General features: G+C 39.7%; 57 protein-coding genes, 2 tRNA genes, 1 other RNA gene and 1 pseudogene (1 of these 61 only partly in view). 48 read left to right on the top strand and 13 right to left on the bottom strand.

Annotated features, from left to right (window positions below; all coding sequences use genetic code 11):
* Positions 1-271 precede the first annotated feature (271 nt).
* The 25 genes and pseudogenes from ACZ5XR_RS16045 to ACZ5XR_RS15925 all read left to right on the top strand — a co-directional run bounded on the left by ACZ5XR_RS16045 (position 272) and on the right by ACZ5XR_RS15925 (position 27,797).
* Positions 272-1,150 (top strand): aldose 1-epimerase family protein, encoded by an 879-nt coding sequence (locus ACZ5XR_RS16045; RefSeq protein WP_464497297.1) that lies wholly within the window; start codon positions 272-274, stop codon positions 1,148-1,150.
* A 70-nt stretch (positions 1,151-1,220) separates the two neighbouring features.
* A complete protein-coding gene (locus tag ACZ5XR_RS16040) occupies positions 1,221-2,165 on the top strand; it encodes a Gfo/Idh/MocA family protein (protein ID WP_464497296.1) in 945 nt (314 codons plus the stop codon).
* A 451-nt stretch (positions 2,166-2,616) separates the two neighbouring features.
* Complete coding sequence (locus ACZ5XR_RS16035; RefSeq protein ID WP_464497295.1) at positions 2,617-3,420, top strand: formate/nitrite transporter family protein; 804 nt, start codon at positions 2,617-2,619, stop codon at positions 3,418-3,420.
* A 104-nt stretch (positions 3,421-3,524) separates the two neighbouring features.
* A pseudogene (gene fdhF, locus ACZ5XR_RS16030) lies at positions 3,525-6,502 on the top strand (formate dehydrogenase subunit alpha).
* Complete coding sequence (locus tag ACZ5XR_RS16025) at positions 6,502-6,981, top strand: helical membrane plugin domain-containing protein (RefSeq protein ID WP_464497294.1); 480 nt, start codon at positions 6,502-6,504, stop codon at positions 6,979-6,981. Before fdhF ends, ACZ5XR_RS16025 begins: the two are co-directional and overlap by 1 nt.
* A gap of 81 nt (positions 6,982-7,062) precedes the next feature.
* Complete coding sequence (locus tag ACZ5XR_RS16020; RefSeq protein ID WP_464497293.1) at positions 7,063-7,419, top strand: Na-translocating system protein MpsC family protein; 357 nt, start codon at positions 7,063-7,065, stop codon at positions 7,417-7,419.
* A gap of 16 nt (positions 7,420-7,435) precedes the next feature.
* On the top strand, positions 7,436-8,248 hold the full coding sequence (fdhD, locus tag ACZ5XR_RS16015) for a formate dehydrogenase accessory sulfurtransferase FdhD (RefSeq protein ID WP_464497292.1): 813 nt from the start codon (positions 7,436-7,438) through the stop codon (positions 8,246-8,248).
* Positions 8,249-8,502: 254 nt separating this feature from the next.
* Positions 8,503-8,970: an MgtC/SapB family protein gene (locus ACZ5XR_RS16010; protein ID WP_464497291.1), complete on the top strand. Its 468-nt coding sequence runs from the start codon at positions 8,503-8,505 to the stop codon at positions 8,968-8,970.
* 155 nt (positions 8,971-9,125) lie between these two features.
* Positions 9,126-9,213 (top strand) — tRNA-Ser (locus tag ACZ5XR_RS16005).
* A gap of 15 nt (positions 9,214-9,228) precedes the next feature.
* Positions 9,229-9,300, top strand: a tRNA-Gln gene (locus tag ACZ5XR_RS16000).
* Positions 9,300-9,382: signal recognition particle sRNA small type (ffs, locus tag ACZ5XR_RS15995), an RNA gene on the top strand. Before ACZ5XR_RS16000 ends, ffs begins: the two co-directional genes overlap by 1 nt.
* Before the next feature lie 288 nt (positions 9,383-9,670).
* Complete coding sequence (locus tag ACZ5XR_RS15990; RefSeq protein ID WP_464497290.1) at positions 9,671-10,093, top strand: hypothetical protein; 423 nt, start codon at positions 9,671-9,673, stop codon at positions 10,091-10,093.
* A 198-nt stretch (positions 10,094-10,291) separates the two neighbouring features.
* Entirely contained in the window at positions 10,292-12,136 is a 1,845-nt protein-coding gene (locus ACZ5XR_RS15985; RefSeq protein ID WP_464497289.1) for a sigma-54 interaction domain-containing protein, read from the top strand.
* Between the two features lie 202 nt (positions 12,137-12,338).
* Complete coding sequence (locus ACZ5XR_RS15980; protein WP_464497287.1) at positions 12,339-13,778, top strand: aldehyde dehydrogenase family protein; 1,440 nt, start codon at positions 12,339-12,341, stop codon at positions 13,776-13,778.
* 24 nt (positions 13,779-13,802) lie between these two features.
* Positions 13,803-14,891 carry a tartrate dehydrogenase gene (locus tag ACZ5XR_RS15975; RefSeq protein ID WP_464497286.1) on the top strand — a complete coding sequence of 363 codons (1,089 nt, stop codon included), beginning with the start codon at positions 13,803-13,805 and terminating at the stop codon, positions 14,889-14,891.
* A 30-nt stretch (positions 14,892-14,921) separates the two neighbouring features.
* Positions 14,922-15,686 carry an SDR family NAD(P)-dependent oxidoreductase gene (locus tag ACZ5XR_RS15970; protein ID WP_464497284.1) on the top strand — a complete coding sequence of 255 codons (765 nt, stop codon included), beginning with the start codon at positions 14,922-14,924 and terminating at the stop codon, positions 15,684-15,686.
* Between the two features lie 59 nt (positions 15,687-15,745).
* On the top strand, positions 15,746-17,860 hold the full coding sequence (locus ACZ5XR_RS15965; RefSeq protein WP_464497283.1) for a hydantoinase/oxoprolinase family protein: 2,115 nt from the start codon (positions 15,746-15,748) through the stop codon (positions 17,858-17,860).
* A gap of 13 nt (positions 17,861-17,873) precedes the next feature.
* Positions 17,874-20,057 (top strand): hydantoinase B/oxoprolinase family protein, encoded by a 2,184-nt coding sequence (locus ACZ5XR_RS15960; protein ID WP_464497282.1) that lies wholly within the window; start codon positions 17,874-17,876, stop codon positions 20,055-20,057.
* A gap of 145 nt (positions 20,058-20,202) precedes the next feature.
* Positions 20,203-21,057 carry an energy-coupling factor transporter ATPase gene (locus ACZ5XR_RS15955; protein WP_464497281.1) on the top strand — a complete coding sequence of 285 codons (855 nt, stop codon included), beginning with the start codon at positions 20,203-20,205 and terminating at the stop codon, positions 21,055-21,057.
* Positions 21,054-21,950: an energy-coupling factor transporter ATPase gene (locus ACZ5XR_RS15950; protein WP_464497280.1), complete on the top strand. Its 897-nt coding sequence runs from the start codon at positions 21,054-21,056 to the stop codon at positions 21,948-21,950. The genes ACZ5XR_RS15955 and ACZ5XR_RS15950 overlap by 4 nt, the downstream gene beginning before the upstream one ends.
* Positions 21,934-22,776: an energy-coupling factor transporter transmembrane component T family protein gene (locus tag ACZ5XR_RS15945; RefSeq protein ID WP_464497279.1), complete on the top strand. Its 843-nt coding sequence runs from the start codon at positions 21,934-21,936 to the stop codon at positions 22,774-22,776. Before ACZ5XR_RS15950 ends, ACZ5XR_RS15945 begins: the two co-directional genes overlap by 17 nt.
* Before the next feature lie 155 nt (positions 22,777-22,931).
* Positions 22,932-23,483 (top strand): ECF transporter S component, encoded by a 552-nt coding sequence (locus tag ACZ5XR_RS15940; protein WP_464497278.1) that lies wholly within the window; start codon positions 22,932-22,934, stop codon positions 23,481-23,483.
* Positions 23,484-23,486: 3 nt separating this feature from the next.
* On the top strand, positions 23,487-24,440 hold the full coding sequence (locus tag ACZ5XR_RS15935) for a P1 family peptidase (protein ID WP_464497276.1): 954 nt from the start codon (positions 23,487-23,489) through the stop codon (positions 24,438-24,440).
* 103 nt (positions 24,441-24,543) lie between these two features.
* Positions 24,544-26,049 (top strand): amidase, encoded by a 1,506-nt coding sequence (locus tag ACZ5XR_RS15930; RefSeq protein ID WP_464497275.1) that lies wholly within the window; start codon positions 24,544-24,546, stop codon positions 26,047-26,049.
* A gap of 182 nt (positions 26,050-26,231) precedes the next feature.
* Positions 26,232-27,797, top strand: coding sequence for a catalase (locus ACZ5XR_RS15925; RefSeq protein ID WP_464497274.1), 1,566 nt, complete (start codon positions 26,232-26,234; stop codon positions 27,795-27,797).
* 53 nt (positions 27,798-27,850) lie between these two features.
* Here ACZ5XR_RS15925 and ACZ5XR_RS15920 read toward each other — a convergent pair whose 3' ends face one another.
* Positions 27,851-28,300: a hypothetical protein gene (locus tag ACZ5XR_RS15920; protein WP_464497273.1), complete on the bottom strand. Its 450-nt coding sequence runs from the start codon at positions 28,298-28,300 to the stop codon at positions 27,851-27,853.
* 832 nt (positions 28,301-29,132) lie between these two features.
* Between ACZ5XR_RS15920 and ltrA the strand changes: the two genes are divergently transcribed.
* The 5 genes from ltrA to cyoD all read left to right on the top strand — a co-directional run bounded on the left by ltrA (position 29,133) and on the right by cyoD (position 34,705).
* On the top strand, positions 29,133-30,566 hold the full coding sequence (gene ltrA, locus ACZ5XR_RS15915; protein ID WP_464497272.1) for a group II intron reverse transcriptase/maturase: 1,434 nt from the start codon (positions 29,133-29,135) through the stop codon (positions 30,564-30,566).
* Positions 30,567-30,843: 277 nt separating this feature from the next.
* On the top strand, positions 30,844-31,746 hold the full coding sequence (locus ACZ5XR_RS15910) for a ubiquinol oxidase subunit II (RefSeq protein ID WP_464497271.1): 903 nt from the start codon (positions 30,844-30,846) through the stop codon (positions 31,744-31,746).
* A gap of 22 nt (positions 31,747-31,768) precedes the next feature.
* Positions 31,769-33,772 (top strand): cbb3-type cytochrome c oxidase subunit I, encoded by a 2,004-nt coding sequence (locus tag ACZ5XR_RS15905; protein WP_464497270.1) that lies wholly within the window; start codon positions 31,769-31,771, stop codon positions 33,770-33,772.
* 6 nt (positions 33,773-33,778) lie between these two features.
* Positions 33,779-34,390 (top strand): cytochrome (ubi)quinol oxidase subunit III, encoded by a 612-nt coding sequence (locus ACZ5XR_RS15900; RefSeq protein ID WP_464497268.1) that lies wholly within the window; start codon positions 33,779-33,781, stop codon positions 34,388-34,390.
* Positions 34,391-34,705: a cytochrome o ubiquinol oxidase subunit IV gene (cyoD, locus tag ACZ5XR_RS15895; protein ID WP_464497267.1), complete on the top strand. Its 315-nt coding sequence runs from the start codon at positions 34,391-34,393 to the stop codon at positions 34,703-34,705.
* Between the two features lie 654 nt (positions 34,706-35,359).
* Here cyoD and ACZ5XR_RS15890 read toward each other — a convergent pair.
* Positions 35,360-35,593, bottom strand: coding sequence for a hypothetical protein (locus ACZ5XR_RS15890; protein ID WP_464497266.1), 234 nt, complete (start codon positions 35,591-35,593; stop codon positions 35,360-35,362).
* A 33-nt stretch (positions 35,594-35,626) separates the two neighbouring features.
* The gene (locus tag ACZ5XR_RS15885) at positions 35,627-36,073 is read right to left on the bottom strand and encodes a hypothetical protein (protein ID WP_464497265.1); all 447 of its coding nucleotides are present in this window, start codon (positions 36,071-36,073) and stop codon (positions 35,627-35,629) included.
* Between the two features lie 448 nt (positions 36,074-36,521).
* Between ACZ5XR_RS15885 and ACZ5XR_RS15880 the strand changes: the two genes are divergently transcribed.
* Complete coding sequence (locus ACZ5XR_RS15880) at positions 36,522-37,061, top strand: GNAT family N-acetyltransferase (protein ID WP_464497264.1); 540 nt, start codon at positions 36,522-36,524, stop codon at positions 37,059-37,061.
* 65 nt (positions 37,062-37,126) lie between these two features.
* Here the strand turns inward: ACZ5XR_RS15880 and ACZ5XR_RS15875 are convergent, their stop codons facing one another.
* Positions 37,127-37,489 carry a hypothetical protein gene (locus ACZ5XR_RS15875; protein WP_464497263.1) on the bottom strand — a complete coding sequence of 121 codons (363 nt, stop codon included), beginning with the start codon at positions 37,487-37,489 and terminating at the stop codon, positions 37,127-37,129.
* A 259-nt stretch (positions 37,490-37,748) separates the two neighbouring features.
* Between ACZ5XR_RS15875 and ACZ5XR_RS15870 the strand changes: the two genes are divergently transcribed.
* Positions 37,749-37,892 (top strand): hypothetical protein, encoded by a 144-nt coding sequence (locus tag ACZ5XR_RS15870; RefSeq protein WP_464497262.1) that lies wholly within the window; start codon positions 37,749-37,751, stop codon positions 37,890-37,892.
* Positions 37,893-38,288: 396 nt separating this feature from the next.
* On the opposite strand, the gene ACZ5XR_RS15865 is transcribed toward ACZ5XR_RS15870, so the two are convergent.
* Positions 38,289-38,981, bottom strand: coding sequence for a hypothetical protein (locus tag ACZ5XR_RS15865; RefSeq protein WP_464497261.1), 693 nt, complete (start codon positions 38,979-38,981; stop codon positions 38,289-38,291).
* A 317-nt stretch (positions 38,982-39,298) separates the two neighbouring features.
* On the opposite strand from ACZ5XR_RS15865, the gene ACZ5XR_RS15860 reads away from it, so the two are divergent.
* Both ACZ5XR_RS15860 and ACZ5XR_RS15855 read left to right on the top strand, forming a co-directional pair.
* Positions 39,299-41,836, top strand: a complete 2,538-nt coding sequence (locus tag ACZ5XR_RS15860) for an EAL domain-containing protein (protein WP_464497260.1) — start codon at positions 39,299-39,301, stop codon at positions 41,834-41,836.
* Between the two features lie 168 nt (positions 41,837-42,004).
* On the top strand, positions 42,005-42,925 hold the full coding sequence (locus ACZ5XR_RS15855; RefSeq protein ID WP_464502339.1) for a ribose-phosphate diphosphokinase: 921 nt from the start codon (positions 42,005-42,007) through the stop codon (positions 42,923-42,925).
* A 47-nt stretch (positions 42,926-42,972) separates the two neighbouring features.
* Here the strand turns inward: ACZ5XR_RS15855 and ACZ5XR_RS15850 are convergent, their stop codons facing one another.
* A complete protein-coding gene (locus tag ACZ5XR_RS15850) occupies positions 42,973-43,698 on the bottom strand; it encodes a CAP domain-containing protein (protein ID WP_464497259.1) in 726 nt (241 codons plus the stop codon).
* Positions 43,699-44,171: 473 nt separating this feature from the next.
* Between ACZ5XR_RS15850 and ACZ5XR_RS15845 the strand changes: the two genes are divergently transcribed.
* Positions 44,172-44,621, top strand: coding sequence for a hypothetical protein (locus ACZ5XR_RS15845; RefSeq protein WP_464497258.1), 450 nt, complete (start codon positions 44,172-44,174; stop codon positions 44,619-44,621).
* A 241-nt stretch (positions 44,622-44,862) separates the two neighbouring features.
* Complete coding sequence (locus tag ACZ5XR_RS15840; RefSeq protein WP_464497257.1) at positions 44,863-45,060, top strand: YjcZ family sporulation protein; 198 nt, start codon at positions 44,863-44,865, stop codon at positions 45,058-45,060.
* Between the two features lie 80 nt (positions 45,061-45,140).
* On the opposite strand, the gene ACZ5XR_RS15835 is transcribed toward ACZ5XR_RS15840, so the two are convergent.
* Entirely contained in the window at positions 45,141-46,274 is a 1,134-nt protein-coding gene (locus tag ACZ5XR_RS15835) for a zinc-dependent alcohol dehydrogenase (RefSeq protein WP_464502338.1), read from the bottom strand.
* Between the two features lie 266 nt (positions 46,275-46,540).
* Here ACZ5XR_RS15835 and ACZ5XR_RS15830 point away from each other — a divergent pair, with 266 nt between their 5' ends.
* The 3 genes from ACZ5XR_RS15830 (at position 46,541) to ACZ5XR_RS15820 (ending at position 48,187) form a co-directional block, all read left to right on the top strand.
* Positions 46,541-46,663, top strand: a complete 123-nt coding sequence (locus tag ACZ5XR_RS15830) for a hypothetical protein (RefSeq protein ID WP_464497256.1) — start codon at positions 46,541-46,543, stop codon at positions 46,661-46,663.
* A gap of 239 nt (positions 46,664-46,902) precedes the next feature.
* Complete coding sequence (locus tag ACZ5XR_RS15825; protein WP_464497255.1) at positions 46,903-47,061, top strand: hypothetical protein; 159 nt, start codon at positions 46,903-46,905, stop codon at positions 47,059-47,061.
* A gap of 208 nt (positions 47,062-47,269) precedes the next feature.
* Positions 47,270-48,187, top strand: coding sequence for a bifunctional helix-turn-helix transcriptional regulator/GNAT family N-acetyltransferase (locus ACZ5XR_RS15820; RefSeq protein WP_464497254.1), 918 nt, complete (start codon positions 47,270-47,272; stop codon positions 48,185-48,187).
* Between the two features lie 150 nt (positions 48,188-48,337).
* Here ACZ5XR_RS15820 and ACZ5XR_RS15815 read toward each other — a convergent pair whose 3' ends face one another.
* Both ACZ5XR_RS15815 and ACZ5XR_RS15810 read right to left on the bottom strand, forming a co-directional pair.
* Positions 48,338-48,661 (bottom strand): ArsR/SmtB family transcription factor, encoded by a 324-nt coding sequence (locus ACZ5XR_RS15815; RefSeq protein ID WP_464497253.1) that lies wholly within the window; start codon positions 48,659-48,661, stop codon positions 48,338-48,340.
* Positions 48,662-48,663: 2 nt separating this feature from the next.
* Positions 48,664-49,104, bottom strand: a complete 441-nt coding sequence (locus ACZ5XR_RS15810; protein WP_464497252.1) for an SRPBCC domain-containing protein — start codon at positions 49,102-49,104, stop codon at positions 48,664-48,666.
* A 348-nt stretch (positions 49,105-49,452) separates the two neighbouring features.
* Here ACZ5XR_RS15810 and ACZ5XR_RS15805 point away from each other — a divergent pair, with 348 nt between their 5' ends.
* On the top strand, positions 49,453-50,010 hold the full coding sequence (locus ACZ5XR_RS15805) for a helicase (protein WP_464502337.1): 558 nt from the start codon (positions 49,453-49,455) through the stop codon (positions 50,008-50,010).
* Positions 50,011-50,250: 240 nt separating this feature from the next.
* Complete coding sequence (locus ACZ5XR_RS15800; RefSeq protein ID WP_464497251.1) at positions 50,251-50,385, top strand: hypothetical protein; 135 nt, start codon at positions 50,251-50,253, stop codon at positions 50,383-50,385.
* 123 nt (positions 50,386-50,508) lie between these two features.
* Here ACZ5XR_RS15800 and ACZ5XR_RS15795 read toward each other — a convergent pair whose 3' ends face one another.
* The gene (locus ACZ5XR_RS15795; protein WP_464497250.1) at positions 50,509-50,925 is read right to left on the bottom strand and encodes a nucleoside 2-deoxyribosyltransferase; all 417 of its coding nucleotides are present in this window, start codon (positions 50,923-50,925) and stop codon (positions 50,509-50,511) included.
* Between the two features lie 115 nt (positions 50,926-51,040).
* On the opposite strand from ACZ5XR_RS15795, the gene ACZ5XR_RS15790 reads away from it, so the two are divergent.
* Entirely contained in the window at positions 51,041-51,430 is a 390-nt protein-coding gene (locus ACZ5XR_RS15790) for a cupredoxin domain-containing protein (protein WP_464497249.1), read from the top strand.
* A 47-nt stretch (positions 51,431-51,477) separates the two neighbouring features.
* Here ACZ5XR_RS15790 and ACZ5XR_RS15785 read toward each other — a convergent pair whose 3' ends face one another.
* Complete coding sequence (locus tag ACZ5XR_RS15785; RefSeq protein ID WP_464497247.1) at positions 51,478-52,893, bottom strand: PQQ-dependent sugar dehydrogenase; 1,416 nt, start codon at positions 52,891-52,893, stop codon at positions 51,478-51,480.
* A gap of 183 nt (positions 52,894-53,076) precedes the next feature.
* On the opposite strand from ACZ5XR_RS15785, the gene ACZ5XR_RS15780 reads away from it, so the two are divergent.
* The 3 genes from ACZ5XR_RS15780 to ACZ5XR_RS15770 all read left to right on the top strand — a co-directional run bounded on the left by ACZ5XR_RS15780 (position 53,077) and on the right by ACZ5XR_RS15770 (position 54,935).
* Positions 53,077-53,250, top strand: coding sequence for a hypothetical protein (locus tag ACZ5XR_RS15780; RefSeq protein WP_464497246.1), 174 nt, complete (start codon positions 53,077-53,079; stop codon positions 53,248-53,250).
* 429 nt (positions 53,251-53,679) lie between these two features.
* Positions 53,680-54,621, top strand: coding sequence for a hypothetical protein (locus ACZ5XR_RS15775; protein ID WP_464497245.1), 942 nt, complete (start codon positions 53,680-53,682; stop codon positions 54,619-54,621).
* A 17-nt stretch (positions 54,622-54,638) separates the two neighbouring features.
* Positions 54,639-54,935, top strand: coding sequence for a putative quinol monooxygenase (locus tag ACZ5XR_RS15770; RefSeq protein ID WP_464497244.1), 297 nt, complete (start codon positions 54,639-54,641; stop codon positions 54,933-54,935).
* Positions 54,936-55,096: 161 nt separating this feature from the next.
* On the opposite strand, the gene ACZ5XR_RS15765 is transcribed toward ACZ5XR_RS15770, so the two are convergent.
* Positions 55,097-55,561: a low molecular weight protein-tyrosine-phosphatase gene (locus tag ACZ5XR_RS15765; RefSeq protein WP_464497243.1), complete on the bottom strand. Its 465-nt coding sequence runs from the start codon at positions 55,559-55,561 to the stop codon at positions 55,097-55,099.
* Positions 55,562-56,091: 530 nt separating this feature from the next.
* A complete protein-coding gene (locus tag ACZ5XR_RS15760) occupies positions 56,092-56,295 on the bottom strand; it encodes a zinc ribbon domain-containing protein (protein ID WP_464497242.1) in 204 nt (67 codons plus the stop codon).
* 381 nt (positions 56,296-56,676) lie between these two features.
* Here ACZ5XR_RS15760 and ACZ5XR_RS15755 point away from each other — a divergent pair, with 381 nt between their 5' ends.
* The 3 genes from ACZ5XR_RS15755 to ACZ5XR_RS15745 form a co-directional block, all read left to right on the top strand.
* Positions 56,677-56,997, top strand: coding sequence for a PadR family transcriptional regulator (locus tag ACZ5XR_RS15755; RefSeq protein WP_016131412.1), 321 nt, complete (start codon positions 56,677-56,679; stop codon positions 56,995-56,997).
* A 71-nt stretch (positions 56,998-57,068) separates the two neighbouring features.
* The gene (locus ACZ5XR_RS15750; protein ID WP_464497241.1) at positions 57,069-57,410 is read left to right on the top strand and encodes a DUF1048 domain-containing protein; all 342 of its coding nucleotides are present in this window, start codon (positions 57,069-57,071) and stop codon (positions 57,408-57,410) included.
* A gap of 173 nt (positions 57,411-57,583) precedes the next feature.
* Positions 57,584-57,671, top strand: partial view of an ABC transporter ATP-binding protein gene (locus ACZ5XR_RS15745; protein ID WP_464497239.1) — the 5' portion only. It continues 674 nt past the right edge of the window; the window shows 88 of its 762 coding nt (coding positions 1-88); it begins with the start codon at positions 57,584-57,586; the stop codon falls past the right edge of the window.

Raw genomic sequence — 57,671 nt, 5'->3', positions numbered from 1 at the left:
ATTGATAAGTACAGAAAGTTGAAGGTGATCCCAAAATGAACCATAAACAAGAAGCAATCTCTTTTAAGGCAAATAAAAAATAGCTTGCCATTCCCAAAGAAATGCGCAGACAATTGGAACGAAATGTCTGGTGTGTTTCTTGTAGTGATGTCGTTCAAATTAAAAATTATGTCGTCAAAGAAGCTCCACCCGGTATTGCTTTGGAAGGAAAATGTCAGAAATGCGGCTCCGACGTGGCAAGATTTATTGAATAGAAAGACGAGGGAGAAAAATGATTGAATTAGAAAATAATTGGTTGAAGGTAAGTATCGCAAGGAACGGAGCAGAAGTTCGAAAAGTGATGCACAAGCAAAATGGCCTAGACTATATGTGGACAGGGGATAGCGCCTATTGGGGACGTGTCTCTCCTGTCTTATTTCCAATTGTTGGACGGTTAAAGGAAGATCAATATCAACTGGATGGGAAGACCTTCAAAATGTCTCAGCATGGCTTTTTGCGTGACGTTGAATTTCATGTTGATGAGCAGACAACCACAACCGCTTCTTTTGTGTTTGAGTCCGCTGGACGCTTCATTCATGTTTATCCTTACGAATTTAAAGCGATTATTCGTTATATCCTCCAAGAGGACACACTGCTTGTTCAGTGGGAAATCGTGAATGAAAACAAGGAAGAGATGTATTTTTCAATTGGAGCACATCCTGCCTTTAAATTACCACTTGTAGAAAATGAAACGATCGAGGACTATCGTTTACACTTTACACCTGCAGCAAATAGGGAAGTGATGGAATATGAACTAGTAAATGCTCTTATTCATGAAAAGGGTGGGGCAAATGACCTTTCAACTATTCCACTTGCTCCCTCTTTATTTGCACATGATGCTCTCATTTACAGCAATATTGATCAAATTACATTGCTATCTAATAAATCCAGTCACGGTGTAGAAGTTTCATTCGAAAAATCCCCATTTGTTGGGATTTGGTCGAAATATATGGAAGCTGATGGGACGATGGCGCCATTTGTTTGCATTGAGCCATGGTACGGCATTGCCGATACTTATCATACATCCGGGAACCTGAAGGAAAAGCTTGGAGTGAATAAGCTGGAAGAAGGAGAGACGTTTCAAGCTGAGTATAAAATGAAGTTTAAATAAAAGTAGTTTTAATGACAGGTTCTATCTATCTGATATAGGATGGAAGTGTATATATGAGAGGAGTGTTTTCATGTTACATATCGGAATTATTGGCTTAGGGGCGATTGGACAACGATTAATCAAACAAATACAACAGCATTCCAAGGTGGAGATTGCGGCAGTATGCGACCGTTTAGAGTCAATGGCAAGAGAAACCGCGGATGCCCTTGGTGGTGTTGAAGTTTATACAGACTATCAAAACTTACTTGCAGACCAGCGAGTGGATCTCGTCTATGTAGCTGTCCCACCGAAATTCCATCATCAGATCGTGATGGATGTTCTAAAGGCTAAAAAGCATGTTCTTTGTGAGAAGCCTCTTGCTAACTCGTTGGAAGAGGCAAAAGAGATGGCTGAGGCTGCAAAAGAAGCAAATGTCGTCCATGCGATGAACTTCCCACTTAATTACGAAAACGCAGCAAACAAATTTGCGGAATTGATCAAACAAGATTATATTGGAGAGCTGCGTCGATTACAACTCACGATGCATTTCCCTGAATGGCCTCGTTTGTGGCAAAAGAATGATTGGGTAGGCGGAAGAGAGCAAGGAGGCTTTGTTCTTGAAGTGGGTGTCCATTTTATTCAACAAACTTTAAAGATATTTGGCGGGGTCAAGAATATCCAAACACGCTTGGAATTGCCGAATGTTCCGGACAAATGCGAGACAGGGATCATCGCGACCGCTGAGCTGGAAGACGGAACTCCCATCTTGATTGAGGGATTAAGCCAAATTGCTGGTAAAGAATATATTGGATATACGGCATATGGATCAGAAGGCATATTATCACTGGAAAATTGGGCTGAATTAAAGGGTGGAAAAAATGGTGAAGAACTTAATGCCATCCCTGTTGAAGAAACCATGACCTCTAGCTTAATTGATGAATTAGTGAAAGCAGTGAATGGGGAAGAAGCAGAGCTTTATGATTTTGAAGTAGGTCTTAGAGCACAAGAGGTGCTAGAAGAATTACGGAACATGTAAGGTATTTGCATTTCAGCTATTATTGAGTGACAATCCACCCTCTAACTTAAGGGTGGATTATTTGTTTTTAAATGACATCACATAATGAAAATGCAAAAAATGTTCAAATATCATTCACAAATCCATCTATCCATGATATGATAAAAAAGATTTATAGAGTATGAAAATTCATTGATGACAGTTAATGAAGAATTGACTGCTTGTCCTGTTTTTTCATAGGATCTATAGCGGGAAAGATTGCTAGTATGTTGAAATGCGCAGCTATCAGCCCACTGTAAACGGTACATGCCTTGGCGTGTAAACCGATTTATAGTGGGCTTTTTTGCGTTTGCAGTGCGTTCATCTAAACATTTCATTTTCTTGAACAATGTGGCGAAAGACTGTCCTTTGAAGCTTTGTCGACGTTGCTTTCATGAAAAGACTAAGAGAATATCAAAGAGGAGGAGTTGATTTGGCGTTTCATAATCCCCATCACATCGCGGAAATAGCCGTTGTGACTGGAACGAAAAAAGCCGAAATGACGGCTGGACATGCACTTATATTAGGATTTTTAGGAGGAGCATTTATTGCACTTGGTTTCTTATTAGATATTCGAGTGACGTCTTGTTTGCCGAAGGAATGGGGGACTCTAAATGCGCTGTTGGGCGGGGCCGTTTTTCCATTAGGCCTTATTTTGATTGTAATGGCTGGGGGAGAATTGTTAACAGGAAATATGATGGCACTTCCGATTGCCGTTTTAGCGAAACAGGCAACAGTACGACAATTACTGAGAAATTGGGTGTTCATTCTGGTAAGTAATTTTATTGGAGCGATTTTCGTAGCTTATTTCTTTGGTCACGTTGTCAGGTTAACGGAAACAGGTCCGTTTCTTGCGAACACTGTTGCAATCGCTCAAGCGAAACTAGACGAAACCTTTATCCAGAGCTTAATTTCCGCAGTTGGCTGTAACTGGCTCGTTTGTTTAGGCGTTTGGCTTAGCTTCGGAGCAGATGATATCAGGGGGAAAATGCTTGCCATTTGGTTCCCGGTTATGGGGTTTGTCGCGATTGGCTTTCAAAACGTTGTGGCGAACATGTTCGTCATCCCTGCCGCCATCTTTGCTGGTCACTTCACATGGGGGGATTATTTCGCAAATTTCGTTCCGGTCGTCATTGGAAATGCCATTGGAGGCGGACTGTTTGTCGCATTCATCTATTGGTTGGTTCATAAGAAATCTCTTATACAAGAAAAGCCAGGTATGAGGAAAGCAGGATAATGATTAATAGGTTTAACTGCATACTTAACGTCATATTAATAGTTTTATAGATGGATAAAAATGATTTCGCGTTCAGAGATTCATTAGAAATCTTTGCTTTTATCATGGGAGGACTTACGGTGAAAGAAAAGGTAAAGGTTCTTATAAATGGAACTACACATGAGGTAGAAATAGGGACTCGTATTTTAGATTATTTACTAAAACAGGAAATGGAGCATCCGCACATTTGCTATTCTGAGGTTCTTGGACCGGTTCAGAGCTGTGATACCTGTATGTGCGAAGTAAACGGCAGCATTATGCGCGCATGTTCGACTGAATTGGAAGATGGTATGGAAATTTTAACCTCTTCAGAGCTCGCGAAACAAGCTCAAGAAGAAGCTATGGACCGTATTTTGGAAAACCATCTATTATATTGCACCGTTTGTGATAATAATAATGGGAATTGCCGTGTCCATAATACGGCAGAAATGATGGGAGTTGAACACCAAACACGTCCTCATCGCTCAAAGGGCTACGAAGTTGATAAGTCACATCCGTTTTATCGCTATGATCCTGATCAATGTATCCTATGCGGCCGCTGTGTTGAGACATGTCAGGACCTTCAGGTGAATGAAACGCTTACGATTAATTGGGAAAGCAATCAGCCGCGTGTTTTATGGGACGGAGGTAAAAGCATTAACGAATCCTCCTGCGTATCCTGTGGTCAATGTGTGACTGTTTGCCCTTGTAATGCTTTAATGGAAAAATCCATGCTAGGGAATGCGGGATTTATGACAAGCATTTCCGATGACTTGCTTACACCCATGATTGACATCGTCAAAGCGGTAGAGCCTGATTATCAAACGATTTTTGCCGTTTCTGAAGTAGAAGCAGCGATGCGTGAAACCCGCATTGAGAAAACGAAAACCGTTTGTACGTTTTGCGGCGTAGGCTGCACCTTTGAAGTTTGGACAAAGGATCGGGAAATCCTTAAAATTGAACCATCTGAAAACGCTCCTGTAAACAGTGTTTCCACCTGTGTAAAAGGGAAATTTGGATGGGATTACGTTAATTCAAAAGAACGGATTACCACACCTTTAATTCGTCAAGGTGATGTGTTTGTGGAAGCAAGCTGGGACGAGGCGCTTTCTTTCGTCGCAAAGAAACTGGGCGGTATTAAAGAAACGTACGGCAGTGAGGCGATCGGGTTTATTTCATCCTCCAAAATCACCAATGAGGAAAACTATCTCATCCAAAAGCTGGCACGTCAAGTGTTTGGAACCAATAACGTGGATAACTGCTCCCGTTACTGTCAGTCACCTGCTTCATGGGGATTACAGCAAACCGGTGGCATTGGCGGCGACTCCGGAACCATTAAGGATATCGCGGGTGCAGGGCTTGTTCTCCTTGTGGGATGCGCGCCTGCAGAAGGACACCCTGTACTTGCAACACGTATTAAACGAGCACACAAACTTCACGGCCAAAAATTAATCACCGTAGACGTGCGCAGACATGAAATGGCTGACCGTGCAGACTTGTTCGTACGGCCTAAACAAGGAACGGATTATGTTTGGCTCTCTGCTATTACGAAGTATATCATTGACCAAGGCTGGCATGATGTGAAATTTATCACAGAACATGTCAATCACTATGATGAGTTTTTGAAAATGATGGAGCCTTATGGTCTTGAAGAGGCAGAGAAGAAGACAGGTATTCCAAAAAAAACTTTAATCCAAATGGCAGAAATGATCCATGATGCCGATGGAACGGCGATTTGTTGGGGAATGGGTGTAACGCAAAATATCGCGGGTTCACACACATCTGCTGCCATTGCCAACCTGCTGCTTGCAACAGGCAACATGATGCGGCCAAACGCTGGTGCCTATCCATTACGCGGACATAATAATGTTCAAGGCGCAGCTGATATGGGAACGATGCCAAATATCTTCCCTGGCTATCAATCCGTAACCAATGACGAAATCCGTGCAAAATTTGAAAAGGCTTATGGGGTAGAACTCCCTGCAATTCCTGGTCTTGACAATATTCAAATGCTCGAAGCTATTAATAAAGGCGAAATGAAGGCGATGTTCATCGCTGGAGAAGATATGGCATGGGTTGATGCTGACTCGAATCATACACAGGAAATGCTCTCTCAGTTAGATTTCCTTGTCGTACAAGAAATCTTCTTAAGCACAACTGCCCAATTTGCCGATGTTATATTGCCAGGGACTCCTTCTCTTGAAAAAGATGGAACGTTTACTAATACGGAGCGCCGCGTGCAGCGCTTATATCAAGCATTACAGCCATTGGGCGACAGCAAACCGGACTGGTGGATTCTTACACAGCTAGCAAAACAGATGGGCTTCGAATGGAACTATACGCATCCTAGTGAAATTTTTGCGGAAATGGCAAGCTTAACGCCTTTCTTTAGCGGGTGTAACTACGATGTTCTCGAAGGGTGGAACAGTTTCCACTGGGGATCACCGGATGGAACGAACACGCCGTTGCTTTTCCAAGACGGCTTCAATTTCCCGGATAAAAAAGCTCGCTTCGGTTTATTCGATTATGTGCCGCCATTAGAGTTCCCGGAAGAATTCGATCTCGCGTTGAATAATGGACGTCTCTTGGAGCACTTCCATGAAGGGAACTTAACTCAGAAATCAGAGGGACTTACCTACAAGTTTTTGTAGAGGTATCTCCTGCGCTTGCGAAAGAACGCGGCGTCAAGGACGGTTCACTTGTTCGTCTTGTATCGCCGTACGGAGCTATTAGACTGCCTGTTCTAGTTACCGATCGGGTGACGGGAAAGACCGTGTATGTGCCCATGCATTCCTCAAGCCACGAGAGTGCGGTTAACCTGCTTACGGGTGGGGCCGTGGATGTCGTGACACATACACCAGCTTACAAACAAGCGAAAGTGCGAATGGAAGTCCTTGAACTGGACGGAGAAAATCCACTTCCAAGGTACAATCCGCGTAATGCGACTCGCACTCCGCAATTGGGCCTTGAAATTTACCGCAAGTGGGAACGCGGTGACTACGAGCCAATTGCCAGTGTAAATGAGCATGTTAAGCCTGGTTTCTATGACAGGAGGAATGCGTAATGGCAAAACCGATTAAGGCGATTCAAAAAACAGAATTAACAGAAGAACAAAAAAAAATGCAATCCCTGGACAACCTTCTCTCCGGGGTTGCACAAAATAAGGAATCTCTGCTCGAGACGTTGAATCTGCTGCAGGAATTACACGACAGCGGTATAACGGACGCTTTAGGAAGTCTTCTAAAAGCAAAAGAGAAAGCAGCAAAAATTGCGGTCGGACAAATGACACGAAAACCGGTTACCAATATGATCAATAATGCCTTGGCCGCCGGCGGTATATTGACGGAACTGGATCCGGAAACAACAAGCAAGCTCGCAAATAGCGTGAAGGTCGGATTGCAAAAGGCCGAAGAAGGATTAAAGGCTGATTTTAAGATCGGGCTCTTTGATTTGATAAAGGCCATAAAGGATCCTGATATCAATCGCGCCTTAGGCTTTGGATTTAACCTGTTAAAAGGAATCGGAGAGGGCTTACAAGAGTAACAGTGAAATACAACCTACTCGGTTATGAATAGGTTTCCTCTTTTTCATTAACTCTAACGTTAGAGTGAGGAGGGACAATCAATGACAAAGAACATGGAGCATCAATTTAGTATGCTCGTTCGCGAAATCAGGAAAGAATATGTAGGAAATGGACCGAAGGAAATCCTCACAAAATTTATCGGTTCGTGGGCGGTTAGTGAGATGAAGGGTAATCTCACGAATATAGAAAAGTTTATGCTTCAATCAGAACAGGGCAATCAGATGGTACATGAAACCAGAACCAGATTTGTGAAGGAAATTTATAAAAAGCCAGAAGTTCTTTTGCGGTTTGAAAACTTGATGGAAAGAAAGGTAGTGCGGCTATTTTCCGATGTTAATATCGAAGAAGATATTGCCATGACGGTATTTGTATTTGACAAACCTATCGAGGGGAAATAATTAGGAGTGAAAACGTATGGATCAGCCTATAAAATTGGAAAGCCAAGTGTGGCGGTATGAGGAAGGAGCCTTACACAAAGTAACAGATACAATCGTTACCGAATTTCCCATAACCATTATTCTTAACGAACAAGAATTCGCTACACTGGTTTGCAGCCCTGAGCATATAGAAGAGTTAGTAATTGGCTTTTTGGCATCTGAAGGCATGATCCGAAGCTACAAAGATATTAAAGAGCTTACTATTATAGAAGCAACAGGCCGCGCCATTGTTCAGACACACAAGGTTAATAAACTAAACGAATTGTTCCATTCTAAACGAGTGGTCACATCTTGTTGTGGGAAAAGCCGGCAAAGTTTTTATTTTTACAATGATGCCATAACAGTAAAACCCCTTGAAAATGTAGATGTGACCATAGCAATCGACGAATGTTTTCATTTAATGAAACTTTTGCAGGATTCGTCTTCGATCTTCCAGGATACAGGCGGAGTTCATAATGCCGCCCTTTGCGACAGAGACGGCATCATCGTCGCCAGAACAGACATTGGGCGTCATAATGCCCTGGACAAAATCTATGGGTATTGTTTGCAGTACTCCATACCTCTTTCAGATAAAATGATTGTTTTTAGCGGCCGTATCTCCTCGGAGGTCTTGCTCAAAGTAGCCAAAATTGGATCCGGGATCGTGTTGTCCAAATCTGCTCCCACAGAATTGGCTCTCAGACTGGCGGAAGAACTGAATATTACGACAGTTGGGTTTCTCCGACATCAATCCTTAAATATCTATACAAGACCCGAACGTATTGAGGTCAAAGATTTACAATTAACTTGAAAATGGGGCGTTCCTTTAATGATCATGACTTTTGAACAACCAAAATACACATTTACCGGAAACGTCTTTTGCTGGACCGGACATGTTTCATACATGTTCGGTTGTTTTTTTATTGTATTTTATTTTAAACACTTAAACCACAACAAAATTGATTTTGTCCGATATCTGCAAACAAATTAATTGAAAGCTTTTACATAAGTCTAAACCGCGATGAAGATAATAAATTAACATTTCTATCAAGAAGGTGTGCGTTTATGGTTTCTGATTTTCAAACAGAATTAGGTCATTTACCGATTATTTTCCTTCGTCTCTTTCTTGCATTTATTGCAGGCAGTTTAATCGGATGGGAAAGAGAAACGAGTGCCGATTTGCCGATTGATCATCAAGGTTCGATGTACCGTATATTTTCATTGGTTTGTATTGGTGCCTGTATGTTTACGATTGTTGGCCAATTTGGTTTTTCTAAATCGTTATCTGCACCAGATCGAATTGCATCAAACGTGGTTACAGGGATTGGCTTTTTAGGGGCAGGGCTAATATGGAAAGATAAAGGAGGGGAGATTCATGGTTTACCGACAGCTGTTGGTATATGGGTAAGTGGAGCTATCGGAGTTATGATTGGGGCAGGAAATTATATGACCGGGTTAATGGGAGCAATCATGACCTATTTAATCATGGATATTCCCCATCGATTTCCACATCTATTCAAAAAAAGAAAATGATAGCTTGAATAAACAATTGTACAAGATTTCTCTGGCTTTCATAAAATATAAGGTCTTTTAGACTACCAAAATTTACAGCTAGTTTCCAATTTCAATAGATGATATATTTCTTTTGTAAGTTCTTAACGGAACTTCACAAAATGGTTTTTATTTTTAGAGAAGTACTCAAGTGGCTTAAGAGGCACCCCTGGAAAGGGTGTAGGTCGGGCAACCGGTGCGAGGGTTCAAATCCCTTCTTCTCTGCAAAAATTCGATTATTGGGCTATAGCCAAGCGGTAAGGCATCGCACTTTGACTGCGACATGCGTTGGTTCAAATCCAGCTAGCCCAGTTTAGTCCAACAAGGACACTAGGAAAGGGTCAGGGCGGGAACGCAGCAGCCATAACTAGTGAAATTGTGTGGGCTATTACATAGAACACAATATTGGCATCTGAGATACACCATGTTCGGACAAAACATTAATTTGACATTTTTGTGAATACATTATAAACTCAAACAATTATGGTATAATATGGTTGTTGTGCTTTATACTTTTCCACATTATATACTTCGTTTTACCTTCTTCAGTTCCATTTATTTACTTTTTCCGTTTTGTTACATCTATGTTTCTTCACTCTATTAAATTAAGTTACTAAAGGGATTTTTGAAGTAACTATGTCTATTTTAGTATGTTATTATAGAAAAATGGAGGTATCGATGAATGAACAATGATTTAATTGAAACACTCCGTTCAGTTTTAAAAGAAGAGCTAGAACCTGTAAATAAGCGACTCGGTTCCATTGAACAAACCTTAGTTGAACATAATAAGCGTTTTGACCTTATTGATCAAACCTTAGTTGAACAAAATAAGCGTTTTGACCTTATTGATCAATCCTCGGCCGAACATAATCAACGTTTTGACCTTATTGATCAAACCTTGGCAGAACATAATAATCAATTCAACTTAATGGAGCAAGACTTGAAAGACATTAAAACTGGACAAGAAAGACTACAAAAGAACATTATTCACAATATTGGGGATTATTCAGAAAAAATCCTTGAATACGTAGATAATAAAACAGAAGCTCTTAATAAAAGAGTCTATACTATAGAAACTGAAATTCAACGATTAACTAGACAGTAAACATTAAGCATTTAAAGAATCTATTCATTGACACTAAAAGAGGTTGGGGTGTGACACACCCCAACCTCTTTGTGATAAATCTGTACGAATGGCACATTTACAGATCAGAAAATTCATTTTACTATAAATATATAGAATATTTAAAAGATGATATTATCTATAAGTTTTTCTGCTTTATTTCCATAATGGAGTGATACCATGATTGCCCTTTTTAAAATGAATGATTTATATGAAGAACAAATCAAACATTTATTTAAGGATTTAGGATTTCCAACTGCCAGTTTTTATTCCATTAATTCCCTATTGGATCAGATCATGAATCCCCTGGTTATTATTACACCTGCTGTTTTTCAAAAGGAATTGGAGGGGCTTTCCTTTCCTATCATTTCAATCTCAATGACGATTGCAGACATAAAACAATCCATACTAGAATTGTTTGAATTCCCGGAGAAGAGAGAGTATACCGTTATAACATCAAACGAGGAAATGCCGTGGATGCAAAAAGGATACGAAGAAAAAAGTGTCAAGGATGGGATTCAGGTTTCTTTTTTAACAGATAAACAATGTACAGTTTTAAAACCTAATTATGTTTATCTTGCGCCAATATGGATGAAAGGCTTATTTCCTAACCCGCGGCTGAAAAATTTACATTTTATTAAGCCTTCATTCCTTTCCGTGATTCCTTATTTACATATCGCAGGATCTTTAGTAAACCTGGTTGAAGAAATGGTAAAAGAAAGGTATCAAGTCGATGCAATCGTCAAATCCACACATGATGGAGTGGTGGCCATTGATCGAACGGGGACGATTAAATTGGTGAATGAGCATGCTAAAACCATCTTAGGTGTGAATGAGGAAATGAAGGGACGAAAGATCACGGAGTTCATTCCCCAGTCTGACATGATACGCGTACTGGAATCTGGGAAAATGGAAAGAGGCGATCTAGCTACAGTGGGTGGCCGTCAAGTTGTGATTAATCGATCTCCTGTCATCGTCAAAGGAAAAATTGTCGGAGCCGTATCAAATTTTAAAGAAATTACCGATATTCAAAAAGTAGAATTACAATTACGCAAAAAACTTCATGAAAACGGCTTGGAGGCAAAATATCGTTTAGGCGATATTATTGGCGAAACAGACGAAATTATGGAAGCAAAAGAACTGGCAAGGAAATTTGCTGAAACGGAATCGACTGTCTTAATCACTGGAGAGTCTGGGACGGGTAAAGAATTATTTGCACAAGGCATTCATTCCGCCAGTCATCGATCACTGGGTCCATTTGTGGCGGTGAATTGTGCAGCCTTGCCGGAAAACCTTCTGGAAAGTGAATTATTTGGATATGAGAAGGGTACCTTTACAGGCGCTCTAAAGGATGGCAAACCGGGCTTATTTGAATTGGCCCATGGCGGAACACTGTTTTTGGATGAAATTGGGGAAATCCCTTTACGAATTCAGGCCCTCTTATTAAGGGTGCTTCAGGAACGAACCATCAGGCGTGTTGGCGGAGAGCGAATTATCCCAGTGGACGTTCGAATTATTACCGCCACGAATCGAAATTTAGAGGAGGAGACTGAAAATAAACAATTCCGGTCGGACCTCTATTACCGTTTGAATGTACTTTCGCTGGAATTGCCGCCTCTCCGAAAGCGTACTCAGGATATACCAATACTAATAGATGTTTTTCTTAATGAGTTTAATGATAAAAGAAAAAATAAAATCGTCTCTGTTGAAAAGGAAGTCATTCGTTTATTTCAGAAGTACGATTGGCCTGGGAATATTCGTGAATTAAGAAATACCATTGAACGAATGATTGTCCTTGAAGAGAGTGAAAGTTTAAGGCTTCTGGGGGCAAAATTTCTTTCTGAAAAACTAAAGCGAAGGTGTGTTTCAGAAGAAGCGGCCCCTAAACAAAGTATGAAAGAGAAGGAAATGGAACTCATCGTTACGGCTTTGGAAAAATATGAAAACAATAAAAAATTAGCAGCCCAATCACTTGGAATCGACCGTTCCACCCTCTGGCGAAAAATCAAAGAATATAATTTATAATGTTGTAAAAAGCAACGCCATGTTGCAAATTCCAACACCATTTTTTAAAACAGGGAATGATATCCCTGTTTTTTATTTAATATTTTAGACTTTTTAGAATTTTCAATCTTGGCATGGAAATTGCAAATATAGTTAGTATAAATCAACTCTGGGTGTTTTTTACCTTTTCGAGTTATCGCTATTGCCAAAAAGGAGGGTAACAATGGAACGAATGTATATCAATGGTGAATGGGTAGCGGCCGTTTCGGGGGAGTTTTTTTCAACGTTCAATCCTGCCAACCAGGAGGAAATTGCCCGAGTTCCCAGGGGAACAAAGGAAGATGTCGATTCGGCTGTAACCGCGGCCAAAAATGTCTTTGAATCACATGAATGGCAATCATTAAAGCCAAGTGTAAGAGGAAATGCACTTTATGAAGTAGCACGTAAGATCCGTGAAAGGTCCGAACAACTTGCGTTAATTGAGACATTGGACACTGGGAAACCGTTAACACAGGCAAGAAGTGATGTAGAAAGCAGTGCCCGCTATTTTGAGTACTATGCTGGTGTGGCCGATAAAATGTTTGGTGAAACCATCCCGGTTGGCCCCAATGTGATTGACTACACGGTACGTGAACCGATGGGAGTTTGTGCGCAAATTATCCCTTGGAATTATCCGCTTCAGATCACTTCCAGGGGCGTGGCAGCTGCCATAGCGGTAGGAAATACCGTCGTGGTGAAACCTGCTGAAGATACGCCTCTGTCAGCATTAAAATTAGCCGAAATCTTTTCGGAGGTGGAAGTGCTCAAAAGTGCCCTGCAGGTTGTAACCGGATATGGTCCAGAAGCAGGGTCCGCTTTGGTGGATCACCCCGATGTCAATCATATTACTTTTACTGGTTCTGTTGGCACAGGTACAAGCGTAATGATCTCTGCTGCAAAAAATATAGTGCCTGTCACTCTGGAGCTGGGTGGGAAGTCACCTCATATTGTTTTTCCTGACTGTGATCTAGAAGAAACGGTTACATGGGTTACTCGATCCATTATTCAGAATGCAGGTCAAACTTGCTCGGCCGGTTCCCGATTATTAGTTCACTCCCAAATTAAGGATGAAATCCTTGGAAAATTAGCAGAGAAAATGAAAGAGATTAAAATTGGGCCTGGAGTTCATGACAGCGAGCTTGGTCCGATTATCTCAAAAAGGCAATTTGATCGAATACTGGCCATGGTTGAACGAGCGCAGGAACAAGGGGCTCGTGTCATCACTGGAGGAAAGCAAGCAAAGGTGAATGAGGGTTATTATTTTGAACCAACCATAATAGACGATGTTTCCCCAACGAGTGAAATTGCCCAAGAAGAAGTTTTTGGCCCCGTTTTGACTGTGTTTGAATTCGAAACCGAAGAGGAAGCGATTCAATTAGCCAATGGAACCTCCTATGGACTTGTCACTGGGATTTGGACAAATGATCTATCAAGGGCGCACCGAATCGCCAGTAAAGTGAAAAGCGGCCAGGTCTTTATTAATGACTATGGTGCTGCCGGCGGTGTCGAGCTACCATTTGGCGGTTACAAAAAGAGCGGAATTGGCCGTGAAAAAGGGATTGAAGCATTGCAAAATTATACGCAATTAAAAAATATTGCGATCAAAATAAAAAGTGCTGAGTAAAAAAATACGAAAGGAGTGAAAAATGTGCAACACTTTTCCATTGCTTTAATTCCAGGGGATGGCATTGGCCCGGAAGTGATGAATGAGGCTATCAAAGTATTAAAAAAAGCAGAGGAGATCCACGGAGGCATCAATTTTTCATGTGAGTCCTTCGATTGGGGTTGCGATTATTATCTTCAAAATGGAAGAATGATGCCAGAAAATGGGTTAGACATCTTAAAAGATTTTGACGTGATCCTATTTGGTGCGGTTGGGGCAAATTCGGTGCCTGACCATATTTCGGTTTGGGAATTAATCCTCCCGATCCGCCGGAAATTTCAACAGTATGTAAACTTAAGGCCCATCAAACTTCTTAAAGGGATCGAAAGCCCATTGAGGTATAAAACCCATAAAGACCTTGATTTTGTTGTTGTGAGGGAAAATACCGAAGGGGAGTATTCTAATATGGGCGGCCGCGTTCATGAGGGAACCCCCTATGAACTCGCTGTGCAAAATAACATTTTTACCAGATATGGATCTGAAAGAATCTTAAACTATGCTTATTCATTAGCAGAAAAAAGGTCCAAGAAAAACCTGACAGTGGCCACAAAATCGAATGCGATTAACTTTACCATGCCTTTTTGGGATGAAATGGTAAAGGAAATCGGCTCTAGTTATCCCGATGTAAAAACACAGATCTACCATATTGATGCTCTTGCCGCGTATTTCATTTCCAGACCTGAAGAATTTGATGTGGTGGCCGGAAGTAACTTGTTCGGTGATATTCTAACCGATTTAGGCGCAGCAATCGTAGGAGGATTGGGGCTGGCTCCATCCGGAAACATCAATCCGGAGCGCATCTACCCATCTATGTTTGAACCGATCCATGGTTCTGCTCCCGATATTGCCGGCAAAGGGATTGCCAATCCAATTGCCTCGATTTGGAGCCTAAGTCTTATGATGGACCATCTCAATCTCCCAGATGTGGCAAAATTAATCCTGGATTCCATTGAAGAGGTATTGGTAGATGGAAAAATAAGGACTCCCGACCTGGGAGGAACTGACACTACGACTGAAATGGGCGATGCCATTGTTTCAAAAATGGTTCAATTAAGTCTAAGCCCGAAAATCTAGTAAATACACATTAACGGAGGTGTCCAATCTATGAGTCTATTAAACGGAAAGACAGCCATTGTAACAGGTGCAGGATCAGGAATGGGAAAAGCCATTGCTCAAGCTTTTGCGAAGGAAGGGGCGAATGTTACAATGGCTGATCTAAATATTGAATCTGCCCAAGCAGCTGCAAGTAGTACGGGTCTGAATCACGTGCAAGCTATTCAAGCAGATGTAACGAGTGATGCAGATGTTGCCAGCCTAGTGAATCAAACATTGGAAGCTTATGACGGGTTGGATATTGTGATTAACTGTGCGGGCGTACCGCAATCCTTCACCGCGATTGAAGAATTAACCTTGCACCAATGGGATTTAATTATGAATGTGAATACCAAATCGATATTTTTAACATCTAAATATGCAGTGCCAATCATGAAGCAGCAAAACAGCGGAAGTATTGTTAATATTGCTTCCATTGCCGGTATCAGAGCGAGACCCGGATTGAACGCGTATTGTGCCTCAAAAGGGGCAGCGATCATGCTTACGAAAGCTTTAGCGATTGAGCTGGCACCCTATAAAATTAGAGTAAACGCGATTAACCCCGGCCCAGCCGATACCCCTATGATTGGTAAATTCCTTGTCGGGGATGAAGCCCAAAAAGAAGAGGGAATGAAAAAAATCTTTCAGGACAGCGTTCCACTTGGAACCTTAATTCAACCGGAAGATATTGCCCAGGGAGCACTTTATTTAGCATCAGACTTGTCCAAGATTGTGACAGGAGAAGTCCTAAATATAGATGGAGGACGTGGGATTTAACCATTCTTTTATAATTAATAGATTTACATATTACATTGATTTTTAAGGAGGATTATTGTATGTGTGCATTATATGTGGCTTCAGATATCGGCGGCACTTTTACAGATACTGTAGTTTTAGATGAACATGGTTATGTAGGCAGGTATAAATCTTCTTCTATACCTGAAGACCCAGCAATGGGAGTGATTGAATCACTTAAAATAGCAGCGGAAGAGAAAGATATGAGTTTAGAAGGTTTAATACGGGATATAGCCCTATTTGCCCATGGTACAACTGTAGCAACGAATGCCCTGCTTGAACACCGTCATTCCAGGGTGGGACTGATTCAAACCAGAGGCTTTGGAGATACTCTTTCGATTATGCGCGGCTTTAAATCGTTGGGATTGGAAGAACATGAAGTTAAAAACTATAAAAATATGGTTAAGCAAGCTCCAGTTGTTAGTAAAGGATTTATCGCCGAAGTTTCTGAACGTTTAGATTATGAGGGCAGAGTGGTCCTGCCTCTGGATGAAGAGGATGTTAGGAGGGCAGTACGGGATTTAATTGATAAAAAAGTAGAAGTATTTGCCGTTTCTTTACTATGGTCATTCCGTAATAATCATCATGAAAAGAGAATCGCAGAAATTATTGAAGAAGAACAGCCTGGAAGCATTGTGACACTTTCAAGTGATATTTTACCAAGGCTGGGTGAATATGCGCGGACAGTTACTACTGCCATTAATGCCAGTGTTCGGCCGGTTATTTCAAAAGCTATGAAAAGTTTAGACAATCGCTTAGAAAGTATTGGATTAAGGAATGAACCTGTGATAATGCAATCCAACGGCGGAGTGTGCGCAATATCAGAAATTGAGCGGCAAGCAGCATCTACATTAATGTCAGGGCCGGTAGGCGGAATTATTGCTTCTGCTTATCTTGGAGAGAAACTGAACAAGAAAAATATTATTGCGACCGATATGGGCGGCACCAGTTTTGAGGTAGGGCTGGTACTGAACGGGCAGCCTGTCATGTCCCATGTTACGAGCATTGGACGCAATGATATTGCTTTACCTTCCGTATCTATCAAAACCATTGGCGCTGGAGGAGGAAGTATTGCATCGGTTAAAAACGGATTGCTCCAGGTTGGCCCAGAAAGTGCCGGGGCTCAGCCTGGACCAGCATGTTATGGAAGAGGCGGAACTTTGCCTACAGTAGCTGATGCAGATGTCGTTCTTGGTTATCTCAATCCGAAAAATTTCTTAAATGGCAGAATGGAATTGGATTATGAAGCGTCCTATCAAGCTATAAAAGAACATGTTGCGGACCCTTTGGGCATCAGTGTTGAGGATGCTGCAGAAGGAATTAAGCTTATTGTTGATAATCGAATGGCAGATTTAATCCGTCAAGCGACGATTCAGCAAGGATGGAATCCGAGTGATTTTACCTTATTTGCCTATGGTGGTGCAGGCCCGAGTCATGCATTTTCATATGGTACGGAGTTAGGCATATCGGAAATCATCGTACCATTCTCAGCTTCCGTTCACTCCGCTTTGGGTGTTCTTGCTTCTGATTCTACTGTTGTAGAAGAGCTTTCAGAGCCAATGAAAACACCACCGGGAATTACAGCATATGCGGATCATCTGGATGTTCCTAAAATTAACGGAATTTTTAATCTGCTTAAACAAAAGACTCTTTCCCGTTTGGAGAAAACAGGGGTGAAGGAAGAACAATGTGAGTTCTTACTCTCAGTAGAAATACAATTTCGATTCCAGATACATGCTTTATCTGTTACAGTTGATAATTTTCCTTTAAATGAACAAGAAATTAATAATCTTATTAAAAAGTTCATCAGACAGTATGAAGCAAGATTCGGTGAAGGGTCAGCGTTTAAAGCAGCCGGAGTAGAATTAACAACATTTCGTGTAATGGCAAAAGGAACGAATAAAAATATCACCCTACAACAACTTAAAGAGGAGCTTAACGATGTAACTGAATTTCCTTTGGAGGAGAGAAAAATCTTTCAAAATGGTACATGGAAAATTGCAAGAATATACAACAGTTCAAATCTCTCGACAGGTACCGAAATTAAGGGATTAGCGGTTATTGAGATGCCAGATACAACCATTGTAATCGGAGAACACCAAAATGCCGTTGTAGATGAATATGGAAGCATTACTATTTCACTTAATTCGAAATAAGGGGGTAGAAAACATGGAAACTTCTGTAAAGAAAAAACCAAATGTACTGGATCCAGTTACTTTTGAAATTGTAAGACATAAATTGTGGTCAATAAATCAAGAGGGTTCCATCACAATGGAGCATGTGTCAGGGTCTCCGGTTGTTCAAGCGACAGATTACAATTTTGGCATTTACACTGCAGAAGGTGAAATGGCGGTTATCGGGGTGTATCTATTAACCCCGATCTATACAGGGTACATGGCCATTCAGGAATTTATTAAGCGATTTGACGTAATTGAACCAGGAGATGTGTTTATCATCAATGATCCATTTATTGCGGCTCAACATCAAAACGATGTACAGTTTTGTGCACCATTTTTTTATAAAGATAAATTAATCGCTTGGACTGGATGTATGGCCCATCAGGTGGACTTAGGCGGAGCCGAACCGGGAAGCTGGTGTCCAAATGCTACTGATGTTTTTCAGGAAGGGGTTCTGATTCCTCCTGCCAAAATCGTTTCAGCCGGAAAAATTAATCAAGGTTTATGGAATATGATTATCTCAAATTCCCGTATGCCTTTTACGGTATCTAACGATTTCACAGCATTTTTGGCCGCTCACCGTGTTGCCCAAGAACGTTTAACCGAGCTGTGTGAAAAATATGGTGAGGATATTGTTGTTCAAGTTATGGATCAATCTATAAATACTTCAGAAAAAGAATTTCGTGATTTGCTTAAAAGCTTGCCAAATGGAGTATATGAGGATACAAGTTATCTGGACCAGGGAAATACAGGAGAAATATTAACCGTCCAATGCCGTATGACAAAAGAAGATGACCATCTTACATTTGACTTTAATGGGAGCAGCCCGCAAACGGTGGGTTACGGAAATTCCACGTTAGCAGCAACGATGGGATCGATTGCAACAGTCGTATTGGCGATATTCGGTTCTGAAATACAATGGAACCATGGGTTAATGCGCCCAATAAAGGTACTAGCTGATGACGGTCAATGTGTTACTGCGGTTTCACCGGCACCAATTAGCGGAGGTGCAGCAGCTGCAAGCTGGACTGCCATGACAGCTGCGAATGGCTGTATTTCAAAAATGTTGAGTTTTAGTGAAATATATGCTTCGTATGCATGTTCACCGGGAGATGGTTCATGGCAATTAGCCCAATTTGGCGGTTTAAATCAGAATGGTGAACCATACGCCGCAATGTACATGGATGCACTCCTATGGGGCGGTACAGCATTTCCGTTTCGAGATGGGGTTGACAGTGGAGGCGCAATGGTCATCCTTGGCGGTGGTGCCCAGGATGTGGAGCAACAAGAATCTCAACAACCTCTGCTTTATTTATGGCGCAGGGAGGTTGCAAATTCTGCTGGTGTTGGAGAATTCCGTGGAGGGAATGGGATTGAATTTGCCCTGACTCCAATAGACACTGAAGAGGTGATTGGGACTTTAGCCACTCATGGAATCACCATCCCTATTCGAACAGGTGTTTTTGGAGGATTTCCTGCTATGAACCCTCAATATGAATTAGTTCGGGGAGCTAATACTCTAGAGAAGATGAAACTAGGAAATGATATCACAAATTTAACTGAGATAGGTGGAGAACATCAGGTTCTAGGTTCAGTCACAACCGGTCTATCCATAAAAAAAGGTGACATCGTTAATATCCGAGTGCAAAGCGGCGGCGGATATGGAGATCCATTAAATCGGGATCCGGAACGAGTATTAAAAGATTTGATGATGAATGCCATTAGCCTTGATGTCGCTCAAAAATTCTATGGTGTCGTAGTCCATGATGGTAAAGTGGATAAGCAAGCAACCAGCGAATTAAGGGAGGAATTACTTAATAAGCGAATCAAAACAATGGTTCCACCAAAAAGTTTCAACGTAACTGAAGAATTGAAGAATAGTAAGCAAGTTCTCAAATGGGGAGCGGTATTGAACCTGCACCAGCATCATGGTGATGTGGGAGTATCTTGTGTAAAATGTGATCATTACTTAGGTGATCTTGTTGAGGATTGGAAGGATTTAGCAGGAATAATTAAACTGGATTCAAGAGAAATGGGAAGTTCGATTAATATGGATGAACGAATGGCTGCTGAACATTATATCTGTCCTAATTGTGGTACATCATTGTGGATTGATATTCTTCAAAAGGATAGTAAAAGGCCTATTGACTTCCGGTTTTTTGAAAAACTACAATAAGAACTTGTTTTTAATTGAAAATGGATTGTTGGCCATGGTCAACAATCCATATTGTTCAGAATCATCTATTATTCAATCAAATTGGTTTAAATAAATTCGAATGTCTCTATTTCCCTAAAATAAAAACGAAAGAAAGGAGAAGGAAATGGAACCCATTATTCGTTTAGATAATGTATCGTTTTCCTACAAAATTAATGAAAAAACGAAAGTTCCCGTTCTAAAGAATATCTCCTTTTCCATTTTCCCTGGTGAATATGTGGCCATCATTGGCCACAATGGTTCAGGAAAATCTACCTTATCCAAACACCTTAACGGGATTCTAACTCCGGAAAATGGGGATGTCTGGGTTCATGGACATAACACGAAGGACATTCAAAAGAAACTGGATATTCGGAAATCAGTTGGCACCGTCTTTCAACATCCAGATAACCAAATCGTGGCGACGATTGTTGAGGAGGATGTCGCTTTTGGACTGGAGAATATTGGCGTACCAAGAGAAGAAATGAAAATAAGAGTAGATGAAGCTTTAGACGTTGTCAAAATGTCTCCGTTTCGTCACAGGCCGCCGCATCTTCTATCCGGGGGACAGAAGCAGAGGGTTGCGATTGCTGGTGTGCTGGCGATGCAGCCGGATTGCATCGTTTTTGATGAAGCAACCAGTATGCTGGACAGCTTTGGCCGAAAAGAAGTTCTTCAGGTAATGAGAGAAATGAACAATTTGGGGATGACGATCATTACGGTTACCCACCATATGGCGGAAGCAGCGGAAGCAGACCGGATTATTGTTATCGAGGGCGGTCAAATTGTCATGGACGGCCCGCCGCTTGAAATTTTTCAACATAAGCAGGAATTAGAAAATCTACAATTAGTTGTCCCTTCGGTTAGCCAAATGGCCGAAATCATTCACAGCCAATTTCACGATTTTTCAAAGGACTTGATCCAAGAGGATGAGCTAATTGAGGAAGTGGAAAAATTCACCATAAAGGAGGTGGTATCATGACCGGCAAACCCATCATCGAAATCGAAAATCTAACTCATACCTATATGAAGGGCACTCCGATGGAGCATGTTGCCTTAAAAGGGGCCAATCTCTATGTAGAAGAAGGGGAATGCATCGCGATCATTGGCCATACTGGTTCGGGAAAGTCGACCTTAATTCAACACTTGAATGGACTGATGCGTCCGGAATCCGGAAAAGTCATCATTGATGGGGAAGACTTAACAAAGAAAAAGGTGGATTTGAAAACGCTGAGACAGAAAGTGGGCCTTGTTTTTCAAAACCCGGAGGATCAGATTTTTGAAAAAATCATTGGCGATGATATTGCTTATGGTCCATTCAAACTGGGTCTTCCTTTAAAGGAGGTGAGGGAGCGGGTTCAATGGGCGATGTCTGTAGTTGGTTTAGATTTTGAGGAGATGAAGGATCGACAAACCTTTGCTTTAAGCGGAGGCCAAAAACGGAAGGTAGCCCTAGCGGGAATCCTGGCATTAAAACCGAAGATTTTAGTTCTGGATGAACCGACAGCGGGACTGGACCCAAGGTCGAGGAATGAATTGCTGGATAAAATTAAACGGCTCAATAAGGAAGAAAAATTAACCGTTATTTTTGTATCACACAATATGGAGGAGGTTGCCATGCTGGCTGACCGTGTCTATGTGATGGCAGCTGGAACAGACGTGTTATCAGGCACACCGAAGGAAATTTTTACGGATAAAGAAAAGCTGCAGCGTCATCAAATCGGGACACCCGAAACCGTACAGGCCCTTTATCGATTAACCGATCTTGGATACCACGTCAATTTGGATGCCTTTTCCGTTACTGAAGCCGCTGATGAAATTATAAAGCTTCTTGCCGTCAAAAAGGGGGGATCACGACATGTCCAGCGAATTTGACATTTACCGTACGATTACCATCGGCCAGTATGTGCCAACGGGCTCGTTTATTCATCGTTTAGACCCAAGAATAAAGCTGTTGCTTTTTGTTATTCTCGTGATTGCGATTGCCTTTAACACAAGTTATATCGGAAATGCGATTGGTCTGGTCTTATCTCTATATCTATTTTGGGCATCGAAGATCCCAATCAGCTACGGGTTATCAGGTGTAAAACCAGCCGTTCCATTTATTATAATCTTGGCCATCTTGCAGTTGCTTTTTCAAGGACAGCTCTTTTCACATGGTAAAGTATACGTTGATTATGGCTTTATCTTAATCACAAGTGAAAGTATTCGGTTGGTAGTGGTTTCAGCCGTTCGTTTTATTGAAATTATCTTCTTAAGTAGTGTTCTTACCCTATCAACTTCCACCACAGAATTAACACATTCCATACAAAGTTTATTGAGTCCGTTAAAAAAAATTAAATTTCCAGTGCACGAAATCTCACTGATTACTACGATTTCAATTCGATTCGTCCCAACCTTTGCCTTAGAGATGGAAAAAATGATGAAAGCACAAGCCTCAAGGGGAGCAGACTTTGGTTCCGGAGGCTGGTGGAAAATCATTCAAAGAACAAAAGAGACGTTTCCAATCATTATTCCTTTATTTAACATTGCTTTGTCAAGGGCTGAAGACCTGATCCTCGCGATGGAATCGCGCTGTTATACACCAGGGGGCGATAGGACTTCCTACTCCGTGTATAAAGCTTTAGGTAAGGATTATCTTATCTTATTGGTTGGACTTTTATTTGGCGTACTACTACTCTATTATCCATTTCCTTATTAATGAATCGGATAATAGGCTTTACCCTTGGAAAAGTAAGCTTTACTCGCGGATATTCTGCATTTATTCTCGGATGAAGTCGCAATACTCGCGGATAAGCCGTATTTACTCTCGAATAGCCCAATTAATTTCAAAAACAAAAAAAGGGGAGAAGTTGAATGAAAAAGTCATTAACAGTTCGTGATATTGTCATTGCTGGTGTTTTGGGTGCGGTAGCAATTCTATTAGGTGTAACCCGGTTGGGCTATATTCCTGTACCAACTGCAGCAGGGAATGCGACGATCATGCACATTCCAGCGATTATTGGCGGAATTATGCAAGGGCCGGTTGTCGGTTTAATTGTTGGGGCCATCTTTGGAATTTCATCTTTCCTAAACGCTACGGTTCCTCTATTTAAAGATCCACTAGTTGCGATTTTGCCTCGTTTGTTTATTGGGGTTGTAGCATGGCTTATATATGTAGGTCTTCGCCGCAAAAATGAATACTTTGCAATTGGTGCTTCCGCATTCATCGGGACCTTGACCAATACAGTTCTTGTTTTAGGTATGGCAGTTGTTAGACACTACTTAACCGCAGGAGTAGCCTGGACAGTCGGCGTAACAAACGGAATTCCTGAAGCTATTGTTGGTACGATTGTTACTTTAGCCGTTGTATTAGCTTGGAAACAGATTGGTAAATCCCAAAAATCCAAGATTTCTAAGGATTTATAAGAAATGTATAATCAAATCATCGATGTACCGGGAGTTAAAGTAGGCAATAAGGAAAACAACCAGGCATTAACCGGCTGCACTGCCATTCTTTTTGAAGAAGGAGCCGTTGCGGGAGTGGACGTAAGAGGGTCCGCTCCCGGAACTCGCGAGACCGACCTTTTGAATCCGGTTAATTTAGTCGAAAAAGTACATGCCATTTGTTTAAGTGGGGGAAGTGCTTTCGGTTTAGATGCGGCGTCCGGCATCATGCAATTTTTAGAAGAACAAGAGATTGGTTTGGATGTAGGCGTTGCAAAGGTTCCAATTGTCCCGGCTGCAGTACTATTCGATCTTCCTCATGGAGATCCAAAGGTTCGGCCTAATAAACAAATGGGTTACGAGGCGGCAAAGGCAGCAGCACCTGAGAAATTCCCAACTGGAAATTACGGGGCCGGTTGTGGTGCTACAGTTGGTAAATTGGCAGGTCTTGGCTTTTGTATGAAGGGTGGTCTCGGTAGTGCATCACTTCGCCTTGAAAATGGTGTAGTGATTGGAGCGATTGTTGCCGTCAATCCGGTCGGCGATGTCCGCGACCCTTCTACAGGACAAATTTTAGCTGGGCCCTATAAAGAGGGAATCATTCTTGATAGTATCGAGCTTCTTGAACAAAACTATCAAGCAAGCATTCCAGCTGGAACAAACACCACCATTGGTGTGATTGCAGTAAATGCCGATTTAACAAAGGCAGAGGCCACAAAAGTAGCACAAATGGCTCAAGACGGATATGCCAGAACGATTTTTCCGGCACATACCATGTATGATGGCGACACGATATTTGCCGTTGCCACAGGAGGGGAGCGGGTACCCGTAGATGTCCTTGGTGCGCTGGCAGCAAAAGTTATGGCGCTAGCCATTATCAATGCGGTTCAATCGGCTGATAGTGTTGAAGGAATTATGGCTCATAAAGATTTATCATAAAACAGATGCTCAATAAGTGGATGGATAATTCTTTGTGGATGAATAAGGATGAGGTTGTACTTATCAATAACCAAACCGAAAAAATATAAAGGAGTGAAACATTGTGACATTAGCTATGAGCTGGAATGAATGGTCTAACCTTGATGCAATCGGCCTCGCCGATTTGGTGCGAAAGGGTCAGATTACTCCAAGAGAGGTGGCCCAACAGGTTTCGCTCGCCATCGACGCCTTAAATCCTTCGATCAACTCCGTCATTGAGGTCTTCGCTGATGCAGTCAATGATCCCATGAAAGATGGAACGAACCCTGCCGGCGTCTTTGCAGGAGTACCTTTTCTGATGAAGGATCTAGGACCCACTCTTAAAGGGCGACTGCAGGAGATGGGTTCTAAGCTGATGCGAGGAAATCGTGCTACATCTGATAGTTTCCTTACCAGCCGTATCCGCCAAGCCGGTCTCAACATCGTCGGGCGGACAACAACGCCAGAGTTTGGACTCTGCAGCTCAGCTGAAAATCCAGACGTCTACGTTACGAGAAATCCGTGGAATCTTGACTATACCACCTGCGGCTCTTCTGCTGGCACGGCGGCTTCGGTTGCGGCCGGAATCATTCCAATCGGACATGCAACGGATGGCGGCGGTTCGATTCGAATTCCAGCGGGTGTGAACGGAAACATCGGTTTGAAGCCGTCCCGCGGTGTCTTTTCGGTAGGACCCTACAGTTCGGACTTGATGGGTGTGGTCTCGGTTCAGGGCTGTCACACACGCACTATACGTGATACTGCGGCTTTCGTGGACAATTGCAGGGGTGGAGCACCTGGTGAGTTCATGCCCTATTGGATGCCGCAGCAGCCTTACTCAGAGCTCATACGCTGGGATCCGAAAAAACTTCGTATCGCTGTTTCACATGAGTGGGCTGATTACTCGGCCACACCGCATATTGTTGATGAATTGGAGCGGGCGGCGGGCTTCCTTGAAGAACTCGGACATCACGTTGAATGGGTGGTTCCGAACATTGACTTTCATGCCACCTACAAGGCACAAACCGATTGCTATATCATGAATTTTACACAAACCATTAATGGTCTTTTGGAACAAAAAGGCTTGGAACAGCCGCCTGCCGATCTTATTGAACCGATGTGCATTAGGGTCTGGGAAGAAGGTCGATCCGCCTCCTATACGCACCGTGCTAAGATGCAGGCGGCGTTCAACGACATTTCCCGTAGCGTAGCCGCCTTCTTTGAAGACTGGGATATCATCCTTACCCCAACGATGGCCCTTCCTACACCATTGGTTGGAACGAAGGAGTATCTGACAATCAGTGATAATCCCTCCGTTTACGATTGGTTTGAGAACCTATGGCGTATTTTCTCTTATACTCCAATCGCCAACCTCTGTGGCCTTCCGGGCATCTCGTTGCCGATGGCTAAGCTAGAGAACGGGCTTCCGCTTGGAATTCACGCGCTCACACGACAAGGAGACGATGGATTGCTTCTGCAATTGGGCGCCCAAATCGAGCGTGCACTGAATGGAAAATGGAACCACGGCCGACGGCCCGCTGTCCATGTAACGGCAATTAATTCATACATGGAATCGTCGCAGCGCCGCTAACAACAAAAATCCTAAAGACTACGTCTTTGGGATTTTTGTTGTTAACAGAGAATGGCCTAGCCATCTTCAACTCCATGAAACTAACTACTATTCAGATTAGCATATTGTAATATCACTCTATCACATACATATTCAAGAAATTTAAGGAAACAATCTTATTGTTATAAAAAGGAGGTTAATTAATGAATGAGCAACAAAATCCACATGACGAATCCAATCATATTCTAACAAATCTTCAAGGGCATCCAATAACAAATAATCAAAGTATTCGTACCGTGGGAAATAGAGGACCAACCACCTTAGAGAACTATGATTTCTTAGAAAAAATTACTCACTTTGATCGCGAAAGGGTTCCTGAACGAGTGGTTCATGCACGTGGTGCCGGTGCCCATGGGTATTTTCAATCATATGGAACCCTAAATGGTGAGCCCCTGTCTACATACACAAGAGCAAAAGTGTTTACGAACACAAAAGTACAAACACCTGTATTTGTACGATTTTCATCGGTTGTCCATGGGGGGCATTCACCAGAAACATTAAGGGATCCAAGAGGATTTGCGATTAAATTTTATACCGAAGATGGAAATTGGGATTTAGTAGGCAACAACTTAAAAATCTTTTTTATCCGGGATCCCTTAAAATTCCCGGACATGGTTCATGCATTTCGACCGGACCCCATTACCAACGTTGCTGACCCTGAAAGGACATTCGACTTTGTTTGCCAAACGCCAGAAGCAGCTCATATGGTTACCTTTGTATTTTCTCCTTGGGGAATACCTGCAAATTACCGCCAAATGCAAGGCTCAGGTGTCCATGCGTATAAATGGGTGAATGAAGAAGGAAAAGCGGTTCTAGTAAAATACCACTGGGAACCCCTTCAAGGAATAAAAAATCTAACTCAAGAAGAAGCCGACCATATTCAAATGAAAGATTTTAACCATGCAACATTAGATTTGTATAAAGCAATCGAACGCGGGGACTATCCGGAGTGGGAGCTCTATGTTCAAATTATGGAAGATGGAGATCACCCGGAATTGGATTTTGATCCACTTGATCCAACGAAGCTTTGGTATAAAGAAGATTTCCCTTGGCATAAAGTGGGGAAAATGGTCTTAAACAGAAATCCTCATAATTACTTTGCAGAAGTTGAACAAGTTGCTTTTGGAACGGGAGTACTCGTAGATGGACTGGATTTTTCAGATGATAAACTGCTCCAGGGGCGAACCTTTTCCTATTCTGATACTCAGCGCTATCGTGTAGGGTCAAATTATTTACAATTGCCCATTAATCGACCGAAAAAAGAGGTTGCAACCAATCAGGAAGCGGGGCAAATGGACTTTCGGACTGATTTTGGTAAACACAAGAACCCGCATGTCAATTACGAACCTTCTCTTATGGGGGGATTAAAAGAGGCAAAAAATCCTGGTAAAGCACATGAACCGTATGTAGAGGGAAATGTTAAACGAGAAAAAATTTCTCGTGAAAACAACTTTGGACAAGCTGGCGAAACCTATAGAAGATTTAGTGATTGGGAACGTGAGGAATTAATTTCCAACCTTGTTGCCGCACTGTCCTCGTGCCGAAAAGAAATCCAGGAGCGAATGGTAGAAATCTTTAGGAATTGTGACGAAGAATATGGAAGAAGAGTGGCAGAAGGCCTGAAAGCAGCTGAAACCGAAGCAAACACAAAAGTGGAAGAGGCTGTCAAACTAGCTGACAAATTTGGAAGTCCTTCGGATCCATATTAACCTTATAAAAGCTGAACGAAAATGTTCAGCTTTTTCTCATGATATTTTATTACTCATTTACTTTCTAGATCACCCTCCGGAAATTCCTTTTTTAGCACCTGTATCCGTTTTCGAGATTGTATAAAACTAATAAAACAAAGTAAAGACATCGGGGCACAGTACCAAACAAAGACCAATCCACCATTGTAATAGAAAGGAAGATAGGCAACGGATACCCCAAATAAGACAATCGATAAAATTAAATAAATGCCAATACAAAGATGATAAAAGCGATATTGACTAAGGGTTGTGACTCCCTCTTTCATTAAGCGATTTAGATTCTTATCTGTTTGATAATAAAGGAATAAAGAGATTAGCAGGAAAAATGCATAGATTGGTAGAGTGTAAGTAAAAAGAGAAACGCCTAATATACATAAATAGAAGCTCATACAGAAGAAAACCCCGGAAAAAAATAATGGTGTTAGAAATTTGTAAGTATTTCCACCTCTATCCAAATCGTTCAAGTTAATCCCCCTTTAATTCTTTCATTTGCTATTAGTCCATTTTATGTCCAAATATTTGGTTTATGTTTATCATGTAATGTTAAATAGATAAATAAGAGAAAAGATGGAGGATTATTTTGAAAGTGAAATGTTGAAGAAATTTAGAAGAGATGACTTGTTTATGGATCGTCATAATGACGATCTTTTTGTGCGACGGGCAGTCGCATAGAGTGTTAACTCAGTTAACACTCTTCTTTTCATTATCTGAAAGAGACGTCATCTCGGTGAAACGACTTGGAGAGGATAATGAAAATGAATCCCAGATGGTGAAAATCCATACCCGAGGAGACTGACCTAGCTCGGGAAGCTTAATCTAGGGCAACACCGTGAGGTGTTGTCTGAAGGAGATGCGGTAAATCGAGAGAACCGTAAGCGAATAGGTAGACCCTAATGCAATAAGTGTGAAGCACGGCGGCGAGATAAGTTGGCGACTTTTCGAAAAGTAAGGAAGCCCTCTCAAAAAGGCATTTCCTTTAGAAGTCAGAACGAGGAAATGTGACTTATAGCGTGATGGTGCAGGGTATGCTTAGAAGGCAAATGCGATGACCCCGTGAGAACTCCACCCTACCGAACAGGCAGAGTTCTAGTCTATAAGGGTAACCCGAAGTGACGAAGAATGGGTGGAGTAGTCAGACATTCTCATAGTACGGAAGTAACTTGATGACCATAACATCAAGTAAACGGAAGGGGAATGACCTACGGCTCCAAGTCATGAACAAGATGTAATGTTAACAATCATGTTACTGCGGTAAAACCGTTTGAATGTACATCAAGGAAAGGCGTGGAATACGCAATGAATCAAGAGTGGAAATTTAAGCTACACAGTGTTTATGGACAAATATTATTCGACCGAAGACTAACCCAATGCTTTGAACAAGTGAAAGCTAATAAGGGTGCAGGCGGTATCGATGGAGAAACAATAGAAAGTTATGAAGCTAATTTAAATGAAAACATCATGGCACTTTTAGACAGATTAAAGGCAAAGACCTATCAAGCTCAGCCAGTAAGGAGAGTTTACATTCCCAAGAAGAATGGGAAGAAACGACCACTTGGAATACCAACAATTGAAGATCGCATTGTACAACAAAGTGTAGTGAACGTACTTCAGCCCAAATTTGAAGATAATCTATTTCATAGTTGGTCAGTAGGTTACAGACCGAATCGTGGAGTTCAAAGAGCTTTACAAATAATTCTGTGGAATATTGAGCAAGGCTACAATCATATCTACGATTGTGATATAAAAGGATTCTTTGACAATATCCCTCATAAGAAACTAATCGAAGTTCTTAAGAAATATGTTTCGGACCGTACGGTCCTAGGGTTGGTTGAACAATGGCTGAAGGCTGGACACATGGAAGAAGGCAAACTAATCCACTCGGATTATGGAACCCCTCAAGGTGGTGTAATTTCACCACTTTTAGCAAATGTGTATTTAAATGAACTTGACTGGGAATGGGACTTGAACAACATTCGTTTTGTCCGCTATGCGGATGATTTTCTCCTCTTTGCAAAATCGAAAGATAGCATCGAGAGTGCAGCTTCTATAACTAGGGATAAGTTGAAAGAACTTGGACTTGAGATATCTAAAGAAAAGACTAAAATCGTCAACTTTAAGAAGGATGATTTTGATTTTCTAGGTTTCACGTTCCATCACTGGAGAAAAGGTAAGAAAGATAACAAGCTAGAATTTCATGTAACTCCAAAGGAAGAATCCGTCAAAGATTTTCGGTCGAAAATAAAGGACAAGACCCGTAAAACGCTTACGCTGAGTAAGGAAGAGTGGATTGAGCGAGTGAACCCAATTATTAGAGGGAAGGTCAACTATTACCTAACTATAGTTAATGCTATAAAAGATAATATTAGTCGAGGGATTCCAAACCACTGTATTACAAGGTGGGTTCGAAGAACCCTGAAATCTTTAGATGGATACATAAGGAAAAGACTAAGAGTAGCTTTTATTCATAGACATCCTTCCCAAAGAAAAGGGATGAAGATGCAAAGTATTTGGAATAATGCCTTCTTTCTTAACATCAATCTGATTCCAACTTATTGGCTCTATTTAAATAAAGCATATGGATACACAAAGGAACAATACCTAAGTGATATGTCCAGAAAAGTTAAAAGAGACATTCAGAATCGAATCAAACGAGCAAAAGCAAAAGGTGAGGAGTATTTCACACCTCACCGTGTCCAAAAGATGCAAAATGCCTGGAATGCATCCTCTTGATTAAATTGTAACATTTGGTAAGCCGTATGCCTTAATAGGGCACGTACGGTTTGATAAGGGGGAAGCCTTGAGAAAGGTTTCCCTACTTTATTTATTTTTTAGTAAGTCGTAAATTCATTTAAACGGAAAGCAAAATGGAAAAATACATCATTTTGTCACAAATTTATAATGGAAATCCATTTTTTAGAATTATGCGATTGGAGTGGGGCACTATATTAACTATGATTAACAAATTGTTAATGGTAAAAAAACAACTTAAATCGAAGGGGAATGGACAGTGAGAAAATGGATTCAATATAGTAAATTTTCTATCTTGGGTTTGTTGGCCACATGGCTGTTGGCTGGTTGTGACAGGAGCAAATATATTGTTCTTGACCCCAAAGGGCCTGTTGGTCAGGAAGAACTGCGTTTGATTATCATTTCTGTCATTTTATGTGCGGTGGTCATCATTCCGGTTTTAATTATCTTTATTTACATTTTGGTTCGGTATCGGGATAAACCTGGAAATAATGCACCCTATCAACCTGAATGGGATGATAGTAAAGTGCTGGAGATTGTGTGGTGGGGAATTCCTGTGGTTATTATAGGGATCCTTGGTATTTACACAGCTCAAACTGCGATAAAGGTATCCAAGCCCCCTGTAAAAGATGTAAAACCGGTTGTAGTTCAAGTAACCTCCATGGATTGGAAATGGTTGTTCACCTATCCTGGTCAAAAGGTCGCGACCGTCAACTATGCGGAAATTCCTGCAGGGGTACCCATTCAATTTGTGTTAACCTCTGACGCACCGATGAATTCTTTCTGGGTCCCGCAGCTTGGCGGTCAGGAATATACGATGCCTGGTATGTCAATGGGATTGTGGCTCCAGGCAAATAAAATAGGGGATTATTTCGGATCCGGTGCCAACTTTACCGGAACAGGATTTGCCCATATGCAATTTAGAGTAAGAGCGGTCAGTCAGGCAGATTTCAATAAGTGGGCAGCAGATTTGAAGAAAAGCTCTCCCGCTCTGACAGACGCAGGGTATAAAGAATTATTAAAACCAGGAAATGTGAAGGAATTAAGCTTTTCTTCCTTTCCAAAGAATTTATATGAAAACATCGTAAATAAAAATGGCGGAGTGTATTACCACCACATGCACCATATGGGTGAATCCATGCCGATGCAAGAAACAAAATGATTAAACAGGAGGAAAGGATTCGATGAATACATCGCATTTTTTTGTTACAGGCGATCCGATGATATATGGTGCCGATGTTTCCATTGTTTTAGCAATGGTGGCGATTGTCGCCTCCCTCACATATCTAAAAAAGTGGGGATGGCTGTGGAGAGAATGGATTACAACTGTTGACCATAAAAAAATCGGGATAATGTACCTTTTATCTGCTTTGCTTATGCTCTTCCGCGGCGGGGTCGATGCGATTTTAATGCGCATCCAACTGGCCGTTCCAAATAGCAAATTTTTGGCTTCCGATCATTATAATGAAATTTTCACCACTCACGGAACTATCATGATTTTATTTATGGCGATGCCCTTTATGTTTGCTTTATTTAATATCGTCGTTCCGCTGCAAATAGGTGCTCGTGACGTTGCCTTTCCATTTTTAAATGCCATTAGTTTTTGGTTGTTCTTTATTGGAGCCATGCTCTTTAATCTTTCCTTCGTGATCGGCGGTTCGGCAGCATCAGGCTGGTTATCCTATCCGCCTTTATCAGAAAAAATGTTTAGCCCGGGTCCCGGACAAAACTTCTGGATTTGGGGGGTCCAAATTTCCGGTATCGGCAGTTTGGCCACAGGAATTAACTTTGCCGTTACCATTTTAAAAATGCGAGCACCATCTATGCGCTTAAGAGATATGCCTTTATTTACATGGTCCGTTTTATCATCATCGATTGCCGTTATGGGCGCCTTCCCAATTCTTACTGTTGCCTTAATCATGTTAACCATGGACAGGTTACTTGGCGGTCACTTTTTTACCATGACTGCTGGCGGCAACCCGATGATGTGGGTCAACTTGATTTGGATGTGGGGTCACCCGGAAGTGTACATCGTGGTCTTACCTGCTTTCGGAGTATTCTCTGAGGTTGTTTCGACATTCTCTAAAAAACGAATCTTTGGATACGCTTCCATGGTCTACTCGATGATCGCCATCGCCGTAGTTTCTTACTATACATGGACTCACCATTTTTTTACCATGGGTGCCGGTGTTGACGTGAATATTGTCTTTGCCATTTGTACAATGATAATTGGAATTCCGACAGGTGTTAAAGTATTTAACTGGCTGTTTACAATGTACCGCGGCCGTATCCAGTTTTCGCAGCCGATGCTCTGGGTGTTTGCGTTTGTTCCATGTTTCCTTATTGGAGGTGCAACTGGGGTTATGCTGGCTGCCGCACCTGCAGACTATCAGTATCACAATAGTTACTTCTTGATTGCTCACTTCCATCAAGTATTGATCGGTGGCGTTGTGTTCGGCTATTTGGCAGGTATGTACTATTGGTTCCCGAAAATTTTTGGATTTGAATTAAATGAAACGCTCGGAAAATGGGGCTTCTGGTTATGGCAAATCGGTTTCTATGTATGTTTCATGCCTCAATATGCGCTTGGCTTTATGGGGATGACCCGAAGGATTTATACATATAGCCAATCTGCCGGATGGAATATGGGCTGGGCTCCGCTCAACTTTATCTCTTCGATTGGTGCGTTTTTGATGGGCATCGGTTTCGTATTCCAGGTTTGGCAAATCCTGTATAGTGTTGCAAATGGAAAACGTGATGTGACAGGGGATGCTTGGGATGGCCGAACACTAGAATGGTCGATTCCTTCTCCTGCTCCACTATACAACTTTGCCATCATACCTGAAGTAAAAGGACGCGATGCATGGTGGTACAAAAAAGAAGAAATGCGAAAAGAGGGATACAAAGAAGAAACACCAAAATATGAACCGATTCATATGCCTAAAAATTCTGGTATTCCTTTTATCATGTCATGCTTCTTCTTTATTGCCGGATTTGGATTTACGTTCGAATGGCATTGGATGGGATTTGTAGGGTTAATCGGTGTAGCCATCACATTATTCGCCCGTTCCTTCCAATATGATACAGATTATTACATTCCAGTGGATGAAATTGAACGAACGGAAAAAGCATTACGGAATAATACCCCTCCAGTTAATAAACCAATTGGAGAAACGTTTGGGAGGTAGTCATTTATGTCACAGAGCGTTTCTGCTCATGCAACTGGCCATGGTCACGACCATGGCCATACAGAGCATGAGGATTTAAGTATTTTAGGCTTTTGGATTTTCCTTGTAACCGACTGTCTTTTGTTTGCTACATTTTTCTCTGCATATGCTGTATTACATACCCATACAGATGGTGGATTTACTCCTAAGGAATTTGATGTTCCCGGTTTTGTTATGGAAACCTTCATTTTATTAACGAGTTCTTTTACAAGTGGATTAGCCGTTTTAGCGATGCACAAAGGTAATAAAAAGGGGCTTATTGGTTGGTTGATCATTACTGCCGCTTTAGGTGCTTTGTTTGTTGGTCTTGAACTCAATGAGTTCATCAACATGGTTCGAGAAGGAGCTCCTATTTCGAGAAGCGCCTTCCTTACTTCCTTCTTTTGTCTTGTGGGAACACATGGTTGTCACGTGTCATTTGGGATTATGTGGATGATTGGATTGATGATTCAGCTTTCTAAGCGAGGAATCACCTCTGTGACCAAGCGTAAAATCTCGATTATTAGTTTGTACTGGCACTTTTTAGATGCCGTCTGGATCTTCATCTTTACGGTTGTTTATTTAATGGGGGTGATGTAAATGTCTGCACATGAACATGTTGAACATCATGGGTCCATCAAAGCGTACGTCATTGGTTTCATTTTATCACTTATTTTGACCATCATCCCGCTGATGCTTGTCCTTAATCATATGATGGGAAAAACAGCGCTCACGGTAAGTATTTTGATCGCAGCGGTTTTACAATTTGTCATCCAGCTATTCTTCTTCATGCATATACGGGAGGGAGAAGGACCTAGATACAATGCTGTCGCCTTAATTTTAGGTATTGTTTTCGTTATGACGATCGTAATCGGATCCATTTGGATTATGGAATTTAACTCTGTGGTTCAATAAAAGCTTGATCGCCAAGCGTTGATTGTGTTTGCTGGGCGATGGATGAAGAGGTGAAAGAATGGATTACGGGCTGTATCTAATAATGGGTTTGTTTGGAGTGACTTTTTTCATAACCTTATTTATGTTTCGTAAATCAATGAAAGAATAAAGGAAAAAACCACAAATGATTTCGCGTTTGTGGTTTTTAAGTGTGCGTGAACTCGTAGAGTGGTATATAGGCGGGAAATGTGTACCTTTTAGAAAAAATGACTGTTCGATCCATTATATCAACACAATTTTAATGGATATCAACATAAATTTAAGATATATCAACACACTTTTAGCTGATATCGACACAAATGTAGAATATATCAACACAAATTTTAACGATATCAACAAATTTCATATAAAAGGGCTTTGCTGGAATAACCAGCAAAGCCTTTTTGATTTAGGTTCCTTCATTCATCATTTTATAAAACATAAATGAGGAAATTCCCATAGCTGCTATAAACAACCCGCAATAGGTAACAGTATAATAAACGGCTTCCAAATTCATTTTTTATCCCCCTTTTTCCACCCCTACAATAGGATGAGAAACCAGCTTCTGAGGCTGGTTCCTATTAAGTAAGATATCCAATTCACAAGGCAAACAGGTTTGTATCTTTTGGAAGAAGATTATTTTTTAAACGAAAGATCTCTGCTTTGGATTGATCCGATAACAGCCCCTAAAATTAAGGTGAAGCCTGCTCCTGTAAAACAACCTAGGGCGAGGTTAAAGTGAAAATTTTGATCCATTGTCCATGGTATTCCGTCAACCGTCCATGGATGTCCTGAGAAAAATTCATAAATCATAATCAGAACACCGATAAGTACTTCCACAATCGTCAATTTAATGCTGAATCTCGCCATATTATTTCCTCCTTAAAATTCTTTAAATAATCATTATTCTGATGAAATGACGGATACACCCAAAATAGGAGCAATCGTTTTAAGATTATCCCGATTTACCTTGATAAGCTGTCTAATTTTTGATTTATTCTTATTTGCAAGTGCGTTTTCCAGCTCATCGTATTTTCCGTCGATTGCTTCTGCATAGGTTTTACCCTTTTTTGCCGTCAATGGTGGGAGAATGGCGTCGTGAAATTCATCACTAAGGTTACGTGAAAGTGTTGTTGCGGAATCATAATCACCATCTCTCGCATATTTCTCCATAGCTGTAAATCCATAAAGCAAATCTGAGAAAGGTTGTGTTAATGAACGTTGAGCGTAACTGGTCTTTTTATAATGAATATTGTTTTGAGAGATATTATTGTTAATCGAATTCCCACATCCAGCAAGACCCAGTACTAGTAGTGTTCCCATCATTGCAATAAATATTTTTTTACTCATTTTTATACTCCTTTTTTAAAAAGTGACAATTCTCTTCCTATTATCTCCAATTCATGTCATTATCATTTATCGTAGTTGTCAAAATTTGAAAGGAAACTGCAAATTGAAAAATAGGAAGGATTTATTCTTAAAGGAGAAGAATATAAGGATAGGATGATTTTTCCTATAATTAAGGGGGAAGGAACAAGGTGCATGTGCCATGAAAGATTTCCATTGCTGCGCAACATGTCGGCACTTTCAAGCAGAGAAAAAAGCAGGAGGTACGAAATATTATTGCAGCCGGCTTGGTTTCGAGACAAAAACAAACTATCAATTTAATTGCTGGAGCCCTAAGGAGCATGTGATAAAGCTTATGAATAAGAAAAACACACTCCAAAATAACAATTGAAAAGGGTTCATTCACTAAATACATATTCGTCAAATTGCCCAGAGAAAGCGGGCCAGGGGATTGATTAATATAGAGATCAGAAGACCAAAAATAGAGGAATTGGAAAAAATACATCAATTTTTTCAAGTCGTAATTACCGATACGTTTAAAAAAGAGGGACTAGCAGAAAAGTTGGATGAGATTGCTTCTGAAATTGATGTGAAGAAAAACTATTTACAAAATGACTTTGAAAGTAATGGCGAGAAACGATATTTCTTGCTTGCGGTGGTTGGTGAAAAAATAATTGGCTCCATCGAATATGGTCCGACAAGCGAGCTGATTTGTCATTGTACAAATAATGCTTTAAAAGAGGAGATGGAAGTAGGGACGTTATTTGTACTTCCTGATTATCAACAAAAAGGGGTAGGAACTTTGCTATTGAAGACAATAGTCCTTTCCTTGAAAAATAGAGGCATAGCAGCCTTTTGTTTAGATAGCGGATACACCCGTGCGCAACAAATCTGGAAAAAGAAATTTGGCCATCCGGCTTACTTGTTAAAGGATTATTGGGGAGAAGGGTTTGATCATATGATTTGGAGAATAGAGGTTCAGGATTTGTAAAAATAGGATTCTTTTTAGAAGCATCAAAGGCTGTCCCTATGTTTTAGGAACAGCCTTTTTCATGTTCATTTTAGTCCTGTTTGAGATTTACCAGAGACATGCCCTTTTATAAAGGTAATCAAAATAGAATTAGGTCCTGCATTTCCGGCAAATATGTAAACATCCATCTTCAAATTCCCAGAATGGCCCTCTTGTAGATCGGTATGAGGCCCAAGAATTTTTTCGACTTCTGCTAACGTCATACCGCCTTCGCCTGTTTTTCGATCGCCTACACGGATTTGATCGAATGCTGCTTTTCCAATTTTTGCAGAGGAACTTTGATTCGTGTTATTTCCTACATTGGGAATTCCTCTGATTACTCCGACAATAATAAAAATTAAAACACAAGCACTTAATACAACCATGCCTAACTTAAATAATTTTCCCATATTGATTCACCTCAGCACATACTTTGCCATACCAAATGACCACAATATATATTAACAGACATTATGTAATAAAAAAAAGAGGAATTTTATTTGACCGTTTCAAGAAGGGAATCTCCTGGTGTTAAAAGAGCTTATTTTCCGCTATTTTCTGTAATATTTTGCTATTCCGCCTATTTTAAAACCCCTTTTATGTGAAGTTCTTCACAAGTATAATATGAGTATAAGATAACTGATCGCATATAAAAGGGAGGAAGCACACATGTTTACAGAGATTTTGTTCCAAGTAAAAAACTGGTTGTTTGGGGAAGTAATAGATGAATCCAAAGAATTTGAACTCCTTGAATCCAAACATGCTAGAGTCCATTACGATGAAAATTTATCCGAAATTATCCGTGTCCATTGATCCTTTTCGAAATGCTTGAAAGCCTCCACCACTGAAGGCTTTCATTTTTCATATATAAATGATTTTTCATTTTTGCCCAACCCATAAAACACTGTGTGGATTCATAATGATCCAATTTGCAAGAGAATGAATGGTGGTACCGTATTTTTGACACATCATCCTCCCCAAATTTCATCTTTAACACAATATTCGGAGCGAAAAGAATGTGCTTCAGCAGCAAGAAAAAAAGACCTAACCCCCTTGGTTAAGTCTCTATATGGAATTAACTCGTCTCGTCCTCCAATCATTACTTTTTCCTACCTGTATCTATTCTATCGAAAAGGATTATCCCTTTAATCCTTACGTTCCGATAGTATTCCTAATATGAAGTTGTGTATAGTTAATTGGCGCAGCCCCTTAACCTCCCCTCAGGAGAAAGATGGTTTGGCTGTGATCACCTGGACCGATAAAATCTAATGCCGCAGGAGAGAATAAAACAACTTTTCTTTTCACTTCCTCCGATAGCATTCGGATTGGCTCGAACACCCCATGATCCTGAAAGACGCTGCCCCCCAAGGATATCTTCTTTTTGACTCTCCGTTTAAAGACAGCCATATGTTTCTTCACGTTATGGTTAACTGCAACCTGTTTATTCGCTTCTTCTTTCAGTTGCAATGATGCTTTCTCCGTTTGTAATACTTCTTCTTCAATCGATGCGACGATTCCGATTTCACGATTATTTAACATCAAGACGAAGTTATAGCCGGTTTCCGTTTTCTTTTGTACTACTGCCACTTCGTCAGTAATAAACGTGACGTAATCTTCGGATTGATTCGCGTGTGAGTCATGAGATTTTTTCTTAATGACTCGATAAAGCGCTTTTGCTCCAATTTCATCATCAGTAAAGTCAAAAGGTTTTATACTCTTCGTGCGGACAAGATACAAATTATTCACCTTTTGTTTGCTGTTTAATTGGACACATAAAGCAACATCTTCTTTCACCACCTTTCCCTCATCGTTAGAGAGCATTGGGACGTTCATTTTCATTTCTGGAAATTGTACGAAGATGTAGCTGAAGTTTTTCTTAGGCTGTACATCCAGAAGTCTCATACACTCACAACCTTTCCGAATGATTACAAGGTTTTTACCTTGTTGGAATAATAATTCCACATCTTTCCTTTCTTTCCTGTTTGAGTATGAGGAGTTTTCATCGTCACTTTCTTCTGAATTTTGATGGTTCCTACCAATTGTTGAGGAATTTTGACCAATTCTCCTATCGAAAGACGGAGAATGCTAACTATTAATCGTCGTAAAAAGGAGTCAACCTTTAAAATATTTCATAATCACTTTCGTTTCTGATTAAACTAATGATTATGCACTGTATGGTAAAACTACAGTTCGTGACATTTCATAAGGGGAAAGTGCTGATGGGGTATAAAGGTAGAATCATTGCCATTCTATTTATCATTTTTTGTAGTGCCTTATTTATTTTTACAGATATCCTGCAACATGATGAAGTAAACCTTTTTGAAATTTCTTTTACCATTCTTTTACTCATCCCTATGTATTTCTTTGGACTTCAATATGATAAAGCGAGATATTACTCCAAGGAAATCGATGATATCTTTGAAGATAGTCATATTATGCTTTGGAAGTGGGAAAGCATGAACAATATGGCCCTCGTTTCTAGTGGGTGCGAACAAATATATGGTTATAGCCGGAAAGAATTTCAGCACGACGCTAACTTGTGGTTAAAACTGGTCTATCCGTATGATCTACGCATTGCTCAAAAATTTGAAAATGAAACGCTCAAAGGAAAAAAGTACACTACTCAATATCGAATCGTCCATAAAAGCGGGAAAATAAAATGGGTCCAGAATATGGCAACCCCTGTTTTTGATGAGAATGGCAAATTCATCAAGTTAAATGGGGTAACCATCGACATCACCAAACGAAAGGAAATTGATCTTCATTATAAAAAGTTGATCGATGCCTCACCCGTTGCCATGATTATTTTAAGAAAAGAGGAAATTTCGTTTGTCAATCGGGAAGGATTAAAGCTACTGGGGACAGATTCATTGGATCATGTAATCGGCAAAAAAATATATTCTTTTTTTCCTGAAGAACAACAAAATGTCATTGAAAGAATCAAGAAATTGTTAGAAGGAGAGGAAGATAAACTTCCCCTTCAAGAATACAAACTAAAGGGACTAAATGGCACCGTTATCGATGTGGAATCCACAGGTATTAAAACGATTTATGATGAAGAAACGATTATGGTTGTCATAAAAAATATTACCGATGATAAAAAAATGAAGATGAAATTAAAAGAAGCGGAGGAAAAATACCGGAGCATTTCAGAGGAAGCGCTTGTCGGGGTCTATATGTTCGAAGACGGAAGGGTCACATATATCAACAAAGAAGTGGATAGAATTCTCGGTTATTCGCGCGACGAAATAGCCAATATGAATGTGCTTGATTTATTTGTTGAAAAAGAACATGACCTGGTTGCTAAAAATATTGAGCAGATGCTTGATGATTCAGATACAAAATCGTTTACGGAAGATTTATTAATGGCAACAAAGACTGGTGAAATAAGAGAAGTGGAAATCCGTTCCGTTGTCTCAACCTTCAACAATAAAAAAGTGATTATCGGAACAATCATGGATGTCACCAATGAAAGAAGAGCGCAAAAAGAGGTAAACTATTTGGCGTTCTACGATCCATTAACAGGTCTGTTAAATCGAAATTCGCTCAATAAACATTTAGAAGACCTATTAAAGCTGCTAGACCCTGACAAAGAAACTCTTGCGCTATTATTCGTAGATTTTGACCGGTTTAAAAATATCAATGATACATTAGGTCATAAATATGGAGACCTGATGCTGCAAAAAGCTGCTGATATTTTAACGAATAGTGTAAATAACAAAGACGAGGTTTTTCGTTATGGTGGAGACGAATTCGTGATTGTTTTATGCAATTCAAACGCTTCAAAGGCAGAAAGTATCTCACAAAAAATCATCAATCAGTTTTCAGATAGCTTGTTTTTAGAAGGGGTAGAAGTATTTACGACACCAAGTATCGGAATAAGTATATTCCCGTTTGATGGAGATAATGCAGATGAGTTACTAAAAACAGCAGATATGGCTATGTATTATGCCAAACAAACTGGTAAGAATAATTACAAATTTTTCCACACCTCAATCGGAGAACGCGCAAATAAAAGTGTGATGATTGAAAGAGAGTTACGAAAAGCGTTGAAAGAAAATCAATTTATTCTATATTTCCAGCCTAAAATCCATCTTTTTACTAACGAAATCATTGGCTATGAATCATTACTTCGTTGGAACCATCCGGAACTGGGACCGATTCCGCCAAACGAATTTATTCCTATCGCCGAAGAAACGGGTTTAATCATTAAGCTGGGAGAATGGGTTTTAGAAGAAGCCTGTCAAAAGGCTCAAGAACTAAGCAAGTACAGAGATACACCCGTTGCGATCAACATTTCCGTAAAGCAATTCACAGATACTCATTTCGTGAAAAATTCGAAAGAAATCATTGAGCGAACCGGATGTAATCCCGCTTTACTGGAATTTGAAATTACCGAGAGCGTCATGCAGGATGTGTTTTCGAGTATTAAAATCGTCAAGAAACTGAAGGAAATGGGCATCAAAATATCGATGGATGATTTCGGAACAGGGTATTCGAATTTAAGCATCTTAAATGAAATGGATATTGATATTTTAAAAATAGACCGTTCTTTTGTTGAAAAAATGAGTGACAATACGAAATCCCTATCGCTTGTGAAAACCATTATTACCATGGGGCATAGCTTAGGTTTTGAAATTGTGGCAGAAGGAATAGAAACCTTGGAACAGCTTAAATTATTGAAGCACTTCCAATGCGATATTGGACAAGGGTATTTCTTTAGTCCGCCGCTATCAATCGAAGAAATTATTAAATAATGGCGATCAGCTCCTTTTTGGCACCAATAACTCTATTTTTTATAGTGATAAAAGTTGTTCCTATTCCTTCGATTAAGGTACAATAAGAAAATGAGCATTGGATAACAAAACGAATAATCACAGCGTGGGGGATGTAAGGTGACGTATCGATTAAAAAATTGTTTTAAAATGTTTACATTAAATTCAAATCGCAAGCTCGCGGAAGAGATGGCTCAGCTTTTGGGCTGTGAACTTGGGAAAAGCTCCGTGAAACAATTTAGTGATGGTGAAATTCAAATTAATATAGAAGAAAGTGTGCGAGGAAGAGAAGTCTTTTTAGTACAATCCACTTCAGAGCCCAATAATGAACATATTATGGAGCTTCTAATTATGATTGATGCCTTGAAAAGAGCTTCAGCTAAAGCCATTAACTGTGTCATTCCTTACTACAGCTATGCACGCCAAGACCGAAAAGCCAGGTCCCGAGAGCCGATTACTGCAAAACTAATTGCCAACCTTTTAGAAACATCAGGAGCAACCAGGGTGCTTACGATGGACTTTCATGCACCGCAGGCCCAGGGCTTTTTTGATATACCAGTGGAACATCTAACAGGTATTCCGATCCTGTCAAAGTATTTTGCTTCAAAAGGATTAGATGATATCGTCATTGTGGCGCCGCACAATGGCGGAGTTGTCAGAGCCAGAAAGATGGCGGGCTTTTTAAATGCTCCCATCGCTTTAATTGATCGGCGACGCCCGGAACATGATGAGTCCGAAATAATGCACATTATTGGAAATATCGAAGGAAAAAATGCGATCATCATTGATGATTTAATTGATACGGCAGGAACGATTACCTCCGGTGCCAATGCTTTAATGGAAAAAGGGGCAAAAGCGGTTTATGCTTGTTGTACCCATCCCGTTCTTTCAGGGCCGGCGATAAGCAGGATTGAATCATCGTCGATTAAAGAATTAGTGGTAACGAACACGATTGAGATTTCAGAAGAGAAACAAATCGAAAAAATGACTGTTTTATCCGTTGCCCCATTGCTGGTAGAAGCAATCGACCGGATTCACAACAAAAAAGCAGTAAGTCCTTTATTTGAATAATAAACAAAAACTCCTCGGTCATGAAAAACCGAGGAGTTTTAAAGTTATTACTTTGCAATAAAATCCTGTGTCCAATAGTTACCTTGTGATACATAACCGACACCGATATAGGTGTAATGCGAATTCAGAATGTTTGCGCGGTGGCCAGCACTATTCATCCAGGCATTGACGACTTCTTCAGGTGTTTTTTGCCCCATAGCAATATTTTCACCGGCATAGGTATACGTGATACCAAACGTTTTCATCATATCAAACGGTGAGCCGTAGGTTGGGCTCGTATGGCTGAAATAGTTATTGGCCGACATATCGCGAGATTTTTCATGAGCCATTTTGCTAAGTGTGGCATCCACCTTTAGGGCTGGCAAGCCATTTTTAGCCCGTTCTTGATTGGTTAAATCCACAACTTTTTGCTCGTAGGCACTTAGCGTGTTGGAAGCTTGTGTAGATGTTGTTGTTGTAGACGTTTGTGTCGAAACAGGTTTTGCTGTAACCATTTGAGTAGGCTGCTGCTGAACCGTTTTTGGTGCAGCTGGTTGCGTAACCTGTTTTTGTACAGTTGGAGTTGTCTGAGTTTTGGTTGTATTTGAAGAGTACTTTACGACTCCCATATTATGAATCCAATTATCTACTAAATTGTTAATTTGATTTGGATCTTGGGTAACATAAACATTTTTTTGGATCGTTTCACTTGGTTGTACATGATTGAAACCTTGAGCTCCTGAAAATATTGATGTGGATGCTACTAAGGAAAGTATAGCTTTGCTAAATAACATGTTAAAATCCTCCTGTTTTGAAAAATGAACTGCTTGAACAACTTCATCGTAACATGAGGTTTTTGTCATAATTCAGGAAGGATTTTACAGGATAAAAATTGAATCTAGAGGATTGATCGCATTGAAATTGTTCCTAGCCCTCTAAATCAAGGTTAAAATAATAGCAATTCATCGAATGAAGCTTTCTTTTAATCTATTAATATTTTGAATAATTACCATATTTTTTATAAGGAATAGGGGTTGACAATTTTTATAAAGGGCGAATTAAATGACAAATATTTCGGGAAGATGACGAGGATTACACCTTTTTCTGTTTTTTAAAGTGAAAGTATAGGGATTATATTGACTGATTTTTATATTGAAGTAATTACCTTTATGAAGGAAAATGATAACCCTTCGGCGAATTACCACATAGAAAGCTGGTTTAATATAAGAACTGATCAAATCAATCAGATGGCAGGGAGTGGCATTTGATGAAAAAAACTCTAACCGTAATCGTAATGGTTATGTTAGTATTGTTTGCCTTTGGCGCATACAGTACGAATGAAAAAGATAAAAACGGAAATTTGCCTTGGGAAGTAGCCATGAAAGGGTCACAGTATTTTGTTAAAGGGAATAAAAAAGCTCTGAGGGGTCTTTTTACAAGTAATGAAAAAAAGAGAATAAATATTGATTCATCAGAAAATGAGGGTGGAAAAGACGAAAACTATCGAATTGTAGAATATAAAAATCCAAAAAAGCGAGATATTCGGTTCTATGCCATAACCCATACGATAAAGTGGGGAAGATTTACTGATTATTTGAAGGTGATAAAAGAAAATGATGTGTGGAAAATCGACCAATTTAATATGGACGGACAAGATTTTAAACTTGCAACGAAAGGAATGAAAGCTCAAAAAGTGAATCTAATTCAAAGGGAATAAACAAAGAGGATAAAGAGATCTCTCATGCCAATTTTGCATTAATTCCCTTTCTTAACTAATAAGCCTCTACATAAAAGATTTATTATAATCTTTTATGTAGAGGCTTATTCACTTTTCAAAATCATCGTCAGTAAGTCTTGCCCATATATCATATGGACGGGCTCCAATTTTCCTCTCTGAGTGTAATATATAGTGTATTGTCAGATTAGCTCCCTATACATTCGAAAGGAAGTGGAAAAAAATGAATAACGCTTTACCGATTTCTAATGCCTTACCGAATATTGCTCCTGCAAATGTTCTTCCCCAGGCTCCATTGGCTTACTCCTATGCAGCTCCTGTTTATACAGGTTGTTGTCCCGTACCTGCGTGCGGTGAATTTATACTCATAGTAGTGTTGTTTATTTTATTAATCATTATTGGTACCGTTTGTTTTTATTGATAAAAGCTGTGATTGTATCTATAGAATCATAAATAATCCTCAACTTTACTACAGTTGAGGATTAATTTTCTTTAAACTCATTACGGTCTCAACACGACTTTAATACAGTTATCCTCTCGATTGTTAAAAATCTGATAACCATGACTTGCCTCATCAAGGGACAATTTATGTGTGATAATTTCCCTTGGGTCAAGTTCGTTATTCGTTATTTTTTCAAATAGCTCTGGCATAAAATGAATGACTGGTGTCTGTCCCATTTTAAAAGTGATGTTTCGAGTCCAAAATGCTCCTAATGGAAAGACATTATAGTTGCCCCCGTAAACACCAGTTAATTGGACTGTTCCATATTTTCGGATAGCTTTTGTAGAAATTTGAATCGGTCCAAGGGTTCCACCTTGCAGTTTTAACTTTTGCTCGATTACCTCTAAAGGTGATTTCTTCCCATCCATACCTACACAATCAATGACTACGTCTGCTCCACCATGTGTAATCTCTTTTAAATGTTCGCCCATATCGGGGTATTTTGTGAAATCAAATACCTCAACATTATTCATCTTTTTTGCATGATTCATCCGATAATCCAAGTAATCAACTGCTATCACACGTTTTGCACCTTTTATCCAGGCAAATTTTTGAGCCATTAGTCCAACAGGTCCACATCCAAGCACAATCACCGTATCGTCTGGTTTTACCCCTGCATTTACTACACTCCAATAGGCAGTTGGGAGGACATCAGATAAAAAAAGAAGGGATTCATCTTCTAGTTCGCATGATTCCGGGATCACAAAGGGAGTAAAGTTCCCAAAGGGGACTTTTAAATATTCAGCCTGACCGCCCGGATGGTTACCGAATTTCTCTGAATAACCAAAATATCCACCTGAATCGTAATGTGGATTAGCGTTATCACATTGGCTTTCCATATGATGCTCGCAATAATAGCAATGACCGCATGACACGGTAAAAGGAATAATAACACGATCCCCTTTTTTAACCTTTTTTACCTCTGGACCCACTTCTTCAACAATGCCCATTGGTTCATGTCCAATAATGTATCCTGGGGGTAAAGGTAAATTTCCCTGATATAAATGCAAATCTGAACCACAAATAGCTGTTGAAGTAATCCTTACGATAATATCGTCTTTTTTCTCTAATTTTGCATCCTCCACTTCGTTTACCTGTACACGACCTGGTCCTTGATAAGTTACAGCTTTCATCATTGCAGCCCCTCCTAATTCCATAACGGTCTGTTGTTTCACTCTTAACTATGTTCAACTAAGAAAGTAAATACTATACTTAGTCAATCACTTGCTGAGTCAGCCCTTTTCTTGTTGGAAGGCATATTTGTGCCGCCCATCGTATTAAAAATCGGTAGAAAGAACAATCGAAATTTTTTGGAAGAGAATATATTATAGAAAGAAATAAAAGAAAGTCCATAAGCACAAATGAATTATTTTGTAAAGATTTAAGGGGTGATTGCTAATTGGGGAATATGAAAATAAAAAGAATTGCTGTAGACGCCATCCTTTATACAGAAGTTGACGATTGTGAAACAGACGATCAAACAGATGATTGGGATGTTCAATATGAAGGCAGTGAAGGTTAAATAATCAATAAGCCGCGGGGGGTTGAGCCCAACAAAGAGTCATAGATGGGACTCTTTTTCTTTTGCCCAAAATCTTCCGTCTATCAACGAAGGATTTGGCAAATACCAGACCGAATATATTAGGTAAATATAGAGCAAGGGGATTAATATATTGTATATTCCTTTTTTTTACATATTCTCCTTTAAAATGGGCAAAGTAATTTTAATTACATTGACTGCACTTCGAAGGAGATAATGATATGAGAGCTAAAAGAAACGCATTAATTGAAATGATCATTATTACTTTAGCCGGTTCTTTAATTGCTTTAGTCCAAACACTATGGCTAAAGGGGCAGATTGCGAATTCAATCGATAAAGCGACGAATAAGGTTATTCATAATACGGGTAAAAATTCTTAATCCTGGTGGGTGAGGATGTCGAAGGGGTTTTTTAAGGGTTGGAGCAAAAAAAGGCTTGACCGTCTATATTGACGGTCATTTTTTGTTGGTAAAATTTCAAGGGGCTAATTAAATAATTGACTAAATCAACTAATTTAATTGACTAAATCAACTAAATGTTGTATCCTATTAACAGTTTATAATATTCTGAATATTGGGGAGAAAAGCGATGGAAAAGTATCAATATGTAGAACAAATTCGGAAATTCAATCGGTATTATGCAAATGTTTTGGGTAAAATTGACCAAGAAATCTATAATAAACCTTTTCCATTGACAGAAGCACGAGTGATCACTGAAATCAATTTTAGAAACGGTTGTACAGCAACGGAAGTGAGAGAAAATCTTGGCATAGACCGTGGGCAGATGAGCAGAATCGTTCAAAAATTTGAGGATGAAAAAATTATTTTAAAAAAGCAGGCCTCAGACGATAAACGCCAGTACTTACTTTATCTCACTGACTATGGTAAAGAAATTTTTATTGATTTAGTTGAAAATGCAAATCGAGAAGTTGGAAAAATGATTCAAGAAATATCTAATACTGATTTGACGAACCTGATCAGTTCCATGGAAACCATAAAATCCATTTTCACTAAAGATTACCATGCTCAACCAGATGTAACCATTCGAACCTTTCAACCTGGAGATGTAGGTTTCGTAGCACACCTTCATGGAACGTTGTACGAAAATACTTATAAGTTTGGACGAATGTTTGAATATTACGTTATGAAGGGATTAACTGGATTTATGATAAATACGGAAGGAGGAGAACTGTGGATTGCTGAAGTAGATGGCAAAATGGCAGGTTCGATTGCGATTACGAAATTCAATGATTATTCTGCCCAATTAAGATGGTTTATTTTGGATGAAAAATATCATGGTATGGGTATAGGTAAGAGACTTATGGAAACTGCCATCGATTTCTGTAACATTCAAGGATACAAACATGTTTTCCTATGGACAGTCAGTATTTTAGGCACTGCTCGCCATCTCTATCAAAAATATCATTTTAGATTAACGGAAGAAAAACAAAATGATGAGTGGACTGGATCGAAATTAGTAGAAGAACGCTGGGACTTAGAACTATAAAATAAGTCCCAAGATGATAAATATGGATATTTGTTTAGCGAAGAACCGACCTTTTACACATGAGTGTGATTTTCATTCTGTGAAAGATTACGCCGCTCTAACCACGTTGGATGGAGCGGCAATAACAACATTTGAAAGTTTTTAGCCTAATCATTCGTCCATTTCTGCTTTGAGCTTGATTGACTTCAATTTCCGATCCCAATTAGTTGCAAGGTCCACCATCCATTGCGCGGTCGATTCCAGCTGTTGCGTACAGACTTTATAACGCATCTCACGTCCAACGCGGTTACTAGAAACCATTCCAGCCTCCTCAAGAACCGACAAATGTTTGACGACCGCTTGGCGAGAGATAGTGACTTGAGTTGCCAACGTGGTTGCTGTGGCTTCTCCATCTACCGCTATTAGATCAAGCAGCTGGCGACGAGTGGAATCAGCGAGTGCAGCCAAAACTTTTTCGTCGCGTTCCTTCTCCATCTTTACATCACCGACTTTTCAGCACGGTTGCGTAGGTAATCAACTTGCTGCTTCCATCCTTCCGTATTTTCTCTAAAAAACTTCATTCGTTCGTCATCTGTTGCGGTTAATTTAGCAAAACCACTCTCCACCACACGCAGCACCGTTCCGCCAGCTTCAGAAGTCAAAGTAAATTCAACCAAAGTGGAATTACCTTCTCTTGGCTCTTCTCCTGGAAAGGAGCTAGCCCATCGACATGCCAAGTAGTTTGGAGGATCCATTCGTTCGATCAGCACAGGGAAGTTCCCGAACCTAGTCTCCGCAACCACACGTGTGCCATCAACAAGAACACGATTTGGACCTGGTGCATCGCCAACCCACCAAGCAGGTTCACTTATTATAGACCACACTTTTTCCATTGGCGCTTCAATGAATATCTTTCTTTCAATACGATCATTTTCCATCTCACAATTCCTCCTCCATTCAATGTGCAACCAAATTGTAGCACGTTTAAAACTTATATGCAACTTATCGGTTGCACTTATGTTGTTCCTCTACTATTGAAAGAAAGGGGAAAGAGTTATTAAATTATATCCTATTTTTACTGCACGGATGGGGTACAGGCAGGATTAACAGTATAAACAAAGAATTTTTATCATAAGGATAAAAATGTAAGAGGGTGAAAATATGGCCATAAGCTTTAAAAAGGCTTCAGAAAAAAAGTTAAAAGAAATATATGAATGAGCTGGTGAAAATCGCAAAGAAGCAACAAATTTTGATGCAGGTGACAAATTTAATAGGTGGGACTTCGAATGCATATCGAAAATGAGAAAATATATCCCGATTGCCCAATTATTACTAGAACAGTAGAGGTAGGCGGACTTACGAAATCTCAGCTTATCGAGAAATTGAAACAATACTCTATCATGATAAATACGTATGGTGAGAGGCTATTAGCTGATGATAAATTTACGTCTTCTGACACAAAGTACAGCCTGCAGACCGTTGAATTAACAGTTGGCGACCTTGGCTTTCCTAAAGGAGCAACTACGGCTCAGATCTTTAAAAGAGCGAGCGAACTTGGTTTGGAATTATGTCCACTAGAGCTTGGACCTTACTTAAGACTAGAGTATCTAGATCAGTCTGAAGGTTACTCGGGGAATCCTATACAGCGACATCAAGCACCATCCGGCTCCATCACAATAGCATCAGAGATCCTAACAGATGACGATGATTTTCCGAAGGGCTTTTATCTTAGACGAATTAACGGCGTGTTGTGGCTGCGTGGATACCGTGCTGATCATCTACACGTATGGAATACTGATGATCATTTTATCTTTTGTCAAACAAAAAAGACCCTGAAGAAGTAAGAAGTTATCAGGGTCGGAAATATACTTGCTTAAGGAAAGATTAGTTTATGAAACAAAATTAATAGGAAGAAAAGCTTAAAAATTTGAGGAATAATTTCCTAAGAGAAAAAGCAATATACAAAAGGGCTACTGGAATGTTTAAGTTTTTGGAGCAAATACCATTATGAAGTTTTAACGACTCAGTAGCTTTTTAATCAACAATTTAAAGAAGCAGCTTGTACTTTGAAAGGAGAAAAAACCATGACAAACCGTAATAACAATCGAAATCAGCCCCATACTGGAGGAAGTAAAGCAGCTGATACAGAATTCGGATCGGAGTTCACACAAAGTAAAAAAGCCAGGAAAAAAGCGGCGAGAGAAAGTAAAAACCAATAGCTAAAGATAAAATGGATAACCAGATGCTCATCATGGTTATCCATTTTTTTATTTTGTAGTTGGTGGGTAACCTAGTTCATAATTACCGTTTATAGGTTGGGCGGAAATAAAGGATGTGAGAGTTTAAATTACTGGCCCTTCATAAAATATTCGAGGTAATGTTTTAAAATCATATTGAATTGCTTTACTAAAGCTATCTAAATACGCATGTAAAGATTGTGTAATCATAAGATTTACCACTTTTTCTTTCGTATTAAAAACGATAATAGGTTTATTAAGCGACCAAGCATAGCCAACTTCCCACATTGTCCCAGAATCTTGATCATTATATACAGCAAAGATAATATCACTAGACTGTATGGCATTTACATTCGTAACAAAGTTTTGATTTTGCCATTGGAAAGATCCAACAGGAAATTTACTTTTATATTTTCGTGGAGAGAATACATTTAATCCTTTGTTAAATAAAATGATTTCTAATATTTCTAACAATGCATTTTGTTCTGAGTTAAAAAAGGGCCCAGACAAATATACGTTCATAAATTGACCTCCTAATGGTTATCTAAATAATTATTAGGAAGAGGTTAAAACCCATTTTATAGTGATAATATTTTATGAATTAGAAAAAAATAATTAAAGGAAGGAGGGATTACGAATGTCTGTGAAAAAGTGGTTAACAGGTTTGGTCGTTTTACTTGCTTTGATTGTGATTGGGACAACTCTAAGCTCATTGGGCGTATTTGCCGAATCCGGTGTCATCACAAAGCCAATGGAGACAGTGAAAGCGATTGAGGTTAAGTTAAACGACGATAACTTTAATCCGAAAGTTATCACGATTCTAAATGGAAAAACGACACCGTTGATATTGAAAAATGAAGGGAAGAAAGAACATACCTTCACCGTGGAAAAACTCGGAATTGACGCCGAAGTCCAGCCAGGAGAAGAAAAAACCATTACCGTGGAACCCAAAAATACGGGTACATATGAACTGATATGTCGGTACCATTTTCAGCAAGGAATGGTTGGAAAAGTAATAGTTAAATAACAAGCTGGGCCAATTGGGCCTTGCTTTTTTCATAGGAAGATAGGCAATCATAGAACAATTTCAAAAACAGTACCTTGGTTATAATCCGTCACGATCATAGAGCCATAAACCCCCAAATAAAGTCTGGTTTGATCCATATTCGTTCCCAAACTGACATAATAAGCGGACTCGGACCCAAAATTATAATCGGTTTCCAATACACTAAAATCATTTAGTTTTCCATCTGTTCTTACTCTGGTATAAGCTAAAACTCCTCTAACCGGAGGCCTGGATTCTTCCATTCGGGCAAAGTCGGTAAACACAACGCTTCCCGTTAAATCGGGGATCCCTTTCCCCATATAAGCTTGAACTCCTGTAAGGGCCGTTCCGCCAAACTTATCTGGCCTTTGATCTTTATGATAATAACAAGTTAGAGGTGAAAGACGCTTCACTGAGGTTTCTACTGCTTCATTGAAATAAGCCATTGTTTTTTCATCTAAGGGCGGATTTTTAGTGCAGGCTTTTTTAAACGCAGTAGGAAAAGCACCTTCCCACCCTCGCCAGCCAAAGTTAATCAATCCTTCTTGGTCAGGTTCCATATTCCTTAAAGAAGCTTGAACAAGCTGAGTAACTGGTATTGGTTTATAATGAACGAATGAAAAAATCGACTCTACCAAATCTTGTCCGACATTTCCCACATATTTAATATACTGATTCGTAAACCGTTGAAATGAAATGCCTGGTATATTACGAACTCCTTTGGCCATGATTGTTAGCGTTTCTTGAATAGGTGGGGGAAGTTCATTAAAACGTGTGACAACCGGTGGATTATCGATAAATGTATTCTTATTTACGTCAATTTCAATGATTTTACCGGCTATTTCCATCATATCCTGACTTAAATTATATGGATCATAGGCTGACCCACCATCTCCGGTTGTTAAAACAAGTTTTCCTGTTTCAGGTGAAAAGTTTAAGCTATTGACACCATTATGATTTAAAAATGGCCTTCTTATGTTAAGTAATGTCCTTCTTTTTTGAGGTTGACCATTCGAATGTAAAATCCATTCTTCCACTGTATCAATATGATTATATTGAGTTTCTCGATTTACCCACCTTTGGTTTAAGGTTTCGGGATCACATGGATTAGGCTGAAAGGATTCAGAAAAAGCAACAGGACCTTGTGTTCCAGTTACGGAGAAATGAAGATAAAACAGACCGTTATAATAAAATTGAGGATGAAACGCAAGACCCAGCAAACCCCGTTCATCATAACCACCACCAGAAGGACCTAGCTTTAAGATTCGCGGACGAATATCTAAAAAAGGCCTTACCTTTGAGTTTCTTATGTAAAAGATCTCTCCAACCTGGGTTGCAATAAATAAGCTTTCTGTTGAGTCACCTGGGAGAATCGTTGTTTTCAAAACCGTTGGCAAATTTATCTTACTAACAATGGGCCGCAAACGAACCTTCACTTTTTTCACCTAGCTTTACACTCCTTCTAATTGTTTTCTTTGATAAGAATATGATTAGAACTGCTCTATTAGTACCAAATTAAGGCCGGGGAATATCCTTATATATTGTATCTATGATGGATTACTCATTTTTTAATTTCCATATTTTCACATAACAAGTGATCTGATCGTGGAAAAAAAGAAGATGTAAACTTGGCAGCACCAAAGTTGTTTGACAATGGATTTGATGTTATGTTTGTCCGTATTTTAAAAGAAGTTAGCATGGGAATGTACACCATAAATATGAATATGGCTTATAACAACCAAGTGATGAAGCTTTATGAGGGACTTACTTCTACAAATGGAGGATCGAAATCAAATCATTAATAATCAATAAAATAATTTATAAAGCGAATAATAATATTGGTGTTGTTTATAACACTAACTTCAATGTGGGGGGATATATTTTGAAAAAACTTATTCGCTTATTTTCATCTTTAATTACTTTGTTAATTAAGGCAGCATTCTTAATGGACAACTTTAATCATAGGTTAAAGTTCTTAATAGACTCTTTAGTAAGATTGTCTTCCATATTAAGAATGCCAAATATGGCAAAAGCATAAGTGTTACCTAAATAATATCTAATTCCACATTGGAATAAAAAGGCGAGCACTGTTGTGTTTGCCTTTTTAATATTTCTCGTTTATACAGTATCGGTTCAAGTTAGCGAATAAAGGAGTTTCTAAACGGTTTATAGAATTAGAGAAATGGATTCTATTAAACTGTAAATATACATAATAACCAAGGGGGATATATATGTTTTTAGACATAAACGAACAGCTTGTGAAAATACAGGATCAATTGCGCAAAAAAGAAAAGTATCAATTACAGCTAAACCAGTACGAAAGGGAATGGGAATCCATTCAGGAAACGATCTATCAATTGGAAAAAACCTTGCAATCTGAAGAAAAAGATGTCAAAAAATTGGAAGGCATCAGCCTCGCGAGCCTTTTCGCTGCACTGTCAGGGACAAAAGAGGAAAAGCTGGTGAAAGAAAAAGAAGAACTTGTGCTTGCTCAATACCGTTTGGAACAAGCAACCCGAACAAAGAAAGAAATCGAAGAATCAAAACGCCGAATAGAAAATCAATTATCGGAACTCATTGATATTGAAATTCAATATGAAAATTTCCTATTGGAAAAAGAAAAGCTGGTCAAAACCAGCCAATCCTCTTTGGCGAAAAAAGTGTTGGAAATGAGCGAACAAGAAGGAATCCTTCAATCCAAGATGAGGGAGTTGGATGAAGCCATCGATGCCGGTGAAGAGTTATCACAATTGCTGGATGAAGCATTATCGGCACTTAAGAAGGCACGAAGCTGGAGTAATTTTGACACTTTCGCTAATGGTGGCTTTATAACGGATATGGTAAAACATCAGCACATTGATCATGCGGAAGAGGTGATCAGAGAGGCACAGGCAAGCATGCGGTACTTTCAAAAGGAATTGTTGGATGTAAACAAGATTGCCGATATCGAAATCAACATCTCCGGCATGCTGAAGTTCGCGGATTTCTTTTTTGACGGATTCATTTCCGATTTTATGGTGCAGGGAAAAATCAACAACGCGTTAAACCAAACCAGGGATGAATATGACAACGTAACGGAAATTGTCATGAATTTAAATTTGGAATACAATGAAACGCAATCGGAACTCGAAAAAATTCAAAAAGAAAAACGGGAAATCATTGAAAAATTGTAGTAAAGGAGATTACAGACATGATAGTTCTCACAGCAAATTATCATTGTAAGGCTGGTATGGGAGATACGGTCGAACAAGCATTGAGAGAGATGACCTTGTTAGTCAAGGAGGAGAAAGGATGTATTCACTACCTTGTGAACCGCTCGAAAGACGACCCAGACGCTTTTTTACTATTTGAACAGTATAAAGACGAACAAGCACTTGCAAGCCACTCAGAAACCCCTTACTTTAAGAGGATTGTTTTAGAAACAATTGTTCCCTTACTCGAAAAACGGGAACGCACTTTTTATACGCCTGTTTCGAATCTTTCTTAACCAAGCCCTCAATGTAGCTTAAATTTTGAACATTCAAACGAGACCAGTGAATATTGTGAAATATTACACTTAAACAAACGGGGTGCTGCGGCGTTCCCGATTAAGAAAGAAAATCTTATTTCATAGCTAATTTACTATACAATACTCGACCTGGCTTATTGTTATAAGTTTTGTTCCCAGCGTATTTTATTTAGTAATGCATGGCATCCAGCTGAAATAAGACCATAAGTTTCATCAAAATCACCTGTGAAAAATGGATCTGGGACATCTTTCCTGTATTTGGTCAGGTCGAGCAGCCTAATTATCTTTGGATGATTAGGCTTGCCGGTTATTCTGTAAATATTTTTTATGTTGCTTTCGTCCATACCAATAATATAATCGAACTTCCAAAAGTCTTCTTTCCTTAGATGGCGTCCAATTAACCCATCAGAAGAGATATTGTATTTATTTAGAATATTAAGAGTTCCTTCGTGAGGAGGGAAGCCAATTTGCCACGAACTAGTTGCAGCGGAATCAACTGCTATTTTGTTAGATAAATTTTCATTTTTGACTAATCTACGAAACAAAGCTTCAGCCATCGGTGAACGGCAAATATTGCCCAGGCATACAAATAAAACGTTAATCATGTGCTTAGCCCCTTTTAATTTAGATGATTTTATTTCCGTTTTAATAGTCTTTTTTAAATAAAAACTTTGTTATTATTCATTGTTGATTTTCGTGTAGTATGAAAATTCATAGGCGGAGAAATTCCGGCTAATGTAGATAGAGGAAGCTTAAGGAGCTCATATAAGAGGAGAAATTCCGATTAACTGCTCGAAATAAGACAAAATCCAAAAATTTGGATCATATAAACGGAAAAACTTCCTTTATTTTGAAGGAAATATGGGTATTTCCCAATTTAAACGGAATTTTATCGTTTATTTTTAAATAAAGTAAATCAACATTCAGTAATAACAGAAATCCATGCAAAATTTTTGGCTTATCAATAAATGAAATAACAGTTATCCATAGATATTTCAGGGTAGAGCCAAAATAAATTATGTAATTGCAAAATATGTACAAAGCAGGAATGTGGAACGGCGTTTTATTTGTGAAAAATAGTGGTCTAGTTTAAAAGCCCCCTCAGATAAATTGATTTCTGTGGGGGCTCAATTTTTCAGTTTCCAAAAAAGAGGTCGAATAGGTTTGATGCTGTTGAAGATTTCTTGTTGTAGAACTCTGCGTATCCGCAATTTTTACAATAGACCACCTGAAATTGATTGTGCTGGACATCGAGCAGTTTTGAAAGACCTGTTCCGGTCATCGCCACTTCCTTTTGCGCTGCGTCGCGGCTTCCACATTTCACACATCCTTCTGCCAAATTTCCACCTCCAGGTTTGAACCTTCACATTTCTGATTGTATTAAATGCAACAGGCATTTATCCCTAATTAATAACAATCCCATGTATGGTGTATTTTTTTCTCCGAAGGGAAAAAGTAACGTTTAGGGGAGATGAGTTTCTATAGGTGTTACGATATACATGTAATAAGTTAAATACCAGCACCACTCAATAGTTAGGTTACAAAAATATTTTCAAGAAAAACAGTTGACACTCCTGCTACTCAGTGTTACGATATACCTGTAATAAGCAATACTTAATAGCGCGATTTCGAAAAAGCTATTAAGTAAAATTTTTCATTAGTACTAAGTTATACTGAATATAAGTCAGACAATATAGAGGAGGTAAAGGAGGCGCTAATTATGGAAAATTTAACTGAAATGCTGAAAGGTTCACTGGAAGGATGCGTACTGGAAATCATCAGCCGCCATGAAACATATGGCTACGAAATTACCCGTCGCCTAAACGAGCTCGGGTTCACCGAAGTCGTGGAAGGGACGGTCTACACCATCCTCGTGCGATTAGAAAAGAAAAAACTTGTGAACATAGAAAAAAAACCGTCGGATATGGGGCCGCCCCGAAAGTTTTACTCACTTAATGAGGCTGGCCGACAGGAACTTGAATTGTTTTGGAAAAAATGGGATTTTGTATCATCAAAGATCAATGTCTTAAAGTCAATCTAGCTTCATAAGATATTCCGTTCGATATTTTTGGAGTGTCTTGTTCAGCTATATAAAAAAGGAGGAAAAATAACATGTTAGAAATGTTCAAAAAAATGATTGGTGAGAAAAAAGAGTACAAAATGATGATGGCACGGGTTGAAGCCCTGCCAGAGGACTACCAGTTTGTATTTAAGAAAATTCAAAACTACATGTGGAATTTCTCATCTGGCAACGGGATGGATATGCTGCACATGCAGTATGAATTAATCGATTTGTTTGAAGCTGGTGCGGCGGAAGGCAGACAAGTGCTTGAAATCACTGGGGACGACGTGGCGTCCTTTGCCGACGAACTAGTGGCAAACGCTAAAACCTATTTCGCGAAGTATCGTGAAGATTTGAATCAGAGTATCATGAAGCGATTTGAAAAAAAATAAATTCAGGTAGACCATACCGACTGATTAGCTGGTAACAAATGTGGATTGCCGCCTTTGCTATTCAGTTAAATTTTTAATCTGGTAATAAGTAATACTGATTATCAGTCAGACTAAATAGATGTGTATAAGCAATCTGGCTCCACAAAGACGCTTTTTATAAGGAGGAAATAAGTATGAACAACACAACGATTTCTGTAAAAGGGTTAAAAAAATCCTTTAATGACAAGGAAGTCTTAAAGGGGGTGGATTTTGAGGTCCGGC

The sequence above is a fragment of the Neobacillus sp. Fa239 genome, assembly GCF_055395235.1.
Note: the sequence above shows the minus strand (reverse complement) of the source record. Positions and strands in the feature narration are given on the sequence as shown.

Excerpts from the sequence above, each read along its gene's own strand:
- ACZ5XR_RS16045 (WP_464497297.1), top strand. The coding sequence starts at position 272 with ATGATTGAATTAGAAAATAATTGGTTGAAGGTAAGTATCGCAAGGAAC.
- ACZ5XR_RS16040 (WP_464497296.1), top strand. The coding sequence starts at position 1,221 with ATGTTACATATCGGAATTATTGGCTTAGGGGCGATTGGACAACGATTA.
- ACZ5XR_RS16025 (WP_464497294.1), top strand. The coding sequence starts at position 6,502 with ATGGCAAAACCGATTAAGGCGATTCAAAAAACAGAATTAACAGAAGAA.
- ACZ5XR_RS16020 (WP_464497293.1), top strand. The coding sequence starts at position 7,063 with ATGACAAAGAACATGGAGCATCAATTTAGTATGCTCGTTCGCGAAATC.
- fdhD (WP_464497292.1), top strand. The coding sequence starts at position 7,436 with ATGGATCAGCCTATAAAATTGGAAAGCCAAGTGTGGCGGTATGAGGAA.
- ACZ5XR_RS16010 (WP_464497291.1), top strand. The coding sequence starts at position 8,503 with ATGGTTTCTGATTTTCAAACAGAATTAGGTCATTTACCGATTATTTTC.
- ACZ5XR_RS15990 (WP_464497290.1), top strand. The coding sequence starts at position 9,671 with ATGAACAATGATTTAATTGAAACACTCCGTTCAGTTTTAAAAGAAGAG.
- ACZ5XR_RS15985 (WP_464497289.1), top strand. The coding sequence starts at position 10,292 with ATGATTGCCCTTTTTAAAATGAATGATTTATATGAAGAACAAATCAAA.
- ACZ5XR_RS15980 (WP_464497287.1), top strand. The coding sequence starts at position 12,339 with ATGGAACGAATGTATATCAATGGTGAATGGGTAGCGGCCGTTTCGGGG.
- ACZ5XR_RS15970 (WP_464497284.1), top strand. The coding sequence starts at position 14,922 with ATGAGTCTATTAAACGGAAAGACAGCCATTGTAACAGGTGCAGGATCA.
- ACZ5XR_RS15965 (WP_464497283.1), top strand. The coding sequence starts at position 15,746 with ATGTGTGCATTATATGTGGCTTCAGATATCGGCGGCACTTTTACAGAT.
- ACZ5XR_RS15960 (WP_464497282.1), top strand. The coding sequence starts at position 17,874 with ATGGAAACTTCTGTAAAGAAAAAACCAAATGTACTGGATCCAGTTACT.
- ACZ5XR_RS15955 (WP_464497281.1), top strand. The coding sequence starts at position 20,203 with ATGGAACCCATTATTCGTTTAGATAATGTATCGTTTTCCTACAAAATT.
- ACZ5XR_RS15950 (WP_464497280.1), top strand. The coding sequence starts at position 21,054 with ATGACCGGCAAACCCATCATCGAAATCGAAAATCTAACTCATACCTAT.
- ACZ5XR_RS15945 (WP_464497279.1), top strand. The coding sequence starts at position 21,934 with ATGTCCAGCGAATTTGACATTTACCGTACGATTACCATCGGCCAGTAT.
- ACZ5XR_RS15940 (WP_464497278.1), top strand. The coding sequence starts at position 22,932 with ATGAAAAAGTCATTAACAGTTCGTGATATTGTCATTGCTGGTGTTTTG.
- ACZ5XR_RS15935 (WP_464497276.1), top strand. The coding sequence starts at position 23,487 with ATGTATAATCAAATCATCGATGTACCGGGAGTTAAAGTAGGCAATAAG.
- ACZ5XR_RS15925 (WP_464497274.1), top strand. The coding sequence starts at position 26,232 with ATGAATGAGCAACAAAATCCACATGACGAATCCAATCATATTCTAACA.
- ltrA (WP_464497272.1), top strand. The coding sequence starts at position 29,133 with ATGAATCAAGAGTGGAAATTTAAGCTACACAGTGTTTATGGACAAATA.
- ACZ5XR_RS15905 (WP_464497270.1), top strand. The coding sequence starts at position 31,769 with ATGAATACATCGCATTTTTTTGTTACAGGCGATCCGATGATATATGGT.
- ACZ5XR_RS15900 (WP_464497268.1), top strand. The coding sequence starts at position 33,779 with ATGTCACAGAGCGTTTCTGCTCATGCAACTGGCCATGGTCACGACCAT.
- cyoD (WP_464497267.1), top strand. The coding sequence starts at position 34,391 with ATGTCTGCACATGAACATGTTGAACATCATGGGTCCATCAAAGCGTAC.
- ACZ5XR_RS15890 (WP_464497266.1), bottom strand. The coding sequence starts at position 35,593 with ATGGCGAGATTCAGCATTAAATTGACGATTGTGGAAGTACTTATCGGT.
- ACZ5XR_RS15885 (WP_464497265.1), bottom strand. The coding sequence starts at position 36,073 with ATGAGTAAAAAAATATTTATTGCAATGATGGGAACACTACTAGTACTG.
- ACZ5XR_RS15875 (WP_464497263.1), bottom strand. The coding sequence starts at position 37,489 with ATGGGAAAATTATTTAAGTTAGGCATGGTTGTATTAAGTGCTTGTGTT.
- ACZ5XR_RS15870 (WP_464497262.1), top strand. The coding sequence starts at position 37,749 with ATGTTTACAGAGATTTTGTTCCAAGTAAAAAACTGGTTGTTTGGGGAA.
- ACZ5XR_RS15865 (WP_464497261.1), bottom strand. The coding sequence starts at position 38,981 with ATGAGACTTCTGGATGTACAGCCTAAGAAAAACTTCAGCTACATCTTC.
- ACZ5XR_RS15860 (WP_464497260.1), top strand. The coding sequence starts at position 39,299 with ATGGGGTATAAAGGTAGAATCATTGCCATTCTATTTATCATTTTTTGT.
- ACZ5XR_RS15855 (WP_464502339.1), top strand. The coding sequence starts at position 42,005 with ATGTTTACATTAAATTCAAATCGCAAGCTCGCGGAAGAGATGGCTCAG.
- ACZ5XR_RS15850 (WP_464497259.1), bottom strand. The coding sequence starts at position 43,698 with ATGTTATTTAGCAAAGCTATACTTTCCTTAGTAGCATCCACATCAATA.
- ACZ5XR_RS15845 (WP_464497258.1), top strand. The coding sequence starts at position 44,172 with ATGAAAAAAACTCTAACCGTAATCGTAATGGTTATGTTAGTATTGTTT.
- ACZ5XR_RS15840 (WP_464497257.1), top strand. The coding sequence starts at position 44,863 with ATGAATAACGCTTTACCGATTTCTAATGCCTTACCGAATATTGCTCCT.
- ACZ5XR_RS15835 (WP_464502338.1), bottom strand. The coding sequence starts at position 46,274 with ATGAAAGCTGTAACTTATCAAGGACCAGGTCGTGTACAGGTAAACGAA.
- ACZ5XR_RS15825 (WP_464497255.1), top strand. The coding sequence starts at position 46,903 with ATGAGAGCTAAAAGAAACGCATTAATTGAAATGATCATTATTACTTTA.
- ACZ5XR_RS15820 (WP_464497254.1), top strand. The coding sequence starts at position 47,270 with ATGGAAAAGTATCAATATGTAGAACAAATTCGGAAATTCAATCGGTAT.
- ACZ5XR_RS15815 (WP_464497253.1), bottom strand. The coding sequence starts at position 48,661 with ATGGAGAAGGAACGCGACGAAAAAGTTTTGGCTGCACTCGCTGATTCC.
- ACZ5XR_RS15810 (WP_464497252.1), bottom strand. The coding sequence starts at position 49,104 with ATGGAAAATGATCGTATTGAAAGAAAGATATTCATTGAAGCGCCAATG.
- ACZ5XR_RS15805 (WP_464502337.1), top strand. The coding sequence starts at position 49,453 with ATGCATATCGAAAATGAGAAAATATATCCCGATTGCCCAATTATTACT.
- ACZ5XR_RS15800 (WP_464497251.1), top strand. The coding sequence starts at position 50,251 with ATGACAAACCGTAATAACAATCGAAATCAGCCCCATACTGGAGGAAGT.
- ACZ5XR_RS15795 (WP_464497250.1), bottom strand. The coding sequence starts at position 50,925 with ATGAACGTATATTTGTCTGGGCCCTTTTTTAACTCAGAACAAAATGCA.
- ACZ5XR_RS15790 (WP_464497249.1), top strand. The coding sequence starts at position 51,041 with ATGTCTGTGAAAAAGTGGTTAACAGGTTTGGTCGTTTTACTTGCTTTG.
- ACZ5XR_RS15775 (WP_464497245.1), top strand. The coding sequence starts at position 53,680 with ATGTTTTTAGACATAAACGAACAGCTTGTGAAAATACAGGATCAATTG.
- ACZ5XR_RS15770 (WP_464497244.1), top strand. The coding sequence starts at position 54,639 with ATGATAGTTCTCACAGCAAATTATCATTGTAAGGCTGGTATGGGAGAT.
- ACZ5XR_RS15765 (WP_464497243.1), bottom strand. The coding sequence starts at position 55,561 with ATGATTAACGTTTTATTTGTATGCCTGGGCAATATTTGCCGTTCACCG.
- ACZ5XR_RS15755 (WP_016131412.1), top strand. The coding sequence starts at position 56,677 with ATGGAAAATTTAACTGAAATGCTGAAAGGTTCACTGGAAGGATGCGTA.
- ACZ5XR_RS15750 (WP_464497241.1), top strand. The coding sequence starts at position 57,069 with ATGTTAGAAATGTTCAAAAAAATGATTGGTGAGAAAAAAGAGTACAAA.